The 57,671-nt window shown below is 39.1% G+C and carries 57 protein-coding genes, 1 tRNA gene, 1 CRISPR repeat array and 1 riboswitch (1 of these 60 running past the window's edge); of the genes, 17 read left to right on the top strand and 41 right to left on the bottom strand.

The features are described from left to right. The 17 genes from BKG94_RS07365 to BKG94_RS07285 form a co-directional block, all read right to left on the bottom strand. On the bottom strand, positions 1–286 hold the 5' portion of the coding sequence (locus BKG94_RS07365) for an ash family protein (protein ID WP_077435740.1). It extends 233 nt beyond the left edge of the window; 286 of the gene's 519 nt are visible here — the first part of the coding sequence; it begins with the start codon at positions 284–286; its stop codon lies off the left edge, out of view. A gap of 169 nt (positions 287–455) precedes the next feature. Next, positions 456–1,196 (bottom strand): antA/AntB antirepressor family protein, encoded by a 741-nt coding sequence (locus BKG94_RS07360; RefSeq protein WP_077435738.1) that lies wholly within the window; start codon positions 1,194–1,196, stop codon positions 456–458. 7 nt (positions 1,197–1,203) lie between these two features. Then, a complete protein-coding gene (locus BKG94_RS07355; protein ID WP_077435736.1) occupies positions 1,204–1,419 on the bottom strand; it encodes a helix-turn-helix transcriptional regulator in 216 nt (71 codons plus the stop codon). 154 nt (positions 1,420–1,573) lie between these two features. Beyond that, the gene (locus BKG94_RS07350; RefSeq protein ID WP_077435734.1) at positions 1,574–2,422 is read right to left on the bottom strand and encodes a hypothetical protein; all 849 of its coding nucleotides are present in this window, start codon (positions 2,420–2,422) and stop codon (positions 1,574–1,576) included. 93 nt (positions 2,423–2,515) lie between these two features. Beyond that, the gene (locus tag BKG94_RS07345; RefSeq protein WP_077435732.1) at positions 2,516–2,899 is read right to left on the bottom strand and encodes a hypothetical protein; all 384 of its coding nucleotides are present in this window, start codon (positions 2,897–2,899) and stop codon (positions 2,516–2,518) included. Between the two features lie 321 nt (positions 2,900–3,220). Then, positions 3,221–3,691, bottom strand: a complete 471-nt coding sequence (locus BKG94_RS07340) for an HK97-gp10 family putative phage morphogenesis protein (protein WP_077435730.1) — start codon at positions 3,689–3,691, stop codon at positions 3,221–3,223. Between the two features lie 72 nt (positions 3,692–3,763). Beyond that, the gene (locus BKG94_RS07335) at positions 3,764–5,431 is read right to left on the bottom strand and encodes a terminase large subunit (RefSeq protein WP_077435728.1); all 1,668 of its coding nucleotides are present in this window, start codon (positions 5,429–5,431) and stop codon (positions 3,764–3,766) included. A 7-nt stretch (positions 5,432–5,438) separates the two neighbouring features. Continuing rightward, entirely contained in the window at positions 5,439–5,813 is a 375-nt protein-coding gene (locus BKG94_RS07330) for a phage terminase small subunit P27 family (RefSeq protein WP_077435726.1), read from the bottom strand. Between the two features lie 267 nt (positions 5,814–6,080). Continuing rightward, positions 6,081–6,443, bottom strand: a complete 363-nt coding sequence (locus BKG94_RS07325; protein ID WP_077435724.1) for an HNH endonuclease signature motif containing protein — start codon at positions 6,441–6,443, stop codon at positions 6,081–6,083. A gap of 9 nt (positions 6,444–6,452) precedes the next feature. Then, entirely contained in the window at positions 6,453–6,767 is a 315-nt protein-coding gene (locus tag BKG94_RS07320; protein ID WP_077435722.1) for a head-tail connector protein, read from the bottom strand. After that, positions 6,754–7,110 carry a phage head closure protein gene (locus tag BKG94_RS07315; protein ID WP_077435720.1) on the bottom strand — a complete coding sequence of 119 codons (357 nt, stop codon included), beginning with the start codon at positions 7,108–7,110 and terminating at the stop codon, positions 6,754–6,756. Before BKG94_RS07315 ends, BKG94_RS07320 begins: the two co-directional genes overlap by 14 nt. Next, positions 7,094–8,332 carry a phage portal protein gene (locus tag BKG94_RS07310; protein ID WP_077435718.1) on the bottom strand — a complete coding sequence of 413 codons (1,239 nt, stop codon included), beginning with the start codon at positions 8,330–8,332 and terminating at the stop codon, positions 7,094–7,096. The genes BKG94_RS07315 and BKG94_RS07310 overlap by 17 nt, the downstream gene beginning before the upstream one ends. Further along, positions 8,332–8,901 carry an HK97 family phage prohead protease gene (locus tag BKG94_RS07305; RefSeq protein WP_077435716.1) on the bottom strand — a complete coding sequence of 190 codons (570 nt, stop codon included), beginning with the start codon at positions 8,899–8,901 and terminating at the stop codon, positions 8,332–8,334. Before BKG94_RS07305 ends, BKG94_RS07310 begins: the two co-directional genes overlap by 1 nt. 44 nt (positions 8,902–8,945) lie before the next feature. Next, positions 8,946–10,136 (bottom strand): phage major capsid protein, encoded by a 1,191-nt coding sequence (locus BKG94_RS07300; protein WP_077435714.1) that lies wholly within the window; start codon positions 10,134–10,136, stop codon positions 8,946–8,948. A gap of 13 nt (positions 10,137–10,149) precedes the next feature. Then, on the bottom strand, positions 10,150–10,548 hold the full coding sequence (gene gpU, locus BKG94_RS07295; protein WP_077435712.1) for a phage tail terminator protein: 399 nt from the start codon (positions 10,546–10,548) through the stop codon (positions 10,150–10,152). Positions 10,549–11,185: 637 nt separating this feature from the next. Continuing rightward, positions 11,186–11,497, bottom strand: coding sequence for a hypothetical protein (locus tag BKG94_RS07290; protein WP_208604263.1), 312 nt, complete (start codon positions 11,495–11,497; stop codon positions 11,186–11,188). Further along, positions 11,490–11,687, bottom strand: a complete 198-nt coding sequence (locus tag BKG94_RS07285; protein WP_077435710.1) for a hypothetical protein — start codon at positions 11,685–11,687, stop codon at positions 11,490–11,492. The genes BKG94_RS07290 and BKG94_RS07285 overlap by 8 nt, the downstream gene beginning before the upstream one ends. 500 nt (positions 11,688–12,187) lie before the next feature. On the opposite strand from BKG94_RS07285, the gene BKG94_RS07280 reads away from it, so the two are divergent. Genes BKG94_RS07280 through BKG94_RS07265 form a run of 4 tightly spaced genes read left to right on the top strand, consistent with a single transcriptional unit; the run spans position 12,188 to position 15,120 of the window. Next, positions 12,188–12,847, top strand: coding sequence for an amino acid ABC transporter permease (locus BKG94_RS07280; RefSeq protein WP_077435708.1), 660 nt, complete (start codon positions 12,188–12,190; stop codon positions 12,845–12,847). Next, positions 12,837–13,505 carry an amino acid ABC transporter permease gene (locus tag BKG94_RS07275; protein ID WP_077435706.1) on the top strand — a complete coding sequence of 223 codons (669 nt, stop codon included), beginning with the start codon at positions 12,837–12,839 and terminating at the stop codon, positions 13,503–13,505. Before BKG94_RS07280 ends, BKG94_RS07275 begins: the two co-directional genes overlap by 11 nt. A 9-nt stretch (positions 13,506–13,514) precedes the next feature. Next, positions 13,515–14,279: an amino acid ABC transporter ATP-binding protein gene (locus BKG94_RS07270; protein ID WP_077435704.1), complete on the top strand. Its 765-nt coding sequence runs from the start codon at positions 13,515–13,517 to the stop codon at positions 14,277–14,279. Continuing rightward, positions 14,263–15,120, top strand: a complete 858-nt coding sequence (locus tag BKG94_RS07265; RefSeq protein WP_077435702.1) for a cysteine ABC transporter substrate-binding protein — start codon at positions 14,263–14,265, stop codon at positions 15,118–15,120. Before BKG94_RS07270 ends, BKG94_RS07265 begins: the two co-directional genes overlap by 17 nt. A 133-nt stretch (positions 15,121–15,253) precedes the next feature. Here BKG94_RS07265 and BKG94_RS07260 read toward each other — a convergent pair whose 3' ends face one another. Together BKG94_RS07260 and uvrB are read right to left on the bottom strand one after the other, a co-directional pair. After that, positions 15,254–15,763: a hypothetical protein gene (locus tag BKG94_RS07260; RefSeq protein WP_077435700.1), complete on the bottom strand. Its 510-nt coding sequence runs from the start codon at positions 15,761–15,763 to the stop codon at positions 15,254–15,256. A gap of 591 nt (positions 15,764–16,354) precedes the next feature. After that, a complete protein-coding gene (gene uvrB, locus BKG94_RS07250; RefSeq protein WP_077435696.1) occupies positions 16,355–18,391 on the bottom strand; it encodes an excinuclease ABC subunit UvrB in 2,037 nt (678 codons plus the stop codon). A gap of 398 nt (positions 18,392–18,789) precedes the next feature. Between uvrB and BKG94_RS07245 the strand changes: the two genes are divergently transcribed. Next, a tRNA-Asn gene (locus BKG94_RS07245) sits at positions 18,790–18,865 on the top strand. A 99-nt stretch (positions 18,866–18,964) separates the two neighbouring features. Here the strand turns inward: BKG94_RS07245 and zevB are convergent. Both zevB and zevA read right to left on the bottom strand, forming a co-directional pair. Beyond that, positions 18,965–19,933: a zinc transporter permease subunit ZevB gene (gene zevB, locus BKG94_RS07240; protein WP_077435694.1), complete on the bottom strand. Its 969-nt coding sequence runs from the start codon at positions 19,931–19,933 to the stop codon at positions 18,965–18,967. Positions 19,934–19,936: 3 nt separating this feature from the next. Beyond that, on the bottom strand, positions 19,937–20,557 hold the full coding sequence (zevA, locus tag BKG94_RS07235) for a zinc transporter binding subunit ZevA (RefSeq protein WP_077435692.1): 621 nt from the start codon (positions 20,555–20,557) through the stop codon (positions 19,937–19,939). Positions 20,558–20,897: 340 nt separating this feature from the next. Between zevA and ettA the strand changes: the two genes are divergently transcribed. After that, a complete protein-coding gene (ettA, locus tag BKG94_RS07230; RefSeq protein WP_077435690.1) occupies positions 20,898–22,568 on the top strand; it encodes an energy-dependent translational throttle protein EttA in 1,671 nt (556 codons plus the stop codon). A gap of 59 nt (positions 22,569–22,627) precedes the next feature. After that, positions 22,628–22,969 (top strand): SirB2 family protein, encoded by a 342-nt coding sequence (locus BKG94_RS07225; RefSeq protein ID WP_077435688.1) that lies wholly within the window; start codon positions 22,628–22,630, stop codon positions 22,967–22,969. 48 nt (positions 22,970–23,017) lie between these two features. Here BKG94_RS07225 and yciH read toward each other — a convergent pair whose 3' ends face one another. From yciH to dsbC, 11 genes are all read right to left on the bottom strand, one after another. Next, a complete protein-coding gene (yciH, locus tag BKG94_RS07220; protein WP_077435686.1) occupies positions 23,018–23,338 on the bottom strand; it encodes a stress response translation initiation inhibitor YciH in 321 nt (106 codons plus the stop codon). A gap of 6 nt (positions 23,339–23,344) precedes the next feature. Next, positions 23,345–24,040, bottom strand: coding sequence for an orotidine-5'-phosphate decarboxylase (gene pyrF / locus BKG94_RS07215; protein WP_077435684.1), 696 nt, complete (start codon positions 24,038–24,040; stop codon positions 23,345–23,347). A gap of 11 nt (positions 24,041–24,051) precedes the next feature. Beyond that, on the bottom strand, positions 24,052–25,242 hold the full coding sequence (gene lapB / locus BKG94_RS07210; protein ID WP_077435682.1) for a lipopolysaccharide assembly protein LapB: 1,191 nt from the start codon (positions 25,240–25,242) through the stop codon (positions 24,052–24,054). Beyond that, positions 25,242–25,541, bottom strand: a complete 300-nt coding sequence (locus BKG94_RS07205; RefSeq protein WP_077435680.1) for a LapA family protein — start codon at positions 25,539–25,541, stop codon at positions 25,242–25,244. The genes lapB and BKG94_RS07205 overlap by 1 nt, the downstream gene beginning before the upstream one ends. 86 nt (positions 25,542–25,627) lie before the next feature. Beyond that, positions 25,628–25,912: an integration host factor subunit beta gene (locus BKG94_RS07200; protein ID WP_077435922.1), complete on the bottom strand. Its 285-nt coding sequence runs from the start codon at positions 25,910–25,912 to the stop codon at positions 25,628–25,630. A gap of 139 nt (positions 25,913–26,051) precedes the next feature. After that, a complete protein-coding gene (rpsA, locus tag BKG94_RS07195; protein WP_077435678.1) occupies positions 26,052–27,701 on the bottom strand; it encodes a 30S ribosomal protein S1 in 1,650 nt (549 codons plus the stop codon). 95 nt (positions 27,702–27,796) lie between these two features. Next, positions 27,797–28,468: a (d)CMP kinase gene (cmk, locus tag BKG94_RS07190; RefSeq protein WP_077435676.1), complete on the bottom strand. Its 672-nt coding sequence runs from the start codon at positions 28,466–28,468 to the stop codon at positions 27,797–27,799. 8 nt (positions 28,469–28,476) lie between these two features. Further along, positions 28,477–29,166, bottom strand: coding sequence for a 5'-methylthioadenosine/S-adenosylhomocysteine nucleosidase (gene mtnN, locus BKG94_RS07185; RefSeq protein WP_077435674.1), 690 nt, complete (start codon positions 29,164–29,166; stop codon positions 28,477–28,479). Further along, a complete protein-coding gene (locus BKG94_RS07180; RefSeq protein WP_077435672.1) occupies positions 29,163–29,870 on the bottom strand; it encodes a thiol:disulfide interchange protein DsbA/DsbL in 708 nt (235 codons plus the stop codon). The genes mtnN and BKG94_RS07180 overlap by 4 nt, the downstream gene beginning before the upstream one ends. Next, positions 29,863–31,590 (bottom strand): single-stranded-DNA-specific exonuclease RecJ, encoded by a 1,728-nt coding sequence (gene recJ, locus BKG94_RS07175; protein WP_077435670.1) that lies wholly within the window; start codon positions 31,588–31,590, stop codon positions 29,863–29,865. The genes BKG94_RS07180 and recJ overlap by 8 nt, the downstream gene beginning before the upstream one ends. Before the next feature lie 76 nt (positions 31,591–31,666). Next, positions 31,667–32,353, bottom strand: a complete 687-nt coding sequence (gene dsbC / locus BKG94_RS07170; protein WP_077435668.1) for a bifunctional protein-disulfide isomerase/oxidoreductase DsbC — start codon at positions 32,351–32,353, stop codon at positions 31,667–31,669. 131 nt (positions 32,354–32,484) lie between these two features. Between dsbC and prfB the strand changes: the two genes are divergently transcribed. From prfB to cas6f, 6 genes are all read left to right on the top strand, one after another. Next, positions 32,485–33,583 (top strand): peptide chain release factor 2 gene (prfB, locus tag BKG94_RS07165; protein WP_143538918.1). Its coding sequence is split into 2 segments (ribosomal slippage): positions 32,485–32,559 and positions 32,561–33,583, totalling 1,098 coding nucleotides; the frame shifts between segments, so codons are not numbered across the junction. A gap of 61 nt (positions 33,584–33,644) precedes the next feature. Then, positions 33,645–35,153, top strand: coding sequence for a lysine--tRNA ligase (gene lysS, locus BKG94_RS07160; RefSeq protein WP_077435664.1), 1,509 nt, complete (start codon positions 33,645–33,647; stop codon positions 35,151–35,153). A gap of 174 nt (positions 35,154–35,327) precedes the next feature. Next, positions 35,328–38,115: a CRISPR direct-repeat array (repeat unit 28 nt; unit sequence CTTCACTGCCGAATAGGCAGCTTAGAAA). A 217-nt stretch (positions 38,116–38,332) separates the two neighbouring features. Continuing rightward, on the top strand, positions 38,333–39,676 hold the full coding sequence (gene csy1, locus BKG94_RS07155) for a type I-F CRISPR-associated protein Csy1 (RefSeq protein WP_077435662.1): 1,344 nt from the start codon (positions 38,333–38,335) through the stop codon (positions 39,674–39,676). Between the two features lie 9 nt (positions 39,677–39,685). After that, positions 39,686–40,645 (top strand): type I-F CRISPR-associated protein Csy2, encoded by a 960-nt coding sequence (gene csy2, locus BKG94_RS07150; RefSeq protein WP_077435660.1) that lies wholly within the window; start codon positions 39,686–39,688, stop codon positions 40,643–40,645. Continuing rightward, positions 40,645–41,649, top strand: a complete 1,005-nt coding sequence (gene csy3 / locus BKG94_RS07145) for a type I-F CRISPR-associated protein Csy3 (protein WP_077435658.1) — start codon at positions 40,645–40,647, stop codon at positions 41,647–41,649. The genes csy2 and csy3 overlap by 1 nt, the downstream gene beginning before the upstream one ends. 2 nt (positions 41,650–41,651) lie before the next feature. Further along, positions 41,652–42,215 carry a type I-F CRISPR-associated endoribonuclease Cas6/Csy4 gene (gene cas6f, locus BKG94_RS07140; protein WP_077435656.1) on the top strand — a complete coding sequence of 188 codons (564 nt, stop codon included), beginning with the start codon at positions 41,652–41,654 and terminating at the stop codon, positions 42,213–42,215. Between the two features lie 51 nt (positions 42,216–42,266). On the opposite strand, the gene cas3f is transcribed toward cas6f, so the two are convergent. The 5 genes from cas3f to BKG94_RS07115 form a co-directional block, all read right to left on the bottom strand. Continuing rightward, the gene (gene cas3f / locus BKG94_RS07135) at positions 42,267–45,551 is read right to left on the bottom strand and encodes a type I-F CRISPR-associated helicase Cas3f (protein WP_077435654.1); all 3,285 of its coding nucleotides are present in this window, start codon (positions 45,549–45,551) and stop codon (positions 42,267–42,269) included. Next, positions 45,548–46,513 carry a type I-F CRISPR-associated endonuclease Cas1f gene (gene cas1f, locus BKG94_RS07130; protein ID WP_077435652.1) on the bottom strand — a complete coding sequence of 322 codons (966 nt, stop codon included), beginning with the start codon at positions 46,511–46,513 and terminating at the stop codon, positions 45,548–45,550. The genes cas3f and cas1f overlap by 4 nt, the downstream gene beginning before the upstream one ends. Before the next feature lie 126 nt (positions 46,514–46,639). Then, positions 46,640–47,131 carry an acetolactate synthase small subunit gene (ilvN, locus tag BKG94_RS07125; RefSeq protein ID WP_018356782.1) on the bottom strand — a complete coding sequence of 164 codons (492 nt, stop codon included), beginning with the start codon at positions 47,129–47,131 and terminating at the stop codon, positions 46,640–46,642. Beyond that, a complete protein-coding gene (locus tag BKG94_RS07120; protein ID WP_077435650.1) occupies positions 47,131–48,855 on the bottom strand; it encodes an acetolactate synthase 3 large subunit in 1,725 nt (574 codons plus the stop codon). The genes ilvN and BKG94_RS07120 overlap by 1 nt, the downstream gene beginning before the upstream one ends. 269 nt (positions 48,856–49,124) lie before the next feature. Then, positions 49,125–50,645 (bottom strand): Na+/H+ antiporter NhaC family protein, encoded by a 1,521-nt coding sequence (locus BKG94_RS07115; protein WP_077435648.1) that lies wholly within the window; start codon positions 50,643–50,645, stop codon positions 49,125–49,127. A gap of 58 nt (positions 50,646–50,703) precedes the next feature. Then, a riboswitch (Lysine riboswitch) is annotated at positions 50,704–50,874 on the bottom strand. A 234-nt stretch (positions 50,875–51,108) separates the two neighbouring features. On the opposite strand from BKG94_RS07115, the gene BKG94_RS07110 reads away from it, so the two are divergent. From BKG94_RS07110 to aroA, 3 genes are all read left to right on the top strand, one after another. Beyond that, on the top strand, positions 51,109–51,513 hold the full coding sequence (locus tag BKG94_RS07110; protein ID WP_077435646.1) for an H-NS histone family protein: 405 nt from the start codon (positions 51,109–51,111) through the stop codon (positions 51,511–51,513). A 78-nt stretch (positions 51,514–51,591) separates the two neighbouring features. Further along, positions 51,592–52,428 (top strand): formyltetrahydrofolate deformylase, encoded by an 837-nt coding sequence (purU, locus tag BKG94_RS07105; RefSeq protein WP_077435644.1) that lies wholly within the window; start codon positions 51,592–51,594, stop codon positions 52,426–52,428. Beyond that, positions 52,428–53,726 carry a 3-phosphoshikimate 1-carboxyvinyltransferase gene (aroA, locus tag BKG94_RS07100; protein WP_077435642.1) on the top strand — a complete coding sequence of 433 codons (1,299 nt, stop codon included), beginning with the start codon at positions 52,428–52,430 and terminating at the stop codon, positions 53,724–53,726. Before purU ends, aroA begins: the two co-directional genes overlap by 1 nt. Before the next feature lie 74 nt (positions 53,727–53,800). Here aroA and BKG94_RS07095 read toward each other — a convergent pair whose 3' ends face one another. Genes BKG94_RS07095 through BKG94_RS07085 form a run of 3 tightly spaced genes read right to left on the bottom strand, consistent with a single transcriptional unit; the run spans position 53,801 to position 55,163 of the window. Then, the gene (locus BKG94_RS07095) at positions 53,801–54,265 is read right to left on the bottom strand and encodes an outer membrane lipoprotein (protein ID WP_077435640.1); all 465 of its coding nucleotides are present in this window, start codon (positions 54,263–54,265) and stop codon (positions 53,801–53,803) included. 27 nt (positions 54,266–54,292) lie between these two features. After that, positions 54,293–54,592, bottom strand: coding sequence for a hypothetical protein (locus BKG94_RS07090; RefSeq protein WP_077435638.1), 300 nt, complete (start codon positions 54,590–54,592; stop codon positions 54,293–54,295). Positions 54,593–54,596: 4 nt separating this feature from the next. Beyond that, positions 54,597–55,163 carry a VOC family protein gene (locus BKG94_RS07085; protein ID WP_077435636.1) on the bottom strand — a complete coding sequence of 189 codons (567 nt, stop codon included), beginning with the start codon at positions 55,161–55,163 and terminating at the stop codon, positions 54,597–54,599. Between the two features lie 79 nt (positions 55,164–55,242). On the opposite strand from BKG94_RS07085, the gene argS reads away from it, so the two are divergent. Next, positions 55,243–56,976, top strand: coding sequence for an arginine--tRNA ligase (argS, locus tag BKG94_RS07080; RefSeq protein ID WP_077435634.1), 1,734 nt, complete (start codon positions 55,243–55,245; stop codon positions 56,974–56,976). A 38-nt stretch (positions 56,977–57,014) separates the two neighbouring features. On the opposite strand, the gene BKG94_RS07075 is transcribed toward argS, so the two are convergent. After that, entirely contained in the window at positions 57,015–57,641 is a 627-nt protein-coding gene (locus BKG94_RS07075; RefSeq protein WP_077435632.1) for an MBL fold metallo-hydrolase, read from the bottom strand. Positions 57,642–57,671 lie beyond the last annotated feature (30 nt).

The raw sequence follows: 57,671 nt of genomic DNA, 5'->3' as shown, positions 1-57,671 counted from the left end.
ACGGAAAGTAGCCAACGATTAAACGTTGCCCAATACGCTCTACCATTGAGAGAATAGTAACCAACGCATTTTTGCGTTCGTTATTTTCTTTAGGTGTGCGTATATTACGAACAAAAAAAGCACGGTTTGGCGTGCTGTTCGCCGTGTATAATTCATCAGGTTTCCACGCCTGAACTTTCGATTTTGCGAAAGTGTAAAGACTATAATTAATTTGACCGCACTTTGTAAAGATTTTGCATTGTGAATTATTTTCATATTGTTTATAATTAAGCTGATTTAGGTTCATATTTATTTCCTTTCTATGAATTTGAATCAAAGAACGCTGTGTAATTTGTATCAGGTTCGTAACCACTGTTTTCTGTGGTTCTTCATTGATTGATTGTTCTACCTTCTGAGTGAGTCTTAAGGTAGGGAATTACGCCACTTGGGTGAGCCTTGTGGCGTTTTTCTTTTCTCTATGCTGCCAATTTCTCAAAACGATTGTTTCGCATTGCAATCAGCTTTAATCGGCGAGTTTCAAAGTCGTTTACATCACTATCCAGCAATATCTCATCAGCTCGCTCTAAATATTCCAGCTCGGCAAGTTGCTCGGCGGTTAAATGAGAACGGATTTCACCGGTGATTTGATGAATGTCTTTATACTTATGAACACTCATTCCCAGTACAATGCTTGTCAGCATGTTGGTTTCGTTAGTGAACAAATAACGGGGAACGGGTTTTCCTTGCCGTTTGCGATTGCGGTCAAGTGCGGCGCATAGTGGGCGATAGCCTTTGCCGGTGTTGTCTCTTGTCATTTTCCATTGTGTTAATAATTCGGAATGAATCTGCGGTGCAACAGTCTGCAAAGCCTTTTCGCATTGAATGAAATAACGTCTTGCTAATTTGCCCTGGGCATTGCTTTCCACCATCGCTAACTCTTTCGCCATATCAAGGGAAATTCGGTAATCAATTTTGTTATGGCCGCCTCGTCCTTTTGATTTTTTGCGTGATAAATTTATCAAGCAAAAATCTTCATTTTCGATAAAGTCATATTTCTCTACACGGTTATTAAACCAATGCGTGAACTCTTGTTTACTCTCTAAAAATGCGTGCAAGGTTCTTGCAAAGGTGTATTGCATTACTTCGCCTTTGATACTGATTTCTTGTACCGGCAAAAGTAAATTAATATCTTGGGTAACTTGTTTAATGTTCATCATTCCCTCCTTAAACTCGTGCGGCTTCTTTATCTGCTATCCATTGATCAATCTCAGCTAAATTCCAACGGATATGATTTTGAGAAAGTCTGATAGGTTTTGGAAAGGTTGGATCATCACGCATCAACCCGTATAACTTTGTACGTTTACAGCAAATGCGGGTCATTACATCATTTGTACTGCCCCATATTGGCTTAAAGGTTTCTTTATTTTCGATAGGATTCATTTTGTACTCCCGTAACTTGTTTTTTGATTTTGTTGGGTTTCGTTACGTAACGGGAGGTATTTTTAAGGAAATTTTAAGGATAAAAAATGCCCTGACCTTGTAAAAGTCAGGGCTTTGCTTGCTACGGGTATACCCTATGCTTGCATAAAGTATTTTATATGCCTTGTAACCAGTTATTACGAATAGTTTTTACAGAATATCTCTTATTTTTTTGTGGATCTTTTTGATGGGCTTTTTCCAATTCTTTAAAAATTTTATCTGCAAAAGCAGTTTTACTTATTTTTATCCCTTTTTCTTTTGATTGTTCTAAATATTTTATCCATCTAGAAACAACCATATCTTTAATTTTATGATTTTCTTTGTGCCTTGCTTTAGCCGCTTTTTGAGCGTTCTCTCTTTTAGATTTACTGATTAACTGTTCAATTTCATATTTAGCTTTCATTTGCTCTGAACTTATAAAAGACCAAAATGCCCTGAATAGGTTTTGTTGATCGAATTTATTACCATCACCAAATAAACTATCACCATTTATAAATCTATCTATATATTCAAGAGCCATTACAGCCATTATATGATAATCTTTAATCCCATCTGGTAGTCCGTCATCTCTATATCCTGTCTTTAATAACCATTCTAATAAGTCTTTATCTCCTTCTATATATCTAGTCTCTACATTAAAATCCTGAATAATAAGATCTATGTTAGGTTCATATCTGTCATACCATACTCTATCAAAATATTTATTAAATTCTTCGTAATTCCCATCTTCATCTTCTATATATTCAGTTTCCAATTTTGCTTTTTCTATAGCATTATCTAATTCCTCTTGATAATACATTTCTATAGTTTCATCTATCCAATCTTGAACTATTTTTATTTCTTCTAGCGTCAATTCTTTTAACAAATCATCTATAAGCTGAACTAAATATGTTAACTCATCAATTTTTCTATCATTAAAAAAGAATTTCCTAAGTTCTTTAAAAAAATCTTCTCTATTGCTCATAAACGCCCCTTTCGCATTTGCCCTTATGATAGGAACGCACCAACAAGATAAGGTGTCTTGCTTTCGGGAGCTACCCTAGGTGCGTTGATTTGGTTATTTAATTTTTAAGTTTACGTTAATATCTAAATCTCGGTTTTTGCCTTCCGCATCTGTAAAAGTGGCTTTACCTGTAATAATTCCATTCAAATCAATAGATTCATTTGCTTGTTTTGCTAATCTTGCTTGAATAATAGGACGTTCTACTTCTTGTCTTAGGTTAGCAATATATTCGTTATAACGTTGATCTTCTAAGCTGTAGTTCGGTTGTCGTTCCGTCCATACCACATAGGAAATAATACAAGCTATCAGTACACCAAAACCAATGCCTACATTTACCCAACCTATTTTGTTAAATATCCCAAGAAGAATAACACCACCTAATAGTGCACAAAAAAATAAGAAAACTTGAAAGCTAAATTTGATGAAATCTGCAAACATTTTTTCCTCCTGGTGTGGTGAATTATTGGTTAATTTATAACAACTCACAATATACAATTTATTCTAAATCAATAAGCTACGATAAGCTACGGCTATTTATCAAGATTAGGGACTGTTGTATAATAGCTGTGCTTTCATTATTGGCATATAATTAAAGCGCTCTAATGGCGGTGAGCTTGAAAAAGTAAACCGCCCGATTGAAAACCAAAACATTTGATAACGAATATTGGCAATGAGCCAAGTGCGGTTAGTGGGATCATTTTGGTTATATCATGTTTTCCTTGATGAAAATAAAAGCCCGTAGTGATTACGGGCTTTTGTTCATTTAGGCATTCTTTCTTTGAGTTCTCTTTTAAATGTTTCTTCGGTGATTCTCAATGCTTCGGCTTTACCTGTTTGTGCGCCTTTTTCCATATAATGGCGGCCTTTCATTTTAACCGTGCCATATTCCACCATCCACCAATAGAAAGGATCTCGTCTATCTTTGGTATTTTCACCAACCCTTGCCATTCTCTGACCTTTAGGACGCATTACTCTTATTCTTGTGATCCCGCTTAAACCGTCTTTAGCGACTTTTGTTTTATGGCGAACATTATTTTTTATTGTGCTTTTTTGGCGAAAATCAGTGCTTTTGCTCATCACCGGTACTTTTGGTTTTATTGATTTTTCAAGCGATTTTGCACCGGCATTTAATGCCCTTCTAATTGAGGGCTTTACGGCTTTCTGAGTATCTTTTACATAGCGTTTAATATTTCGTTCAAGCTCTTTTAAACCTTGTATTTTTACTGACATTTTATTTACTCCAATAGTAAAAGAGAGAATAAAGCACGAACGCATAAGCAATCATATTGAGTAACTCTATATTCATAGATCTATCCCGTTAAATTGTTCTAATGCCTGTTTATGCTCTTCTGATAACTCAAAAATCAGATCGCCATATTCAAGTTGATAAGTTCCGAATGACATTAAGAAAGCCACTGCTGGATCGATTTTGTTTGCTGCCTTTTTCTTATTTGGCTTTATGTTGGCGTTGGCATCGGTTTCCATCACTACATTTGATAACGCCCAAGCAAGCACCGGATCGCCGTGGTGTTCTATCACTTGGCGATTAATCAATACTTCCGCACTTTTTGCTACCGGGCTAAAACGTTGATAAGTTTGTGGGAAGGGTTCGACCTCAAGCCCCGCCGCCTGTAATTGTGTTCTAAGGTGTGTGGCGTTCCATACGTCAAAGCCAATCATTTTGATATTGAAGTTTTCCGCATCTTTTAAAATATCATCTCTGATTTTGTCATAGTCGATACAGTCGCCCTCTGTGGCAATAAGCCAGCCACTACGCACCCAATTCCGATACATGGCCCGATTTTTATTTGCCACGTTATTAAGCTGAAATTCGGGAATATAGTGCCGGGTAACTAACCGCACTTTTTTCCCTTGTGGAAAGGTATAGCAAAGGCTTGTTAAATCGTTGGTACTGGATAAATCCAACCCTAAATAACAATCCTGATGTAGTAAATCGCTTTCGGTGTAATCTCTTGCACATTGCGCCCAGTTTCCCTCACCTAGCCACGGTGTTGTTCCCTGACACCATACATTAAAGCGTTTAGTGAGCATTTCTACCCATTCGGAAGGAATCCCACGGGCTTTTTTAATGGTGTTCTCAAAATCAAGGTAAGGAATGGATTTTCCAATATTCGGATTGGCTTTTATCCAGTTTTCCGGCTTGTCGATTTCGTTTTCTTCGTCTAACTCAAAAATCATAATAAACAAGCTGTCGTTCTGTTCGTTTCCCTCAAGAATCTGCGCGCAGTAGTCATAGTGCTGCTTACAGGCGGAAATAACATTACTCCCTGCAGTGGTGATAGCAAAGAGTAAACCTTCGGGCCGTGCGCCTTGTCCTAGTTCCAACGCACTATAAACGCTGTTATCGGGGTGTAGGTGATATTCATCAACAATCGCAAGACTTGGGTTTGTGCCTTCAATAGTGCTTGATTTTGCCGCCAAAGGGCGCATTAAACTGTTTGATTTTGGATTAATGAGTTTGTGCTGCTGGATATTGAGCCGTTTCTTCAACGGGGTAGAAAGTAAGCACATTTGCCGGGCATCATCAAAAACAATGCGGGCTTGATCTCGGCTTACTGCTGCAGTGTAAATATCTTGCTGACCTTTTTCCATAATGAGAAACCAGTTAGCCAACACTGCCGCCACCGTTGATTTTGCATTCTTCCTAGCCACTTGAATATAAGCAGAACGATATTTTCTTAATCCGGTATCTTTCCACTTAAAGCCTAAAAGATTCGCAAAGAGGAACACTTGCCAATCTGAAAGAATAATCGGTTGGCCACGCAAATGCCCTTTTACATGCGGGCATAACTTTGAGAAAGCGAGGAATTTTTCAACCGCACTTTTATCAAAGAAATAATCGGGGTTTGCTAAATCCTCAAAATAACGGGCTACGGCTTGTTTTATCTTTCGGCAAGCCACTATTTCACCTGATTGAACTTTCTTTGCGTAGTCGTGCCAGATTTCCATTTTTCACCTACATTGTGAGGATTTCATCTAATGCGTCTATCGTTTCTGTTTCTACCGGATTTTTGCGGCGGCTGACCGGGTCAAAACCTAACAAGGAAGACATTTTAATCATCACCTTTTCGGCATCGGCTTTCGCTGAAAGTGCCGGATTGCGTGATTGTGTGCCTTGACTGTTTACAATCGAAAAGCCGTTTTTAGCAATATCGGCTACCGCACTGCGGAAAAGGGAATAATTCACACAATAAAGTTCAAGGTGAATTAAATCGGCTTCTTGTATATCGCCACGTTCTAAAAGTTGGTTGATTCGTGCTTTCCATGCGTTCTTAGCCACCGGATCTAAAAAGCTCGGTGGATTGTGTGTGGTTTTCTTTTTTGTTGTCATTCTATTTCCTTTTAACGAATCCATTTTTGGATTGGTTTAACGAGCCCAAATTTGGTCTTGTTGCTTCCTCAAATTTGAGGAGACTGACTTCCTTATTTTCAAAAAAATTGCCGTGCGTAAAAATTGTCTTGGGCGGGCGGTTCTTAGCGGAAGGGCTTTTCTTTCAAAAACTCCCCCCCCACCCGGTCTATCTGATTATTTCTTGAACAAAATTCAAGTTTAAGATTTGTCTATTATTTAATCAGTTATTCGTATGATACGAATTCTTTACTTCTTCGCACCATAACCACGCTTATCTATCACTCTTGTCTTATAGCTGTGGCAATCACGACATAAGGATTGATGGTTACTTGCTACCCAAAACAATGGATCGGCCTGTCCATTCTCTACTGGTTTTATATGGTCAATCACTGTTGCGGGTGTGTAGATTCCTTTCTCTAAGCACATGACACAAAGCGGGTTATGCTTTAAGTATTGTGTGCGGTATTTCGTCCACTTGTGATTGTAACCACGCTGACTTGCCGGCAATCGGTTATCTTGTTTCTTCTGTTGATGTTCATCACATCGTCCGCTTTTCACTCGGTTACGACAACCGGGAAAGGTACAACGCCTTAATGGTTGGTATGGCATAGATTCACCTTAATAAGCGCAAGGTTCTCTATAGACTTCCCATAATGCACTAATCGCCATGGGTGCGGGTGCAAGGTTAGCTGTATCGGTTACCGCTTCACGATTTGCATAAAGATAGGCGATATACATTAAGCAGCCAATCTTAATCGAATCATAGAAAGGAATTGTTTTATCCGTTTCTTCATCGGCAAAGGTTTTCCCGATATGGCGTTGTGCAACTTCAAGTGCTGCCGCTTTATAACTTTCAATCAAGGAATCATCGTAATCGTGATCTACGTTTAAATGCGCCTTGATTTCCTCAAGACTGATTTCAATGTTCGCCATGGGCTTCACCTTCCTTACACATTAATTGCAGCTCTCTGTGCGATTCTTTGCTATCAATTACCGAATAAATATCAAACAGGCGATTACCATATTTAACCCGCATTTTATTGGTTATTCCTTCTTGGTAACGAATGCGAATTCTTATAATGTTTTCACCCATCTGAAACGGGCCGCTAAAATATTCTCGCCCTTGTAATGGTTCAATACTTGCCCGCACTTCTACGACATTCTTCCAAATGGGTGTTGATGCGCCGTAGGTATTGTTCTCTCGTTCCTTTTTGTAGTTACGTTCTTGAATGGTGATCACTTTGTTGTAAATACCGGCTCTAATCATTCTCGCCATCGTTTACTCCTGCTTTCTGATTTCCACCATCACCACGCTTAACTTCTACGGTTTGTTTCCATGCTTGGCTAAATTCATCACCACCAGCATAAGGCGGTAAACCTTCACGGCGGCGCACTTCATTTGGTGACATTACGCCCGCTTTAATGGCTACATCGTAACTCTTGAATCGCTCGCTTTGACTGGTTCGCAAAAGATCGCTTGTATCAAACTCAATCAAATAACGTTTTGAAGAATTGACCGTTAAATCAATCATCAATGCGTCCTTTAATTGCTGTTCAAAATTCGTAAGCCATGGGCGCAAGGTTTGAGATAAAAATGTTCGGCTTGCCTCGCTGAAGTTGGCATAGCTACTATTTGAATAGTCTTGAAGAAAAATCGGGCTGATATTGTAGATTCGGGCAATATCGGAAATCGTAAACGTGCGGCTTTGTAACCATTCCGCATCTTGGTTTGTCATACCGAGTTGTTTATATTCCATTGAGCCTTCAAGAATTGGGGTTTTTCCCGCATTCTTCGCCCCTTTGTAACGTTCAAGGGCTTTTACTGCTTTCTGTGCCTTCGCTTCGTCTAACCACTCGCTTGTCGTGATTAAACCGCTTGCCATTAATCCGTTTTTCATAATGGCTGATCCGTGTTTCTGTTGAGCCAATCCTAAGCCTACTGTTTCACGGCAAATTGTCACCGGCGAACGCCCCATAAATCCATCAAGGGAAGAATGGCGCAAATGCAAGATTTCATCTTGTAGATAGTTTGTTGTCTTACCGTCTAAATCAGTGATTTCATAAATATATGCACCACCGACTTTACGATAAATATTTACCGCACTTGGCGGATAAGGCGTTAGGCTAATCGGCTCACCCTTGCTATTCCACTCAATCACCGCATAGGCATTACCACTTAAAAGGCAGTGGCGCATCATGGTATATTTGAATTGATAAGGGGTTTGGCTGCGATTCGGCATTTCATTTAATAAATAATCTACCGGGTGCTTATAAATTCGTTCTCGGCCATCGTCTTTTAATCGATACAAATAACAAGGCATACTCGCCACCGCTTCGGCGATCACCGTGACCGCATTCATCACTGCGGGTAATGCTTCGGCAGTTTGCGGGCTGACAAATTCCCCCGCACCGGTATTAGATACGCCTAAGTAAGAAAGCAGTTCATCAATAGCAACGGGTGCACTACGTTGTTCTTTTCGTTTGAATGGATTCCACATTATTCACACTCCACCACATCAAGCCATTGTTTAAAAAGTGCAGTCGGTTTTGATTGTGTTTTTGCCTTTGCCTCGTTCATCGAACGTTTCGCAATTTCTACGCTACTTTCAGGATATGCCGGAATGCTTGTTACGGTGATCTCAAAGAGTTCCGCTTTACTTACCGTGCGCTGATAAGGTTCAACATCAAAATCCCATGTTTCTTGCGTTGCTCTAAAGCCAAAAGACATGCCGGAAATATCGCCTCGCTCTACGCTGATTAATAAATCTTTCCCGATTGTGGTTTCAGGCGGTGTCAACTCAAAACGTAAACCAATATTATCTTCTTCAAGTTTTAATGTTCCCGCACTGGTGCGCCCTAATAGTTTTGTGTGATCGTGTTCAAATAACGCTCTCACATCATCACCACCGCTTAAACTCTCTGTAAAAGCATTTGGGCTAAACTGTTCGATAAAATCGCAATATAGGACTTCTGATGGGCTATTCCAGCGAACCACATAACCGACTAATTTCTGATTTTCTTTATCCGTTGAAAGTGTGGCTGAACGGATCTCAAATTCTTTGTTCATATACAACCTATTAAGCAAAAAGGGGCTTTCTCGCCCCTTATGGTTTATGCTGTGGTTTCAATCAATTTGATTGCGTTAGAATCAACCACGCCACCACCTAAATATTTATCAGTGTGGACTTTATAAAATCCCGGTTCGGTTAAATTATCCGGGCGGGTTCTTACGCCTGTTTCATGATCCACAATGAAATAACCGCGTTTAAAGTCACCAAATGCCACCACCGGACTATTAGCCCCACTCGCCGGCATTGTTTCAAGGAAATAAACAGGACGGCCTAAAAGGGTAGAAGGTGCATCAACGGCTAAACCATCACGCCAAATAAAATCCCCGTTTTTGTTTTTGAGTTTCTGCAATGCGGCAGCAATGCTAGAAGACATCACCCAAACGGCGTTTTTACGGTATTTGCTATGAAGGGTATAGAACAAATCAATCAAAGTGTCAGCGGTGATTTTATCTGCGCTAGCCACCTCTAATTTTTGTAATTTACCAAAGGCGCGTACTTTGTCATTTTCGGTTGTGCGCTCATAAGTGAGTAAACCTTTTGATTTTTTAGAACCATCGCCGGAAGTTAAATCTACTTCTTCGGTTTCGGTAAAAGTTTCAGAAATTTCATCAGTCAGCCAACCTAAAACATCAATGCTTGAGAAGTCTAAAATCTCTTGCGTGGTTTTCGGATAAGCATAAATGGAATTTAGTGCAATGGTGACTTCATGAAGTTTCGGCGTGGCTGTGCCGTTACGGGCTACGCCTTCCTCACCATGTTCCACAACAGCACCACCGGCAGAAACTAATTTTTTGTACTCTTTCGCACCGATAGGCAAACGCACTACATTACAAATTTGGCGCATTACGCTGTCATCGGTTAAGCGTTTCATCACTTCTTTGTCTAACTGTGGGATAACGGAATAGCCACCATCTTCCCCGTTGGCGGTGGTGAGGTTACGCAATTCACCCGTTTTAATGTAATGGCGCAATTCGTCATTACTGAATTGTTTTGCGCTGCGTTGCTCTACTGGATTTACATTGCCGGCAAGGTTACGTTCTTCATCAGCTACCGCTTCATAACGGGCGATTTCATCAGTTAATTGATTAATTTCACCTTTTACCGCTTCAAAGTTTGCGGTTTCCGCTTCATTTAAAGAACGATTTTCTTTTTCTGCTTTTTCAAGCATTGCTCGCATTTCTGCGGCTTTAGCTGCCTTTTGTTGGCGTAATTCTAAAAGTTTTTTAAACATAATTTTCTAATCCTTAATCATCATAAGAGACGGCAAATTGAACCGTTGCACTAATCCAGCTTGCTTGCTCTTCGTCATAGTCATAACGGTAACCTTTTAAAGAAATATCATTTAAAAAGTTAAATTCACCATTACGGATAGCAAGGCGGATTGATTCGGCAATATCATCTAATTCACCTTCCCCGCTATTCGGTTTGAGGTAAATAGCAATATTCAAGAGTGCATCAAATTCCCCATCACACATTGATACTTCTTGCGCACCAATATCTTCTAAGTAAATAGATAATGCCGGGCATTGTTCCGCCGCATTTAATGCGACCAATCGACCGTTAAAGAAACGGCTGATTTTATTTTTCAACAAGGGAGTTAAAACACTGATAATTTCAGTTCTAATCTGATCGTGAATAATCATAATTTTTCCTTTTGGATAGCCTTAATTAAGACGGCTTATAAAAAGCCCATAGGACAATATAAACACCTGAAAACTAAAGTAAATAGCTTAAATTTCAATAGATTAGCTACGAAAAGATACGATAAGTAAGAAAATTTTGATTGATTGTTTTTTAATCAAAAAAAATAAAAAGAAAAGGATTTTTATAAATTCTTGGAAATTTATATTAGTGAATAGAAGTGAATACCTAGTGAATACTTAAAAGAAAGGTATTCACTAATATAAGTATATAATAAATAAAGGAATTTTTCTTAAAAATAGTTAAAAGTGAATAGGTGAATACCTTTTATAAAAAATAAACTATTAAAGAAACTGTGATAGAATAACCAAAGTTATCAAAATGCACTGTGAACTGAATTTATAGTAACAAGTTTAGTAACAAGATTTTTTTAATTAATTTTTATTCTTTTAATTTCAAAGAATTACATATTAATTCGAGTCCAGCTAGTGCACCATATACCCCTTTCATAGCCCTGCGGAACTTAACGCGGGGCTTTGTTTTATCCAGTGTATTCACGGCTTTCAATTCTGCAAAATCAACCGCACTTTTGACCATCGTTTTTTACTGCGCTATATATTCCCCTCGATTATTTTAAGGCTATCTTTTGGAATTTCCATCACTTAACTTTGCAGATAAATCTTCTTTCATCGAGACATCCGCCAGTATTTTCCCCTCTTTTCTAAAATAAAAATCAACTTTTGATGATTGTTCAGCTTGTTCAAGAAGATCATGCACGATCCTTAAGGCGTCCCTAATTACTTTTTCACTACTAAAAAAACCTCCTAATTCGTCATTACTTACGCCATCGTTTTGAATAAGTGTCAAAATGGCTTTAGCTTTTCGAATTGCGGTATGAACTTTGCCTGTATTTGTCATTGATAAAGCGCAATGGGTTGGGATTTTATGCATAAACCACCTCCGTACGGTTAGAAATAGAGGTAATAGAGTGATATTTTGAATTGACTTGCCCGATTGGGATGAGTTGATAATTCCGTGCCAGTGTATCCTGCACTTGAGTGACATTATCCGTTTCAATATGTAAATGTCTATAAGGTTCGCCGGAATTTTGGAGTGAAATGCCACAGAATCGATAGATCATCGCTACTAGCTCCAAAGTTAGATTATTGAAGACCCCGCTAAAGCTTCTAGGCTTTATGCGGTAACGTGTAACGGGCTAAAAAACTTACAAACTTTAGAACACGACAAAAAGAGAGATTTTTCTCAAGTACACTCTATACCACTGAGGAAGTTTAACCAGCGTAATTTTACGTTCGTTATGTTCTAGGTATGCATATACTAGGAACAGAAAAATATGATTCTTAGATGATTATACCCGTGCTCGCCAAAGTCTTGTATGTTGAGTTTTCAAGCTCGGAAATCGTTTTTGCGACTGTGGAAAATAATGCCAAAATTAACCACACTTTGTAAAGGGGGATTATGACAATTTTCTTACTTTACCTAATTTGAGGTAAATAACAACTCAGTATCAAGCGTTCATTTATTCCATATCATTATAATTAATTCATTTCGATTCTTTCCCGATGAGAAAATTCTTTTCTATTATATGGCAACGAAAACGATTACGTGAAGAAAGAAGAAATGAATTGGGATTATATTATCAGCGTATTACCGCGTTTTGTTGATGCAACATTGATGACGCTTGCCCTCTCCTTTTGGGGAATCTTATTCTCGTTTATTATTGGTACGATTTGCGCCGTCATCAATACTTATCAGGTGAAGTCATTGAATTGGTTAGTAAAAAGTTATATTGAGCTTTCACGCAATACGCCATTATTAATCCAAGTTTTTTTCCTTTATTTCGGGCTTTCAAAAGTCGGCATCAAATTAGACGGTTTTACATGTGGCGTAATCGGCTTAGCTTTTTTGGGCGGAAGCTATATGGCAGAAGCAATTCGTGGCGGCTTAGAAGCGGTGTCCAAAGGGCAAATTGAATCCGCTCTCAGCATTGGTTTAACGCCACTTCAAGCCTTTCGTTACGTGATTTTTCCACAAGCATTGGCAATTTCCATACCGGCGATTGGGGCGAACTGTCTGTTTTTAATGAAAGAAACCTCTGTTATTAGCGCCGTTGCGGTGGCAGAACTCATGTTTATGGCAAAAGAAATTATCGGAATGGATTATAAAACCAACGAAGCCTTATTTTTATTAGTCGTGTTTTATTTAGTCATTTTGCTACCTATTTCAATTTTTATTCGCTATGTAGAACAGCGCACACGGAGAGCAAAATATGGGGTTTGAATTATTATTCCAAGGCAATAATCTCACCAGACTGCTAAGCGGTCTCTGGGTAACGGCTGAAATTGCCTTCGTTTCCGTCTTTTTTGCCTGTCTTTTTGGGGTCATTTTAGGCGTGGTAATGACAAGCAAAAATACTGTAATTAAAGGGATTTGCCAGGTTTATTTAGAATTTGTCCGCATCATCCCTTTGCTCGTTATCCTGTTTATCACTTATTTTGGCTTGGCAAAATGGTTTGGCATACATTTAGACGCCATCACTGTCTGCATTTGGGTGTTTATTTTTTGGGGCACCGCAGAGATGGGCGATCTCGTACGTGGCGCATTAACTTCTATCGAAAAACATCAGGTTGAATCCGCTTACGCTTTAGGTTTAACGCCTTTTCAAACCTTTATTTATATTTTGCTACCGCAAAGTTTAAAACGTGTTACCCCAAGTGCTATTAATCTTTTCACTCGTATGGTGAAAACCAGCTCCCTTGCGATGTTAATCGGTGTAATAGAAGTGATTAAAGTCGGTCAGCAAATTATTGAACATTCACTTTTTAGCAGTCAATCGGCGGCACTTTGGATCTATGGGGTCATTTTATTGCTCTATTTTATGATTTGTTATCCGCTCTCATTATTTTCCCGTTATTTAGAAACCCGTTGGGAAAGCTAAGGAATACCTATGGCATTATTAGAAATAAAAAATCTTGTTAAAAACTATGGTGAGGTTGAAGCATTAAAAGGCATTAATCTCTCCATAGAAAAAGGCGAAGTGGTGGTGATTTTAGGCCCGTCCGGTTGTGGAAAAAGCACATTACTCCGCACATTAAACGGCTTAGAGCCCATAAAGAGCGGTCAATTATTACTCCAAAATGCCGGTGAGCTGGGTAAAGACATCAGTTGGGTCAATGCACGTCAACGAATCGGCATGGTATTTCAAAGCTATGAATTATTTGCCCATCTATCGGTGATAGACAATATTTTACTCGGACCTTTAAAGGTTCAAAAACGTGATCGAGCAGAAGCCGAGAAACAAGCAGACGAATTATTAAAACGAGTGGGATTATTTGATCGGAAAAACGCCTACCCTCGTGAACTTTCCGGCGGACAAAAACAGCGGATCGCCATTGTGCGCGCACTTTGTATGAATCCTGAGATTATGTTGTTTGACGAAGTCACTGCTGCGCTTGATCCCGAAATGGTACGCGAGGTACTGGATGTCATTTTAGGGCTTGCCAAAGAAGGCATGACGATGTTGATCGTGACCCACGAAATGGGCTTCGCCCGCCAAGTGGCAAATCGCATTGTTTTTATGGATAAAGGGCAAATTATCGAACAAGCCAAACCGGAAGATTTTTTCACCCATCCCACCACGGATCGGGCGAAAACATTTTTAAATATCTTAAACTATGAACCGAGAGGAACAAACTATGAAGAAAACATTTAAAAATTTAACCGCACTTTTTGCCACTGCAACTCTTGCCTTAGGGCTTACCGCTTGCGGTGACAATACGCCAAGCAAAGAGATTTCACAAACAGCCTCAACCATTGAGCAGTTGAAACAAGCCGGAAAAATCCGAATTGGCGTATTCAGCGACAAACCGCCTTTCGGCTATGTTGATGCCCAAGGCAAAAGTCAAGGTTTCGATGTGGAAATCGGCAAAGCCATCACCAAAGATCTCTTAGGTGATGAAAATAAAGCGGAATTTGTATTGGTGGATGCCGCCAATCGCGCGGAATATTTACTTTCCAAAAAAGTGGATATTATCCTCGCCAATTTCACCGTCACCACAGCGCGAAAAGAGGTCGTGGATTTTGCCAATCCTTATATGAAAGTGGCGCTTGGCGTGGTTTCAAAAAATGGTGAAGTGATTACAGATCTTGAGCAATTAAAAGACAAAACACTTATCGTTGATAAAGGCACCACAGCGGATATTTTCTTCACCAAGAATTATCCGAATATCAAATTATTGAAATTTGAACAAAACACGGAAACCTTTGAAGCACTACGAGACGGTAGAGGAGATGCCCTATCCAATGACAACACCTTCTTATTCGCTTGGGTAAAACAAAATCCGGGCTATACCGTGGGAGTGAAAAGCTTCGGTGATCAAGATGTGATTGCGCCAGCCGTTCGTAAAGATGCACCGGATTTATTAAATTGGCTCAACGCTGAAATTGAAAAACTTTCAAAAGAAGGGGTTCTCAAACAAGCCTACCAAAAAACCTTACTGCCGGTTTATGGTGATAGCGTAACTGAAAGTGATATTTTGGTGGAGTATAAATAGTGTCAAAATATTGAATAAGTTTTTTAGTGCAGTGCTACTCTCTAAGTGAGAGAGATTTTATTAAACTAAACCTCTAGGAAAAAACCTAGAGGTTTTCTGTTAATATAAAACCCAACTCTTATCGGCTTTAATCTTACTCTTCAAGTTGAGATTTCATTTTTTCAAATTCTTTAGCTGCCCCTAGCACATAGATGATCCCTATACTTATCTCACTATCAATAAGTTTCTTATTCTGCTGAGCCTCGCTAAATAAGACATAATCAAATATGATACCATCTTCCGTTACACTAACTCTTGGAAAAGCACCTGTTCTAGCTAACCAATTATTTAGTTTATCTAATGATATTTTTTTTGAAGTAGTGGACATAGAGCTAAATTGTACTGGTAGATTAGAAATATTCTCAACACCAACAATAATCCCATCAATTATACCAACCACCATATCCATTTCATCCACAGTTTTTATTTCTTCAGCCCCCATTTTTTCTAATATACGAGTAATCTTAGCATAGGAAGTTTTTTTATTTTTTACAGTAGAAGAAATTGTTTGATTATCTTGAGCGACAACCTGTGATGAAATGATCCCCCCCATTGTTAAGGACAACACGGTGGCATATATGCCGGCTTTTAAACGTTTATTCATAAATCCCACCTCCATTTGAGTCTCTTGTTGGCGTTGTCGAGAGCTGATCTCTTTGTTGAGCATCTAAGTCTGTTGAATAACTCATTTTATCTATCGGATTGGATAGGTCATATTGATATTTATTGCCGAAGCTATCTTGATATAGTTTCTGACCATTGATGAAAATAGGGGTTAACACTTTTATTCTCCCGTTATTATTTTTTAATCAAGGATATTGCTTTATATGCAATATAAAGCACGAGCATTGTACAATGCTGCTGAAATCAATATCTTATAAAAATAAATGGGGAAAGATAGGGAATAAAAATTAGTGAATATTAATACTTAAATAGAGAAAGAGAAATGTTAATAAGTGAAAAATAAAAAATGAAAGTGCGGTCAAAAATCACTGAGATTTTCGGTATTATGCAGCAGTTGCACAATGTTGCTTTTTTGTTATCTTGTAGGGACACACTGCGTGTGTCCGAATTTTAACCTATTGAAATAATTGATTTTTATAACGGACACACGCAGTGTGTCCCTACGTTCTGTTAAAATTTCTATTTTTGTGCATTTGCTACATAATATCGGAGATTTTAACCGCACTTTTCCCTACTCTCCCATCACAAATTGTTCCCGTAGTTGGTGGAGTTGATCCCGAATAGCAGCGGCTTTTTCAAATTCCAGATCTTGAGCAAATTTGTACATTTGTTGTTCCAATTTTTTGACTTGTTGCTGGTATTCTTTGGCATTTTTCGGGGCATTATAAAGTGCGGTCGGTTCTGCCACAGTTTTGCTTCGTGATTTACCTTTCCCTTTACTTGTGACACCCTGACCGATATCCAACAATTCGCCCACTTTTTTGTTCAATGCTTGCGGAACAATGCCTTTTTCTTCATTGTATTTCATTTGTTTTTCACGGCGGCGGTTGGTTTCCGTGATGGCTTTTTCCATAGATTTGGTGATGCTGTCGGCGTATAAAATCGCTTTTCCTTTCAAATTACGAGCGGCTCGTCCAATGGTTTGAATCAGCGAACGTTCGGAACGCAAGAAACCCTCTTTATCCGCATCTAAAATTGCCACAAGAGAAACTTCGGGAATATCCAGCCCTTCACGCAATAAGTTGATGCCAACCAACACATCAAATTCACCCAAGCGTAAATCTCGGATGATTTCTACCCGTTCAACGGTATCGATATCCGAATGGAGATAACGCACCCGAATGCCGTGTTCGTCCAGATAATCCGTGAGATCTTCCGCCATTTTTTTAGTGAGGGTCGTCACTAAAACACGCTCATTTCTGTCCGCTCTTTGGCGTGCTTCGGAAAGTAAATCATCCACTTGAATGGCAACAGGGCGGATTTCAATTTCCGGATCAAGCAATCCTGTCGGACGCACCACTTGATCGATAATTTCATCACCGGATTTTTCTAATTCATAGGGCCCCGGTGTGGCGGACACATAAATGGTTTGCGGTGCAAGGCGTTCAAATTCTTCAAAGCGTAACGGGCGATTATCTAAAGCAGAAGGCAAGCGGAAACCGTACGCCACCAAGGTTTCTTTACGAGAACGGTCACCACGATACATTCCCCCGATTTGCGGAACCGTCACATGGGACTCATCAATAATCAAAATGGCATCAGAGGGCATATAGTCAAACAATGTCGGTGGCGGCTCCCCCTCATTTCGACCGGAAAGATAGCGTGAGTAATTTTCGATGCCCGAGCAATAACCCAGTTCATTCATCATTTCAATGTCGAATAGGGTACGTTGGCTGATGCGTTGTTCTTCCAATAATTTATTTTCTTTGATGAAATATTCACGGCGTTGCACCAGCTCCCCTTTGATTTTTTCAATGGCATCTAAAATACGTTCCCGTGGTGTCACATAGTGAGTTTTCGGATAGACCGTGTAACGAGGTACGGTGCCCAAATGATGCCCCGTGAGGGGATCAAATAAACTCAGGCGTTCAATTTCATCATCAAATAATTCAATACGGATCGCAATGTCATCAGATTCCGCAGGGAAAATATCAATAATTTCTCCCCGTACACAGAATGTTCCCCGTTGGAAAGCCTGGTCGTTGCGGGTGTATTGCAATTCAGCCAATTTCGCCAAAATTTGGCGTTGATCGATAATCGCCCCTTGTTGCAGATGCAACATCATTTTCAAATAGCTATCGGGATCGCCCAAACCGTAAATAGCAGAAACCGAAGCCACCACAATCGTATCACGGCGTTCCAAAAAGGATTTGGTGGCAGAAAGCCGCATTTGTTCAATTTGATCGTTAATGGAAGCATCTTTTTCAATAAAAGTATCGCTACTTGGCACATAGGCTTCGGGTTGATAATAATCATAGTAAGAAACGAAATATTCCACCGCATTTTCAGGGAAAAAAGCCTTCATTTCGGCATAAAGTTGGGCAGCAAGGGTTTTATTTGGTGCAAGCAACATGGCCGGGCGATTCAATTTTGCAATCACATTGGCGATGGTAAAAGTTTTACCCGACCCCGTTACCCCCAGAAGGGTTTGATGAGCTAGTCCGTCTTCTAAATTTTCGGCAAGTTTTTCAATCGCTTGAGGCTGATCGCCGGAAGGGTTGAAATCGGAATGAAGAATAAAAGGTTTACTGTTAATTTTTTCTGCCATAAAAGTGCGGTTAAAATTGAATGAGTTTTTATTGGCGCTATTCTAGCATATTCCTTACTCCAAATAGAGTGAAAAAGGTAAGTTTTACACAGTGTTAGAGATGTCAAGAGAAAAACCTCACAAAATTAGGAACTTTTTTTAGATTTTTTACTGGACTTTACTTAACTAATTGATAAATAAAGAAATGTTATTTTACAGCCAATTTTTACTTCACCTTGTACAATCCCAGTATTTATCAGCATTAGAGGATCTTATTTTATTTTAATCCACAAAGTTATCCACAGTCTTTGTGGATAGAAAAATACGGCAAAATTTTTTTGAATTTTTTTATTTTACCCGTTGACAAGTGATTTCCTGATCATTAAAATGCGCGCCGATTCGTTGTGATACAGAATTATTCCTCCTTAGTTCAGTCGGTAGAACGGTGGACTGTTAATCCATATGTCGCTGGTTCAAGTCCAGCAGGAGGAGCCAATTTCTCTTTTGGTTTAGAATTTGTTTGTCTCCTTTTACGAATTCTAAATTAGCAACCAAAAGATTTTAAACCCATCGGTTTTGATGGGTTTCATTTTTTTATCTTCCAAACAGCACTGCACCGCCACTTACTTCAAGAGTCGTCCCATAAAGTAAAGTCAATGCAAAGAAAATCATAATGCAACCCGCAACAATTTTTACTATTTTTCCACTATATTGATTTAATGTTTTCGCGCCATACCACCGTCCCAACTGTATTGCCATACGCTTAGCGTAACGCACTAACACAGCAAAAAGAGAGAGCATAAGCCCTGTGCCGATTGACATTGCCAATGTGGCAAAAATGCCCCAGATGAAAAGATCCATCATATAAGCAAGGAAAAGCACAAAAATTGCGCCCGTACAAGGACGTAAACCAATACTCATAATCACCAGAAATTGACTTTTCCAAGTATTGGAGCGCTTTAATTGGGCGACATTTGGCAAATGTTGATGCCCACAAGGGCAATCCATTTTAAAAGTGCGGTTGATTTTGACCGCACTTTGTAACGGCAAATGATTCGGCTGAATAGATTTAATACGAAAAACCGCCGGCTTTCGCATTCCTTGATAAATCCAATAACAGCCTAATCCTATTAATAAAATCAATGCACTTCGTTCTAACCATAATTGGCTTAATTTGAAATAGCGAGAAGAAAGATTCAAAATCACGACAACAATAGAGGTTGCCGTAATTGCCACAATCCCCTGCATGAGCGAGGAAAGTAAGCTTAATTTCACACTTTGTTTCAGTTCGCTTTCGTGTGTGGATAAATAGCTTGCAATAATAAACTTGCCGTGTCCCGGCCCGACTGCGTGCAAGACTCCATATAGAAAACTCACCATAATTAATAGCATACCTGATGAAACAGAATGTTGCTGAATAGCATGAAGGTTTTCAGAAATCAGTTGGTTAAATGCCTGTTGCCAGGTAACCGTTTTTACAAAAAGCCAAGGAAAAAACCAAAAAATACCAAGTAGTGCTACAAGGAAGGCGATGAGCCATTTGAATGGAAAAATAGCTTTCATTATCTACTCGCATTGAATTTTGACTTTTTGGGCAAACATTACACCTAAAGAATCATCTTCATCTTTTTGTGTTTTATCTAAAGAAGCGGCGTAAGATCGTATTTTTTCATCTATATTAGGGGCCTCAATATGTCCCTTACAATTTGTCGGAAGTCCGGAAAAATCGACCGCACTTTTTTCTTCAGGATAATACATTGAAACATAGTAAGTGCGATCATAGGTCATTAGTGTAAATTCATTATTTTCTAATTGCTTAGGCTGCGCTAACAAAAAATCAAAATAATACTGAACTTTTGCGCCTTCTTTGCTTACGCCATAATTTTTCACCTGTTTTTTATATTTGATTTTATTGTTATTTCTATCGAAGAAATAACTGAAATAATGCTCATTCACTACATTATTCATCACTTCATCTACCAATTTTTGCTGCTCGGCTTCTCCCCTAGCCTGTCTCATATCGTACAATACCGCTGAAGAACTCGCTTCATCCAGCGTCCATTTCATGGAAAACCCAACCAATTGGTTTTGTTCAACCAATGGTTTAGTTTGCATTTCAATAAATGCATGAGGATGAGCGAATAGCGTCCCGGTGTAGAATAAAGAAAGGAGTAATAATTTTTTCATGTTTAGCCCTCAACGACAAAGACCGTTCATTCTAGCATAGACAAAAAAATTCTAAAAAACGTTTGTTTTATAAACAAAAACAAAGAATTCATCGAAATTTATTGACCTATATCAATAAACAATAAGATTGGATTTTATTTTTGAAGAGGTTTTATGTACTATTCACTCCGTCAAGTGATTGCTTGATATTCATAAAGTTCCTAAATAAAATAATCATAAATATAGCTAAACTACTTTCCTACCACCCTATCCGGGTGGTTTTTTTTGCCTTCTCATTAGCTTATTTGCTCAACATCAAGTAAAATGACCGCACTTTTTTAACTCGTTAGAAAGGACGATTATGTCATCACAATTTGTCTATACCATGCACCGTGTCGGGAAAGTTGTTCCCCCGAAACGGCATATTTTGAAAGATATTTCCCTGAGCTTTTTCCCAGGGGCGAAAATTGGGGTTCTCGGTTTAAACGGAGCGGGGAAATCTACCCTACTTCGCATTATGGCGGGGATTGATAAAGAAATTGAAGGGGAAGCCCGTCCACAGCCGGGAATTAAAATCGGCTATCTGCCACAAGAACCGAAACTTGAGCCACAACAAACCGTGCGTGAAGCGGTGGAAGAAGCGGTATCCGAAGTAAAAAATGCTTTGACCCGTCTTGATGAAGTTTATGCACTTTATGCCGATCCTGATGCGGATTTTGATAAACTTGCGGCAGAGCAAGCGGAATTAGAAGCCATTATTCAGGCACAGGACGGACATAATTTAGACAATCAACTTGAGCGAGCAGCCGATGCCTTACGTTTACCGGATTGGGATGCAAAAATTGAACATTTGTCTGGTGGTGAACGTCGTCGTGTAGCACTTTGCCGTTTATTGTTAGAAAAGCCCGATATGCTACTTTTAGACGAACCAACCAACCACTTAGATGCAGAATCCGTGGCGTGGTTAGAGCGTTTCCTCCATGATTACGAAGGCACCGTGGTGGCGATTACCCACGACCGTTACTTCTTGGATAATGTTGCCGGTTGGATTTTAGAGCTTGACCGTGGTGAAGGAATTCCTTGGGAAGGTAACTATTCTTCTTGGTTAGAACAAAAAGAAAAACGCCTTGCTCAAGAACAAGCAGCAGAATCTGCCCGTCAAAAATCCATTGAGAAAGAGTTGGAATGGGTTCGCCAAAATCCGAAAGGTCGCCAAGCGAAAAGCAAGGCCCGTATGGCTCGTTTTGAAGAACTCAATTCCGGCGAATATCAAAAACGCAATGAAACCAACGAACTCTTTATTCCACCTGGTCCACGCTTAGGTGATAAAGTGATCGAGGTGCAAAACCTGACCAAATCCTATGGTGATCGCACGTTAATTGATAACCTGTCTTTCTCTATTCCGAAAGGGGCGATTGTGGGGATTATCGGGGCAAACGGTGCGGGTAAATCCACCCTATTCCGTATGCTCTCAGGGCAGGAGCAACCTGATAGCGGCTCAATCACAATGGGGGAAACCGTTGTACTCGCCTCCGTAGATCAATTCCGTGATGCGATGGATGATAAAAAAACCGTGTGGGAAGAAGTGTCAAACGGGCAAGATATTCTCACGATTGGTAACTTTGAAATTCCAAGCCGTGCCTATGTGGGACGCTTCAATTTCAAAGGTGTAGATCAACAAAAACGGGTGGGCGAACTCTCCGGCGGTGAACGTGGGCGTTTACATTTAGCGAAATTACTACAAGCAGGCGGTAATGTACTCTTACTGGACGAACCGACCAATGACCTTGACGTTGAAACTTTGCGTGCTTTAGAAAATGCCATCTTGGAATTTCCGGGCTGTGCGATGGTGATCTCCCATGACCGTTGGTTCTTAGACCGTATCGCCACCCATATTTTAGATTACGGTGATGAAGGTAAAGTGACCTTCTACGAAGGCAACTTCTCCGACTACGAAGAGTGGAAAAAGAAAACCTTTGGTGCAGAAGCATTGCAGCCACATCGTATGAAATATAAACGTATTGCGAAGTAAAATGAAAAAGTGCGGTTAATTTTGACCGCACTTTTCCGCAATAAACATTTGGAGTGATTATGTTAATTTCTTTGCACGTTTTTTGTGCGTTTTTAAGTTTAGGGCTTTTGCTTATTCGTGGAATAATGCAATTAGGTGGGAAAGATTGGCGAGCCATAAAATTGTTAAAAATTTTACCGCACTTAGCGGATACACTTTTAATTGTCAGCGGTCTGACCCTATTTTTCTTATTGCCTTTTGAATTAGAAGCTTGGCTTATTGCTAAATTCTGTCTGCTCATTTTGTATGTTATCTTTTCAGCAAAATTCTTTGGCAGAAAAGTGGTGAAAGCAAATCCAATATTTCTCCTGCTTGCTCTAGTAAGCTTTATTGGTGCAATGATCGTCGCTTACATTCACTAAAATCAGATATAAAAAATCCATCTTTAATAAAGATGGATTTTTACTTTTCTAGCCGCCTACCAGTTTAACGGTAAAACCTTTTTCTTCCAGTAATCCTTTGAGCAAATCTCGTTTTTCACCTTGAATCTCAATATTACCATCTTTTACTGAGCCACCTGTACCGCAACGTTTTTTGAGAGCCGTAGCAAGTTTTTTCAATTCCTCATCCGGTAAATCCAATCCGGTAATAACAGAAACCGCAGCCCCCTTTCGGCCACTGGTTTGCCTCTGAATACGCACTATACCATCACCTTTAGGTCTTAATGGCTGTGCCTTTTCCTCTTTAATTCGCCCACTTTCCGTGGAATAAACTAAAACTGAGTCAGACATAGCTAGCTACTGTGCAATAGAAGCATTAATAGAGCGAAGGACTTCTGCCGGATTCTCTGCTTGTGTTATTGGACGTCCAATAACCAGATAATCCGAGCCGGATTTAATCGCAGCAGCCGGTGTCATCACACGGCGTTGATCACCAAAATCAGCACCAATTGGACGGATCCCAGGGGTAATTAATTTGAAATCAGCCCCACAGCTATTACGCAAAATTTCCACTTCTTGTGGTGAACAAACCACACCGTCTAATCCTGCACGCTGCGTTAAATGTGCAAGGCGTAATACTTGTTCCATCGGGGAAGCATTGATACCGATTTGAAGTAAATCTAAATCTTCCATGCTGGTTAAAACAGTCACAGCAATTAACAGTGGCGCATCTTTACCATAAGGCTCAAGAATTTTTTTCGCATCCTCCATCATTTTCAAACCGCCACTGGCGTGAACATCCACCATCCATACGCCTAAATCTGCGGCAGAACGAACTGCTCTTGCCACGGTATTTGGAATATCATGGAATTTTAGATCAAGGAAAACGTCAAAATCACGTTGATGTAACTGTTTTACAAAATTCGTTCCCAAAGTGGTAAACATTTCTTTCCCTACTTTTAAACGACATAGACTCGGATCAATTTGATCAACTAACGCAAGCGCTTCTGCTTCCGTCTCATAATCAAGTGCAACAATAACTTTGTTAGTCATAATTTTCCTCTTTAATGATGTTCTTGTGCGGATAATGGTTTGATTGTTTCCCAATGACGGCAGGACGGACAATTCCAAAGTAGTTTATGAAGTTGATAACCACAATTTGAGCAACGATAAACAGCACTCTGTCTAATACGCTCTCCTACCATTTTATGGAGTAAAATAAGGCTTTCTTTTCCTCGACCTTCTTCTGCGTCATCAATTTGATATTGGATAAAGCGATGGAAAATAAGTGTACTTGGATTTTTCGTTAATCGTTGATAAAGATTCGCTTGTGCGGCAGATTTTCCATCTTTTTCTTCAATTAATTTTGCAAGTGCCAAATCAACGCCATCATTCTTCGCGACTTGCCCTGCACGGATTAAAAATAATTCAAAATTATCAAGCTGATTTAATTCTGTATAGCAATATTTTAAAGTGGGGAGGACTTCTCCAATATAATCGGGATTTTGATAAAGCACATTTTCTAATACTTTAATTGCTTGTTGATAAGATTTTTCTGCAATATCTAAATCGGCTAATAACATTGAAGCTCTAACGCATGTTGAAGAAACTTGCAGTGCCTTTTGTAAAATATGACGTTTTTCAACCGCACTTTCAGTATTCGTACTTTGAATATATTCACAATAACATTGAGCCAGTTCAATATTATTATCTTTAGGATGAATTTTTGCTAATTTTTCAGCAATATTTACTGCTTTTTTCCACTCTTTTGTCTTTTGATAAATTAACAAAAGCTGTTGTAGTGCATTTTCAGCAAACTCTGGTTCATCTACTAATAAAATATAAAGATTTTCTGCGCGATCAAAAAAACCTATGGTCATAAAATCACGTGCAAGCTGCTGTTTAGCAAGAAGTTTTTGTTCAAAAGAATAATCCGGACTACGATCAAGCGCTTGATGAATACGTAATGCTCGATCAACTTCGCCGCGAGAACGGAATAAATTACCCAAGGTTAATTCCGCTTCAAATTGTGAACGGCTTTCTATCTCATTTTTAGCTTCTTGTTTTTGTAACATATCCAAAAACAAATCAACGGCTTTATCTGTTTGATTAGAAAGCAAAAAATTCACTCCAGTAACATAATCACGGGAGAGTTTATTGCTAATACCTTCCTGATCTTTTTTAGCACTACGCTGCCCCATATACCAACCATAAGCAGCAGCAATGGGTAAAAGCAGAAAGAGCAACTCAAGCATTATTCTGCCTTAGCCTTATCACGAGTAGTTGTTAATTCGTTAATTTGTAAAGTTTGACGTTTAATTTGACGGCTAAGAGACATGTTTTTTAGTTTCAATTTTAGGTAGAAGAAACCGGTAATAAACCAACCCAAAATTAATCCTAAACCAAATAAAATAGCGACAAGGGTTGAAAGCTGGAATTGGCTTTCGGCAAAAATATAATTGAACGTAATGACTTGATCATTATTTGCACCAATTGTAACTGCGACAAGCACAATGGCTAAAGCAATTATAAATCCTAGAATATATTTAATCATAGCAAGATCCTTTAAAAAATGTCCTCTTTATTATGCCAAAGTTTCCAATGAAAAACGACACCTAAGTGTCGCTATTTCATTTATTTCTAAGAGAATATATCTACCCGTTCTCTCAGCTCTTTACCGGCCTTAAAATGAGGTACACATTTAGCATCTAATTTTACAGAGTCCCCTGTTTTAGGGTTTCTACCCAGACGGGGTTGGCGATAATGAAGAGAAAAGCTGCCAAACCCTCGAACTTCGATACGGTTCGCCTCTTCCAAGGATTGTGCAATGAGTTCTAAAATATCTTTCACAACACCTTCAATTTCTTTTATAGATAAAGAAGGATGTTTAGCAGATAAATTCTCAATAAGTTCTGACTTAGTCATCATATTTCTCCTTTATTTCTATTATTAATATGTTTATGACAATAAGTTTTATTGATAATTCATTATGATAAATAAATTATCAATAAAACTTGAAGAAAAAGAAGGCTGGGACAACCCCAGCCTGACAGAATAAAATTAATTATTCACCTTTAGCTGCTTTGAAAGCTTCAGCCATTGCATTTGGAATAGCAACTTCTTCTTGTTTGTTATTCACATTTGCAACTGCCGCAGCTTCTTCAGCTTGAGCTTTTGCTTTTACGGATAAGTGAACAATACGGGCTTTACGATCTACACCAGTGTATTTCGCCTCAACAACATCTCCCGCAGCAACTTCATCAGTAAGATCAGCTGCACGGATATAACCTTCTGCTCCGCCTACTAATTCTACTTTAGCGCCTTTTGCATCAGCTTCAACCACAGTTGCAGAAACTACTGCACCTTTTTTGTTGATTGCAATGAAGTTATTGAATGGATCTTCTTCAAGTTGTTTGATACCTAAAGAAATACGCTCTTTAACTGCATCTACCGCTAATACTACTGCAGAAACTTCGTCACCTTTTTTGTAGTTACGAACAGCTTCTTCACCTGATACGTTCCAAGAAATATCAGATAAATGAACTAAGCCATCAATTCCGCCTTCAAGACCGATAAAGATACCGAAATCAGTGATAGATTTAATTTTACCGGTTACTTTGTCGCCTTTGTTGTGAGTTTCAGCAAATTGAGTCCATGGGTTAGGTTTGCATTGTTTTAAACCTAAAGAAATACGACGACGTTCTTCATCAATTTCCAATACCATTACCTCAACAACATCGCCTAGGCTAACTACTTTAGACGGATGAATATTTTTGTTCGTCCAATCCATTTCAGAAACGTGAACTAAACCTTCAACACCATCTAAGATCTCAACAAAGCAACCATAATCGGTTAAGTTAGTCACTTTACCAGTTAATTTGCTGTTCACCGGATGATTTTCAGCGATAGCCACCCAAGGATCTTGACCTAATTGTTTTAAGCCTAAAGATACACGGGTACGATCTTTATCAAATTTCAATACTTTAACAGTAACTTCATCACCAACATTCACGATTTCGCTTGGGTGTTTAACACGTTTCCAAGCCATATCGGTAATGTGTAGTAAACCATCAACACCGCCTAAATCAACGAATGCACCATAGTCAGTTAAATTCTTAACAATACCTTTAACTTCTGAACCTTCAACAAGGTTTTCCAACACTTGTTCACGCTCTTGGCTGTTTTCAGATTCAATGACCGCACGACGTGAAACCACGACGTTGTTACGTTTTTGATCTAATTTAATAACTTTGAATTCTAATTCTTTACCTAATAAGTGATCCGCATCACGTGCCGGACGAGTATCAACTAAAGAACCCGGTAAGAATGCACGAACACCGTTTAGCTCAACTGTGAAACCGCCTTTTACTTTACCGTTGATTAAACCGATAACAGTCGCTTTTTCTTCGTAAGCTTTTTCTAATTCAATCCAAGATTCATGACGAACCGCTTTCTCGCGAGAAAGTTTAGTTTCACCGAAACCATCTTCAACTGCATCTAATGCAACATTTACAGTATCACCAACTTGAATTTCAAGCTCGCCTTGTGCATTTAGGAACTCAGCAACCGGAATTGCAGATTCGGATTTTAAACCGGCATCAACAAGGACGAAACCTTTTTGAATAGCTACTACAGTACCGCTAACGATTGAACCTTGACGGGTTTCAAGGCCTTTTAATGATTCTTCAAAGAGTTGAGCAAAAGATTCTGACATATAAATAATCTTCTTTAAAAGTTAATAACATCCACATTTCATCCATAAGATGTGGGGTTGAGAATAAACGTCTATTCATCCTTGAATAAACAAAGTTAAGCATTTTTGCGTTGTTGAATATAGGCCATCGCCTGAGTAATGACTTCATCAATGGTCAATGTTGTGCTATCAAGCAACAACGCATCTTTAGCCGGTTTAAGGGGGGCGACCTCACGATTTCGATCGCGAAAATCCCGCTCCTTTATCTCGGCTAAAATCTGTGCAAAGTTACCACTAATTCCCTTGCTTTGCAACTGTTTATAGCGTCTTTTTGCACGTTCTTCGGCACTCGCGTCTAAAAAGAGTTTAACCTGTGCCTCAGGAAATACGACTGTTCCCATATCGCGTCCATCCGCAATGAGGTTATTATTTTTCGCAAAATCTCGCTGAAGTTGCAATAATGCGGCTCTAACTTGTGGAAAAATTGCAATCTTTGATGCGGCATCGGCGGTCTCTTGGGTGCGAATCAGATGACTCACATTTTCGCCGTTTAATAAAATATTTACTTCCCCACCTTGTGGAATAAATTGAATATCCAAATTGCGTGCCAGTTCTGCCAAAGCAAATTCATCTGATAAATCAACCGCACTTTTTATTGCCGCCAGCGCCGTGACGCGATAAATCGCCCCACTATCTAATAACGCATAACCTAATTTTTCCGCTAAAGCGTAGCACAATGTACCCTTTCCCGCCCCACTTGGCCCATCAACGGTAATAATGATTCCCATAAAAAATCCTATAACTTATCTAACATACCTAAAACTAATGCTGAAGATTGCTTCGCAGCAAGGGGTAAAAACTCCTCAAAAGACATACTTGCTTCTCCATCACCACTATCAGAAATTGCACGCACGACAACAAAAGGCACATTAAAGGCATGACACACTTGTGCTATTGCCGTTGCTTCCATTTCGACAGCTGTCACATTTGGGAAATCAGCTTTGATTTCAGCAATTTTCTCTGCACTGTTAATAAAGCTGTCACCGGAACAAATTAATCCACGTTTTACCGATTGTCCCTGCGCCTCAGCAATTTTTTGGGCAAGTTCTGCCAACTTGGCATCAGATAAAAAAGCAGCGGGATTCGATGGAAGTTGACCTTTTTCATAACCGAACGCTGTCACATCCGCATCGTGATAACGGGTTTCATCAGAAATCACAATCTCACCTACTTTTAATCCCTTTGCGACTCCACCGGCAGATCCCGTATTGATCACAATATCCGGTTTTGTTAATTGGAGTAAAACAGTCGTTCCTATTGCGGCGGCGACTTTGCCAATCCCCGACTGCAACAACGCAACGGATTTTCCATTAATTTTTCCCTCAAAAATAACCGCACTTGCGACTTTTTTTTCAATTTTATCCGTCATTAATCCCTTCAAAATTTCGACTTCTTGTGCCATTGCTCCAACAACACCGATCTTCATTTTTCTCTCTCCTTTTCCAATTTATTCACTAAATAATCTAATACTGCCACACTGTAATCATCGTTATAAAGCGTACTCGCCGTCAGCACATATTTTCCGCCAATCACCACATAGGGATAAGTAAAAACACCGTATTCTTCTGTTAATTCAATAGAATCTTTTATCTTTTCCTTTATGTCCAAAGAATTCTCAATTTTCACAAAAGCTTGTTTATCAACGCCCTGTTGCTCAAGCCATTTTAGCATTTTTGCCGAAGAGGCCAGTTCGACATAACGTGATTTTTCTGCGGTTTCAAACAATAACACATCAGATAGCTCCCCCGCTTTTAATGCTTTTAATGTGTAGAATATCTTCGCACTAAATTGATTTTCTGTAGTTGCCACCGGATATTGTTCCAAAACAATTTTATCGGGCCGCATTTGACCATAAAATTCCAAAATATCTTGTGCAGATGAGCACACCCGACAATCATAATCAAAAAAGAATTGAATACGGATTTTCTTATCTGCACGCAAAGGATGGGTTACCGGTTCTTTATAGGAAAAATAATCACGCCCATCTTCAAATCTTAATGTATTTGCAGAAGGCAAGTGCGGTTGATTTTGTATAGAGAAATCTTTCGGGTTCGTTTCTGCGAAAGCAAATTGTGTTGCAATAGCAAATAACGCAAGACTCCCCCATCGCCACTTTATTATTTTACTCATCTATTGGTTCAATATGATCTACTAATAACTGGATATTACGATTACCACGAAACTCATTTATGTCCAATTTATAGGCCAGACGAGCCTGTTTAATGGATAAATCAGGATATAATCGGGTATCAATATTAAAAGCAACGGCATCCAAAAGCGGACCGCCCAACTTCGGTTCAACTAACATTTTTAAATGATTTTGCCCCTGCCCAATTGCCCGTTGATCCAAAATTTTAAATTCACCGTCAAAGCAAGGTTCTGGGAATGCCTGCCCCCAAGGCCCCGCATTTTTTAACAATTCAGCCGTTTCAAGCGTGAATTCATGCGAGCCTAATTCACCATCTGTCCAAATAATGCCTTGTAAATGCGCGTCATCCAACCATTCGAATACCGTTTGATTAAAAATTTGTTGAAATTGCGTCAAACATTCTTCACGAATGCTTAACCCTGCTGCCATCGCATGTCCGCCAAATTTTAAGATCATATCGGGATATTGAGAATGAATTCGTTCTAACAGATCCCGAATATGCACTCCCTCAATAGAGCGGGCTGAACCTTTCAATACGCCTTTTTCATCTTGTGCAAAAGCAATAACCGGACGATGGTACTGATCTTTAATACGGGACGAAATAATCCCTAGCACACCTTGGTGCCAATCCGCTTGATAAAGCACAATACCGCTTGGTAATTCGTTGAAAAGTGCGGTGAGATTTCGGCAAATTTCCAATGCTTCAAATTTCATTCCCGCTTCAATTTCTTTGCGCGTTTGATTCAGCTGATCCAGTTCTAAGGCGAGTTCACGCGCAGGTTGCATTTCTTCCGCAAGCAACAATTCCACACCAAGAGACATATTATCCAATCGTCCTGCCGCATTTAAACGTGGTCCAATGGAAAAACCAAGATCACTTGCCGAAAACTGCTCAATATTACGATTTGCCACTTCCGCTAAAGCAATAATGCCCGGTCGGCAATGTTTAGCACGAATTCGCATTAACCCCTGATAAGCCAAAATACGATTATTCTGATCAAGCGGCACGACATCAGCAATAGTACCAAGTGCTACAAGATCAAGTAATTCCGTAAAGTTAGGTTGATTTTCCGCAGTAAAAATCCCTAGATCACGAAATCTAGCCCGTACCGCCAGCATTAAATAAAATGCGACCCCCACGCCGGCCAAGGATTTTGAAGGAAAACCGCATTGATTTAAGTTCGGGTTCACAATGGCATCTGCCGGTGGCAAAGTATCTGAAGGTAAATGGTGATCCGTCACCAATACACGGATACCTTTTTCCTTTAAAAAAGCAATTCCTTCAAAAGAAGATACACCGTTATCCACCGTCATTAGCAATTGAACACCTTTTTCAATCGCCATTTCCGCCACGGGAATACTCAAACCATAACCTTGTTCAAAGCGATTCGGCACTAAATAATCGATATTTGTAAAACCAAGCTGACGAAGAGCCAATACCGCTAATGCCGTACTGGTTGCACCGTCTGCATCAAAATCACCTACAATGACAATTTTTTGTTGCGTTTGGTAAGCCGATACCAACAGTGATACCGCTTGAGTAATACCGTGAAGTTGATTCGGATTCAGCATAGATTTTAAAGTGCGGTCCAATTCTTTCGTATTTTTAATATGGCGGGCACGATAGAGACGATCCAGTAAGGGGTGTTCGGTAACAGAACCTCCAACCGGAATTTCACGGCGTTTAATGAGTTTATTCATAATTCATAAGTAAAGAGCTGTTAAACCAACAGCTCTTTTATAAAACATAATATCGTTTTTGTTTATCGCTAAATGATTATTCGCTTTCTTTCAAGGCAGCCAATAGATCCGCCGGTTTTAAATATCCACCGATGATCTCTCCACTTGATGTGATAACACTCGGAGTTCCGGTTACGCCAAATTGAATACCTAACTCGTAGTGTTTTTTCACAATATTAGGCGTTTTAACTTCTTTTGGCGGTCTGCCATTTTCAGCTTCATTTAAAGCAAAAACAGGATCTTTGGCTGTCCAAATAGCTTCCATTTGTTTTGCCGTTTCACTTCTCATTCCGTTACGAGGGAAAGCTAAATAACGCACGGTAATACCAAGATCATTATATTCTTTTAATTGTTGATGTAATAAATGACAGTAGTGGCAAGTAATGTCCATAAATACCGTGACGACATACTTTTCATTTTTTGCCGGATAAACAATCATTTCATTTTTGTAGGAATTAAGTTTATCCATCAATAATTTACCTACCACATCAACAGGACCTTTATTGGTTAATTCATAAAGTTTTCCCTGAAAGGCATATTTGCCGTCTTCCGTGACATAAATAATCCCCTCATCAGTTACAGCTGTTTTAATACCACTGATAGGAGAATTTTTAATATCCACATTTTTCGCACCAAGTGCTTGTAATTTACTTTTGATAGCTGAATCATCTGCCATTGCATTTGCTGCCATTGCGCATAAAAGTGCGGTTAAAAATTTTTTCATTTTTCATTCCTAAATTTGCTAAATAAGCGGATTTGGAATTATAGATAAATTACCAATTTCTGCAACCCTAGCTACCCAAAAATAAGAAAATAGCATATAATTCGGTAGTTTATAGTTAAAGCAAATTGATTATGTTTGAAATAAACCCTGTGAAAAATAAAATCGCTGATCTTTCCGACCGCACTTCTGTGCTTCGGGGGTATCTTTGACTTCGACACTAAAGTCGAACGTTTAGAAGAAGTCAATGCGGAATTAGAACAGCCCGAAGTATGGAATGATCCGGATAAAGCACAATCCTTAGGAAAAGAGCGAGTTTCCCTTGAACAAGTGGTCAATACCATCAAAAATCTGGAGCAAGGCTTGGAAGATGTGGACGGCTTACTTGAACTTGCGGTAGAAGCTGAAGATGAAGACACCTTTAACGAAGCCGTCGCAGAATTAGAAACACTCGAAACACAACTGGCACAATTGGAATTTCGTCGTATGTTCAGTGGCGAACACGATGCATCCGATTGTTATGTGGATTTACAAGCCGGTTCCGGTGGCACGGAGGCACAGGATTGGACTGAAATGTTATTGCGTATGTATTTACGTTGGGCGGAAAGCAAAGGCTTTAAAACGGAATTAATGGAAGTTTCCGATGGCGATGTCGCCGGTTTAAAATCTGCAACCATTAAAATTAGCGGTGAATATGCCTTCGGTTGGTTACGTACAGAAACCGGTATTCACCGTTTGGTACGAAAAAGCCCGTTTGATTCCAATAACCGCCGCCATACCTCTTTCAGTGCCGTATTCGTTTATCCTGAAGTTGATGATAATATCGATATAGAAATCAACCCTGCAGATCTACGTATTGACGTTTATCGTGCTTCCGGTGCGGGTGGTCAGCACGTTAATAAAACCGAAAGTGCGGTGCGAATTACTCATATGCCAAGCGGTATTGTGGTGCAATGTCAAAATGATCGTTCTCAACACAAAAATAAAGATCAGGCAATGAAGCAATTAAAAGCGAAATTGTATGAACTAGAGCTGCAAAAGAAAAATGCCGATAAACAAGCCATGGAAGACAATAAATCCGACATCGGCTGGGGCAGCCAAATTCGTTCTTATGTGCTGGACGATTCACGCATCAAAGATTTGCGTACCGGTATTGAAAATCGCAACACTCAAGCCGTACTTGACGGCGATTTGGATCGTTTTATTGAAGCCAGTTTGAAAGCCGGACTATAAAGTGCGGTCATTTTCCACTAAGTTTTACAACCCAATTCTCACTATCAAAAGGTAAAGAAAAATGTCAGAACAAGAAATAAAAGAACTCGATCTCAATGGAGAAATGCTCGTTCGCCGTGAAAAATTAGCCGCCTTACGCGCTAAAGGTAATGCTTTTCCGAACCAATTCCGCCGCGATTCTCTTGCACAAGATTTACATAATCAATACCAACAAGAAGAAAGCGAAACATTAAAAGAAAAAAATGTTGTAACTGCGGTAGCCGGTCGTATTATGACCCGCCGTGCAATGGGTAAAGCAACCTTTATCACATTACAGGACATGAGCGGTAAAATTCAGCTTTATATAGCTCGTGATAATCTGTCGGAAGGCGTATATAAAGACGAAGTTAGCCAATGGGATTTAGGCGATATTGTCGGTGTTAAAGGAACATTATTTAAAACCAAAACCGGAGAACTTACCGTTAAAGCAACCGAAGTTCAACTATTAACCAAAGCACTTCGCCCCTTGCCGGATAAATTCCACGGCTTAACCGACCAAGAAATGCGTTATCGTCAACGTTATTTGGATTTAATTTCTAATGAAGAATCCCGCCGTACTTTTATCATTAGATCAAAAGTCGTTGCAGGAATTCGTGAATATTTCATTTCAAAAGGATTTATGGAAGTCGAAACCCCAATGCTACAAGCCATCCCGGGTGGTGCGTCTGCACGTCCTTTCGTTACCCATCATAATGCCCTTGATGTGGATATGTATCTGCGTATTGCACCGGAACTTTACTTAAAACGTTTAGTTGTAGGTGGTTTTGAACGCGTATTTGAATTAAACCGTAACTTCCGCAATGAAGGGGTTTCCGTTCGTCATAACCCTGAGTTTACGATGTTGGAATACTATCAAGCCTATGCGGACTATCACGATTTAATGGATAATACTGAAGAACTATTACGCAAACTAGCCATTGATATTCTTGGTACGACCATTGTGAAATACGGTGAATACGAATTTGATTTTGGTAAACCATTCGAACGCATTACCCTGCATGACGCAACTATCAAATACGGCGCAAATAAAGGCATTGTTAAAGAAGACTTATACGATTTCGATCGTGCCAAAGCTACCGCCGAACGGTTAGGCATTGAAGTGCAAAAATCTTGGGGATTAGGTAGCATTGTAAACGCTATTTTTGAAGAAGTAGCAGAACACCATTTAATTCAACCGACATTCTTAATGGCTCATCCGGCAGAAATTTCACCGCTTGCCCGTCGCAACGATGAAAACCCGGAGGTTACTGACCGTTTTGAACTATTCATCGGTGGACGTGAAATCGGTAATGGTTTTTCAGAATTAAACGATGCGGAAGACCAAAATGAACGCTTTGACGCACAAGTTGCGGCAAAAGAAGCCGGAGATGATGAAGCGATGTTTAAAGATGAAGACTTTGTAGTTGCACTTGAACACGGATTACCACCAACTGCCGGTGAAGGCCTAGGAATTGATCGCCTTGCAATGCTTTATGCAAATGCACCGTCTATCCGTGATGTAATTCTCTTTCCCGCCATGCGACAAAGATAAACCAATTAATCTAAATAAAGGAAGCCACTTGGCTTCCTTTTCCCCCCTTTATTTTTCCCTTACAAAATAAACAAATAAAAACAATAAGTTATATATAGCCTCAAAATTTTCCTTTTACTACTAAATTTTTTAGAGAATCCTTTATTTGTCTGCATTTTTCATCTAAAATCTCTACTTCACTGCCGAATAGGCAGCTTAGAAATTGATAAGGGATACCTAACAATAAACGCATTACTTCACTGCCGAATAGGCAGCTTAGAAATTGATTCACAGGGCAAGATGTTACCTATGATTCTTCACTGCCGAATAGGCAGCTTAGAAAATCACTGACTTTTTCAATACAAATTGGATATACTTCACTGCCGAATAGGCAGCTTAGAAATTACTTGAAAAACTCACTGGCAATCTTAAAGACTTCACTGCCGAATAGGCAGCTTAGAAAAACGAAAACCCGGCAAGCCCTGCGCCGAAAATCTTCACTGCCGAATAGGCAGCTTAGAAAAGACTTCTCAAGTAAAATGACTTTTTCAGCAACTTCACTGCCGAATAGGCAGCTTAGAAAACATTAAAGGCTAAAGACACCATGGCATCATACTTCACTGCCGAATAGGCAGCTTAGAAAACGCATAATCGGTAAGCTAAGAGTGATGATTTCTTCACTGCCGAATAGGCAGCTTAGAAATATCTTAGCTTGAAAAAATTGTTTTACCACATCTTCACTGCCGAATAGGCAGCTTAGAAACAGTTAAACGGCAAAGGGTCGAATAACTAAAACTTCACTGCCGAATAGGCAGCTTAGAAAAAAACGGTTCTCACATAGTGGGGATTTCTTATCTTCACTGCCGAATAGGCAGCTTAGAAATATGATAATATGCGTTAAGATAGTACAAATAACTTCACTGCCGAATAGGCAGCTTAGAAATTGCGATGTTGGAATTAATGGCGGAAAGCGGTCTTCACTGCCGAATAGGCAGCTTAGAAAATAGGCATAAGCCCTTGAACAAAGTTATTGATCTTCACTGCCGAATAGGCAGCTTAGAAAATAACGCTAATCCACTTATTCAATCTGTTAAACTTCACTGCCGAATAGGCAGCTTAGAAATCGATGAAACACGTATGCTGAAATACGTAGATCTTCACTGCCGAATAGGCAGCTTAGAAATCAAGCATCGGGAGGGCTACATAAACATCCGGCTTCACTGCCGAATAGGCAGCTTAGAAATAATCAAGAACAATTAGGAAAAAAAGAAGTTACTTCACTGCCGAATAGGCAGCTTAGAAATAGCAATAACCTCCCTCACTTACCAATTGAAACTTCACTGCCGAATAGGCAGCTTAGAAATCGATAATCAGGGTTTACCTCTTCGCCTGATTCTTCACTGCCGAATAGGCAGCTTAGAAAAACCGTACAACTGGCAACCACTTTGTCTGAAACTTCACTGCCGAATAGGCAGCTTAGAAAGTAAACCCCTTGCAAACGAGATTTCACATTAGCTTCACTGCCGAATAGGCAGCTTAGAAAAACTCACACAAACACTGAAAGGCGCAATCTATCTTCACTGCCGAATAGGCAGCTTAGAAAATTTACCCACTTTGTCACAGCCTGTTGACTTGCTTCACTGCCGAATAGGCAGCTTAGAAAAACCACCAAATTCGGGAATATACAATAGAGATCTTCACTGCCGAATAGGCAGCTTAGAAAACAATCAATCCCACAACCACATCAATCATTCGCTTCACTGCCGAATAGGCAGCTTAGAAATTATTGCATCGCCGTATTGGCTAAATATTCACCTTCACTGCCGAATAGGCAGCTTAGAAAAACAGAATTGCGACCGGATGTGGATTGGGCAACTTCACTGCCGAATAGGCAGCTTAGAAAGTTTTAACGAGATGATGAACCGCTTGCGTGGCCTTCACTGCCGAATAGGCAGCTTAGAAAATTTTTTCTAAGATAAAAGTCTTTAATTTACTCTTCACTGCCGAATAGACAGCTTAGAAAACATTCGCAAGGTTCGCCTTTCAATTCTACTTCTTCACTGCCGAATAGGCAGCTTAGAAATTTTATTACGCTCCGTGCCGGCACAACAAAAACTTCACTGCCGAATAGGCAGCTTAGAAAATTTCGAGTTCCGCCACACGGTCGTGCAAAGACTTCACTGCCGAATAGGCAGCTTAGAAACCAAAGGTAAACACATTCCGCAGTTGCCATTTCTTCACTGCCGAATAGGCAGCTTAGAAAGATATTAATCGTAATCCTTATGTTCGCAAGCTCTTCACTGCCGAATAGGCAGCTTAGAAATTATTTGAACGGTGATGAAGCGGAATGTGCTGCTTCACTGCCGAATAGGCAGCTTAGAAAGCTTTTTATCTGCGATAGGTAGCTCGCCTGCCTTCACTGCCGAATAGGCAGCTTAGAAAATTTACCCACAAGGATAATTATGGCTTCACAACTTCACTGCCGAATAGGCAGCTTAGAAATTGTGCGGCATTAATTGTAATTTGAACATTCACTTCACTGCCGAATAGGCAGCTTAGAAATCCTGATTGTTCATCGGTGTAACTAAATGACACTTCACTGCCGAATAGGCAGCTTAGAAACTACCCGCCCCTCAAGTTGAACATTACTAAAATCTTCCCTGCCGAATAGGCAGCTTAGAAAAGCACCTTGGCAACATCGCGTGCTTGGCTTGGCTTCACTGCCGAATAGGCAGCTTAGAAATTGACAAAAACCGCTACAACCGTTTCATTTAACTTCACTGCCGAATAGGCAGCTTAGAAATCTACTCTCTCCCCGGCTGCCTGATTCAAGGCCTTCACTGCCGAATAGGCAGCTTAGAAAATTTGCCGGCGTTCTTTGGCTCGAACGGTGTTCTTCACTGCCGAATAGGCAGCTTAGAAAATAAGTTTTGCCTGAACCGCTCGGACCTGTTACTTCACTGCCGAATAGGCAGCTTAGAAAATCAAATTATTTTTTCATTATTTAAGAGGGTATTTCACCGCTGAGTTAGCAGTTAGCTGTCTATCCAAATAGACATGTTTTCATTATCAAATGGGCTGATTTTCTATAAAATCTAAATAATTTTGTGATAAGTATCACAATTCTAAAACTTTTCAATTGACTATTTTCAAACCTAAAATAAAATTTTATTAAATAAAAAAAACATTGGACAAAAACCATGATAAACAAAACATCAATAATAAAAGCAATTAAGCAATTTCTTGTTGAGCAAAATTTAAAAAAATCAGGAAATGATAGGAAAAAATTAGAAAATACCAATATTTCAACAACTGAGAAAGAAGAGCTATTGAGAAAAATTGCCGAATATGATGAGAAATATCATTTTAATATTTGGGTTCCAAATGCCGCTCTTGTTTTAGCAAAACAGCTTTATTTTGGCACTCATATTTCTCGTGGAATTCACTCATCTTCAAAAGGGGATAATGTTAATTTTCAACCTGATTCAGCACTCCCTTCAAAATTTGTCGGTTCACAATCCATATCTAAGTTAGAACTTGATGCAAACGGTAATGCTGCGGCCCTCCCTTTAGCCAGTTTCTTCAATATTATCATTGATGAGGAAAAAGGCACGTCACTTAAAGCACTGTTACTTGCTGATGATCCTTGCCTTGAAGGCTGTTTTGCCGATACTCCGGAGTTATCAGAACAGTATAAAATGAATTTTCAAAAAGCATTAAAAGGCGATTTAACCAAACCGAGTACCGATGAGCGTAATAAACAACTTTTATGGCCGAATAATCCCATTCCTCAAGAGGATGATTATACGTGCTTAATTCCATTACACCCATCATCATTAACCCATAACTTCTATTATAAAATCAATCAATTACGCTATTCTGACAGTAACAAACAGGCATTATCTAACCGTAAAAAAGATGTAGCTCAGTTTTCTTATACATCGCTACAAAATATCGGAGTAACCGTATTGGGAGGAACAAAGCCCCAAAATGTTAGCCAACTTACGAGTATCCAGGGCGGGCGAAATTACCTACTTTCTTCACTTCCTCCCATCTTTAAATCACAAGAAAAAATACGTTTAACAAAAAAACAAACCACAATTTTTAATCATAGTTTGGCTTATGCCTGTCGAGAAGGGTTAAACATGTTATATGAAGTCATTGAGGCAGAAAAAAATATCTATCCGGAGAGAGATAAACGTAAGTCTGCTTTGGAGTTGATCACCCACACCGTTTTAATGCAAGCAAGGCTTATTCAACATAGCTATCCTAGTGGCTGGAGTAAAAATTATCAGCTTAATGAATACCAAAAATATTGGCTTGATCCATACCGTGCAAAACTTGATGACGAAGATTATTTTAGACATAACCTGGAACAAAATCATTGGGCTGCTGAAATTATCCGTCAATTTTCCCTGTGGATTAATGCTTGCCTAAAACGACGTTTTAAATCAATTCAACAGGATTTTGCAATGCCAGAATATAACCAATGGTTCAGAGACATGGAAAAAGCGATAGCCACACAAGCCCAGTTAAATAAATAAGGATTCAATATGAATACTGAGTTATACCTACTTTTCAAACATATTAAGATTCAATCAGCCAATGCAATTTCAGGGCCTTTAAGTTATGGTTTTCCAGCGGTCAACGGTTTTGTCGGTGCTATGCATGCATTGAGCCGTAAACTGTGTGAAAAAGCCGTATTAGGAGGTGTGATCATTACGTGCCATAACTATGGCTTACAAAGTTATCAATCATCTGCATTTTCTGACCGCACTTTTATTCAAACTCGTAATCCATTAAAAAAAGATGGTAAAACGGCACCAATCATTGAAGAAGGGAAAATACATTTAGAAGTATCTCTTGTTGTTGAATTGCAGTTTTCCGACAGAATACTCTCTCGTCAAATTAAGAACAACCTGGATGGTGATAAAGCCCAAGCTTTTCTATCCGAATGTAAAAATCAGCTTTTACAACAACGGATTGCTGGTGGTTCTGTATTAGATATTGAAGATGTTCAATTACACTATCTTGAAGATGAATGGAAGATCAAGAACCAACTTCTTCCCGGATTTGTTTTAATGAATGCACAAAACGAACTAATGGAAATCACAAAAGAGTTGCAACAAGGTATTAAACAAGGTGATTTTGTCGTATTGGAGGCAAACCCTGATGCTACCTCATTAGATGCCTTAATCGAAACATCAATGTTGCACCATATTCCGAATCCCCCTCGAGCTAAAGAGAGTGAATGGCAAACTTATAGTGTTAAACAAGGAAGAGGCTGGCTTGTGCCGATTCCGGTAGGCTATCAAGCCATTTCCCCTATGTTTGCAGCCGGTCAGTTGCAACATTGTCGTACGCAAGAATATCCCAGCCAATATGTAGAAACTTTATATAGCTTGGGTAAATGGGTCTTGCCTCTTAACTTACCTGAAGATTTATCCCACTGTTTTTGGCGTTATACCGAACCTAAAAACGGTTTATACCTCATTTCACAAGGAGAACAATAATGAGCAAATTAACAACCCCGACCGTACTAGCCTTTGAACGTAATTTGGATATTTCCGATGCGGTTTTTACACAGTGTAACAGTCAAGATCAAAATGCTGTTGAAGAAGCAATTAACGTTCGTGAAAAATCTGTTCGAGGAACAATTTCCAACCGACTTAAAAATGCGATTACAAACGATCCTGCAAAATTAGACGCAGAAACACAAAAAGCAAACTTACAACGTGTTGATGTTGCCACTCTAAATGATAAAAGCGACACTTTGATTGCCCATTTTACTTGTAAAGTTTTACCCTTTGGCGGCAAACCCTGTGTATGTAATGATCAAAATTATCAAGATAAAATTATTAAAACGGTAGAAAGCTATATCAAAGAGCAAGGTTTTTCTGAATTAGCCAAACGTTATGCCACAAATATTGCGAACGCCCGTTGGTTATGGCGCAATCGAATGAATGCTGAAACCATCAAAATTGAAGTTAAATTTAATGATAAAACGCTAACATTTAATAATGCGAAAGCATTTTCGCTAAATCACTTTGATGAGACGTCTGAAGATCTCCAAACACTTGCCAATTTTATTGAATCGGGATTGAGCGGTAAAGAATTTATCATCCTGAATGTAACAGCTTACGCCAAAATGGGATATGGGCAAGAAGTATATCCTTCGCAAGAATTAGTATTAGATGCGGGCTCTAATAATCGCAAAAGTAAAATTCTTTATGAAATTAATAATAAAGCAGCAATGCACTCACAAAAAGTTAGCAATGCTATTCGTACGATTGATACATGGTATAAAGCAAATGCTGAATTCCCTATTGCTATTGAACCTTATGGTGCGGTAACAACACTCGGTATAGCATTCCGTCAACCAAAAGAAAAATTGGATTTCTATACATTATTTGATAATTGGATCTTAAAGGACATAGCTCCTGAGATTGAACAGCAACATTATGTCATAAGCGTATTAATCCGCGGCGGTGTATTCGGTGCAAGCGGTAAGGAATAACTATGATAGGACAAACCCACTACATTGAAATTAGGGCGATTCCTCAAGTGGATATGCTACAAAGCGAAGTCATCAGTTTCTGTTTGCAAAAACTCCATCAGATCCTACCGCACTTTGAAGGTAGAATCGGGCTTGCCTTTCCCGCTTACGGCAACGATAAAACTCTAGGAGGCATTATTCGCTTATTCGGTTCGGAAAATGATTGCGGATTTATTCATCTCAAACTGCGATTACTGCAAGATTACGCACTTATCAGCGACATTATGCCGACGCCGGAAAAAATCAGAAGTTACCGGGTTTATCAACGTATTCAATCGAAAGGGCAAAGTGCCATTCGACGTGCGGAAAAACGACTGAAAGCAAAAGGGAAATGGAATGAAGAAGTCTTACAAAATATGTTGCAAAAACAAGCGGAACAACGGTTCTATCCACATGTTCATTTAAAAAGTAGCAGCACAAAACAGCAATTTATTTTAGCAATAAAATCCGTTCGTCAAACAAAGCCCATTGAAGGTGTCTTTAGTGCCTACGGATTAAGCCAAACGGCGACCGTTCCACATTTCTAGCCATAGTCAATAGCCTGTTTAAATCTTATTTAAACAGGCTATAAACATAGTTTAATCCTCTTGCCAGAATCCTAATGTCTCATTAAAACACCATGATGTAATATCTTCGTTTATCGTAGCAGTTGAATACTTTAATGCGACAGAATGATCTAAAGATTCGCTTAAATCAGCTAAAGCTAATTGTAACGAGATACTCAACCAGTTTTTTACAAAACCATTTTTAACCTCTAAAGGCTGATAGCGGAATTCTGGTAATGCAGCTTGAGGATTATCCGGTGTTTCCCATGCACTTTCTAAATCTCTAAAGTATGGTTTACCGTCTTCATCAAGCAAACAGACAATATTACGCTGATTGCGTGAAGCTCTAAAACGGCTCATCAAGGGTAAATTAGCTGTAAATCGGTTACTCAATCGCTTATCCCAATAAGCATTCACACAATTTACTTTTGAATTATTCAATAAATCCGCCATCACTTGATGCTCTAAATCTGCCAAGTAAAAGTGCGGTTGAAAATCAGCACGTTTTATAATACGGGGAATAGAATCAATGCAAGTCAGCTGCTCTGCCGCTATCAACTCTTCCGTTTGATGAGTTTCTAAAAGATGATTTTTATCTTCAAACCCCGGTTTATTAAAAATAGCCCCCTTTTCTCCCGCTAAACCACGCCAGTTAGTCGGCAACAAAGCTATATTCGGTTGTGTTGCAACTTTATCCGGTCGATGTCGCCAAACACGACCAGCAAGCTGAATAATCGAACGCATTGAAGAGGGATCAACAATTGCCCAATCATAGTCATGATCCCGCCCAACTTCAGTAACAGGGCTACCTAAAACAATAAATAGCTGATGCTTGGCTTTTGAATTTCTCGTTGCGCCCATCACCTCAGCATGAGCAAAGGCGGCTTTACTGTCCGAACGATTTAAAATTCGATCGAGTTTTTCTTCTAGACGTGAGCGCAAAACTAATAATTGCCTGGAATGATAACAACATAAATGAATTCGATAATCTTGCCACTCCGGTTTCATTTCCATTTGAAAAAGTTGTTTCGCCAAGGGAATCATAGGTCTGATATTAGCAAAACGAATTAAGCCAAAGCTGATTTGTTTTTGTGTTACCGCATCATATTCACTATGTATATTATGTAAATTAATAGCCTGCTGTACTAAATGTTCGGCAAGCGTGGCAGTATCAAACAGCTGATTCTCAATTTTCTTCAGTGGAGGAAGAGACATAATCTGCGCTTTTCGGCGCACTGTCGCTTTATGTAATCTTTCTGCACGTTGTTCTACAAATTTCTGATGTGCAATTTCAAAAGAATTAAGATCTGCACAATTTACTGATTGTTGTTTAAATTCATCAAACCATGCACAACAAATATTGGCGTGGTTCATTCCTTGTTGGCGGTGATAAATTTCTCGACCCGCTTGATACGCACGGAATAGTCCACTAATAAAATCCGGTGTCAACGTTGCTGATGAAAGCAATACACGTGATCCCAATAAACCGGCAAGATGTACCAAGCGAGATAACGCAGGTAGATCTTCTTGATTGAAATCATCCGGCTCATCTAAAATTAAATCTGATGTCAATAAACGCAACATTGGCACAATATACTTGCCACCTCGTGCCGTTTCCGAAGCCGGAATTAAATGATCGACCGTACAGCTCACAATCGGCGCATAAAATAACTTTCGAGCTTTTTCATCCCGTAGAATAGCGGCAAATTTTTCATCCTCTATGGCAGTTTCAATAGAATCTGCCCCATCAACGTCATTCTCTTCAAACCATTTCTGAGCTGATTCGCTGCCGTGATTTTCCTTTGACTGCTGTAATTCATATAATTTTTTGACCGCACTTCCGCCCACTAAAACCGCTAATAAATCATCGGTTAAACTGAGTTTTTCCCTGAGAGCTTTGCCTGTTTGTAAAGTCAGTACCCTTAATCCTAATGCAATAGTAAATCGTGCGCCTTTTTGCGGATCCGCTAACCCATATATAATTCGTGCATTGCCCAAGGTCTTTCCACAACCCGTACTGGCTAAATTTACCGAAAACAGACCGCACTTTTCCGTCTCCGTTCTTATGGATTTTGCCAAATCAAAAGCCGCATTTTGCCATTGGAAACGAGGAATTGAAGTTCGCTTGGTAAAAGATTTATGCTTAACGGCAGGCATTTCAGACTTCAATTTTGGTAGTAAACGAGAAAAATAGACTGCGGTTTTACAAACTCCAAGTAAATGCTCATCTAAAGCTTGTTTCGCCTGATGATTTTGATCCGTATTAGCAATAAGTTTATGACGAAAATCTTTATCACCTAACGAGTTATCCGTAGGCAACGATGAGTAATGATGATCGCCAACCATTAAACATAGACGACTAACCAATAAGAAAAACGGATCAGAAAAATCTATTGTCAATAACATTGGGTGATTCAAGGCTTTCTTTGCCCAACGATTCATTGCTTTTTGCCAAGATAAGCTATCTGTTGCCAAATGTTCAAATTGCCAAAATTGTTTTTTATTAGGATGAGTGCTTTGAGCATTTTTTACCCATTTTTCTGTCGGATACAATTGAAATTGATAAAACTCCTCCCATTTAGCGTCATCTAAATAAATATTTCTTTTTGTCTCCTCTTTTAGTTCTTTACTAATATTTACAAGCTGGGAAAATGGCAAACGATGATGGGAAGTAATCAACCAAATCAATGTCTTTGCTAAAGGAGGAAGATAACCAAAATCTGCCTCATTTACTATTTTAGGCTCATCAATATTGAGAGATCTTAACCAGTTTTCTTTATATTCAGACCAATTTGCCAAGCGTTCCAACCATTCTTGATCCGTTTTACAACCGGCGATCATTGCTTCAAATAATCGTGCGGAAATCCATTCGTGACGAAAATAATCTGAGTGAAAAGGTGCATTAGCTTTTAGTTTTAGTTGGAAAGCTTTATTTGCTTTACCTAGGTCGTGTAACAATGCGGCAAGTGCAACAACAATTTGAATTGAATAAGCTTGCAACCAGCCATCTTCATCTTTTATTCGTAAAATATTGCGCTTAGTTCGATTCGTCGGTACACGCCCCTGATCATTAAACTGCGATTTATCCCCTACAATCCAAAGTAATTCCGTTAAATTTTTACCGTGAGTCCAATAACACGCAACTGCTGTATTTTTTCGTGCTGTTTGTCGTAGCATTTTATGTAAGGTGTCTAAACCGGCCTTTGTGATAGGCGTTTGCCATACACGATCACCACAACGCTCGGCAAATTGATCTAAAATTCGGCGAGTGTTTGTTAATGCATTTTTCCGACATTGGCTAACAAGTAGAATATTCATAGTTCTGCTCCTTGAATAGCCAATTGTTTTAAGCCATCAATAATTAAATCTAATGCACCAAAACGGATAAAATTTTCAATGATAGTCTGGCGGAATTCTTTTTCCGTATCTCCATTTTGGGAAGAAATAAACGCTTGCGGTAAAATTATCGCATCTTTAATCATATCTGCTGCGTCAAACACCAACCCTCCACGCCGAGTCTTTCCATGTAATACCGCTAACCCATGCGGTAAACCCAGTACCCAGCAAGCTGTTGCACCTAATCCATAAGCCAAATAATTACCGTGATCCAATAATTGATTGGTTAAATCAATGCTATTGCCTCGCTCACTACGCACGAAATTCGGATCACAAATCGTAAAATAATTGGCTAATTTGTAAACTTCTTTGGTAAAACGGCCTTCTGCAGCTAATAATGCCTGACTATTTTGTGCATTCAGAAATTCCCTATGAAATTTCTGAATCACAGAATCAAGTACATTTGGTTCAAAATTCCAATCTAGTTTTTCCCAACTTTTTCTTAATGTTTGTAATCTAATATGCTGTAATGACTTTGCAACAGCTAATCGTTTCGTATCATCAAACCAAAAAGAACACCACTGTTGCAAATATTCCACCGGACGGTATTCACTTTGTGGGCTGAAAAAATCGCAACCGATTTCGGCTTCCGTTCCATTAAACAATGGCGTACCTCCACCACTACAAAATCCAACCATCACGCCCGCTTTTGCTAATTCACGCATAGCCGCTTGCGTAATGGATGTCCCACTACCTAGCAATAAACATGTGGTATTAGCGATAGGAATATTCCAATACAATGATTCATTACCCCGATCAGTAACATACTCCACTCTACCGCCATTTAATAAAACCCGACAGTGCTCTAAATAATATAAATTAGCCCGTTTGGAATGGAGAATCGTCTTTAGCTCAGAAGAAGGAATGTAAGGGGATTTAGCCATGATTTGTCCTTATTAGGTAATAATCTGCCTTTATCCTACCCTCAATAAAATAACCACTCAATACAGAAAATATAAAAAAATCTGCACCACCATAAGTACAGATTTTTCATTAATAAAAGGGATAAATTAAAGAATGTTTTTCTCACCACGAGAAAGACTGATTAATCCTGAACGAACAATTTCAAGTAATGTCGTTTCTTCCTTCACAGCCGCAACAAAAGCGTCTAACTTATCTTTTGTACCGGTTAATTGAACCGTGTAGGATTTAGGCGTAACATCCACGATTTGACCACGGAAAATATCGGTGAGACGTTTAATTTCATCACGTGATGCTCCCGTTGCACGGATTTTTACCAGTAAAACTTCACGCTCAACGTGTTCATGATTACTTAAATTAATCACTTTAAACACATCAACGAGCTTATGTAGTTGCTTTTCAATTTGCTCAAGCACTTGTTCATCACCTACAGCTTCAATCGTCATTCTTGATAATGTGGGATCATCCGTTGGTGCCACGGTAAGACTTTCAATATTAAATGCACGTTGAGAGAATAAACCCACCACACGTGATAGTGCACCGGATTCGTTTTCTAATAGAACAGACAAAACTCTACGCATTACTCATTCTCCCCTTTTACTTTACCTAAAATCATTTCATTCATAGCGCCACCACGCACTTGCATTGGATAAACGTGTTCACTTTCATCAACATTGATATCGACAAAAACAAGTTTGTTTTTAAGTTTAAAGGCTTCTTCCAACTTGCTTTCTAATTCATCCGGTGTAGCAATTTTAATGCCGACATGCCCATAAGATTCTGCCAATTTCACAAAATCCGGTAAGGAATTCATATAGGTTTGTGAATGTCGCCCTGAATAAATCAAATCCTGCCACTGTTTCACCATACCTAAGAAATGGTTATTCAAACAAATAATGACAATAGGAATGCCGTATTGGGTTGCAGTGGATAATTCCTGAATATTCATTTGAATACTGCCGTCTCCGGTCACACATACCACCGTGGCGTTTGGTTGGGCAAGTTTGACACCTAATGCGGCAGGCAACCCAAAGCCCATCGTCCCTAGTCCACCGGAATTAATCCAACGACGGGGGTTATCAAAAGGATAATGCAATGCGGCAAACATTTGATGTTGTCCCACATCTGAAGCCACATAAGCCTCACCATTAGTAATACGGTAAACCGCTTCCATCACTTGTTGCGGTTTAATCACACCTGAAGTGCGGTCGAAATCCAAGCAGTTTTTGGCTTTCCATTGATTAATTTGTTTCCACCAATCTTCAAGATGATTTTGTGGGTGATTCCCCCCTTCTTCACCTAATAAACTTAAAAATTCATCTAAAATATTTTTTGCATTGCCGACAATGGGGATCGCCACTTGGACATTTTTAGAAATGGATGTCGGGTCAATATCGATCTGAATCACTTTGGCATGTGGACAGTATTTTTCAAGATTATTTGTTGTACGATCATCAAAACGCACGCCAATACCAAGAATTAAATCACTTTCGTGCATAGCATTGTTAGCTTCATAAGTGCCGTGCATACCAAGCATGCCTAAGAATTGTTTATCCGTACTCGGATAGACACCTAATCCCATCAACGATGCCGTCACCGGTAAATTCAAACGTTGAGCAAATTGGGTTAATGCTTCACTACATTCTGCGGCAACCGCCCCACCACCCACGAATAACACCGGTTTTTTAGCCACTAATAAGGCTTTTAGCGCTTTTTTAATCTGTCCTTTATGTCCGTTCACTGTGGGATTATAAGAACGCATTTCAACAGATTTTGGATATTCATAAGGGAATTTATGGGTTGGGTTGACCGTGTCTTTTGGAATATCTACCACAACAGGACCCGGACGACCTGTTGATGCAATGTAAAAGGCTTTTTTGATTGTTTCCGGAATATCTTCTGCTTTTTTGACAATAAAACTGTGTTTTACCACAGGACGTGAAATTCCCACCATATCGCATTCTTGGAATGCATCACTACCAATGAGATGGCTCATCACTTGCCCTGAAATCACCACCATTGGCACAGAATCTGCATAAGCAGTGGCAATACCGGTGATAGCATTGGTCGCACCGGGGCCTGAAGTCACTAATACACAGCCCACTTTGCCTGTTGCTCGGGCATAACCGTCCGCCATATGGACAGCGGCTTGTTCATGACGCACAAGAATATGTTCAATGCCCCCAAGGGTATGAATGGCATCATAAATATCAAGCACAGCCCCCCCAGGATAACCAAACAAATACTCGACACCTTCGTCACGTAGTGATTGCACTACCATTTCCGCACCGGATAATTTCTTCATAATTCACTCCTAAATTGACCGCACTTTAATTGATGATTAAGTGATACTTTCTGAATGGGTTTCATCATACTGACAAAAAAATCTTTGTCTAGATACATTCGGAGTGTAAAAACCCAGAGCAAACAAAATAAAAAACCAACAAATAACAAAAACAAAGAATAAAATAAATAAAATTAAATTAAAAAATAAAAAAATGCGACTTTATGTCGCATTTTATAAAAATAGAAAAATTTTATTTTTTATTTATTTTTTTGAAGTAAATCACATTTTTAGCGTTTTTTCACAATAAACACGAGTATAACTAAGGACACCGCTGTTGCAATAAAGCCTGCCACACCGGATTCTGTAAAACCAACTGTGATATAACCAACACAACTTGATGCAGCAACCGTTAAAGCATAAGGTAGTTGGGTTGTAACATGATCCATATGGTTACATTTTGCCCCGGTAGAAGAAAGAATCGTGGTATCCGAAACCGGTGAACAGTGATCTCCGCATACGGCACCAGCCATTACTGCAGAAAGACAGGCCAGCATTAACTCCGGTGCCGCATTCGCTGCCATCGCAGCGGCAATTGGCAGCATAATACCGAAAGTTCCCCAGCTTGTCCCTGTTGAAAACGCCATCGCCGTACCAAGAACAAATAAAATCACCGGTAAAAATTGAACGGGAATATTGCCGGAAACCAAGGTGGAGAGATATTTACCCGTTTGCATATCACCGACGATTTTATTGATTGTCCAAGCAAAGAATAAAATTGCAATTGCCCCTGACATCGATTTAATACCGAGTATCCATGCGCGAGCATACTCTTTAACACTTACCTGACCATCTAAGATAATTAAAACTGTCGATATAACGACCGCACTTACTCCCCCAACAACAAGAGAGACACCCACATTTGTATTTTCAAAAGCGCCTAATATGGAAAATGGCACACCTGATTCGGCAAGCGCACCCGCACCGCTATGGATCATCATTGAAACTGTCGTTACGATCAAAATCACTATTGGTAGGATCAAATTACGCACATGGCCTTTTGCCCCTAAATCTTCTTCCAAATCATGATTTTCACGTTCCATTGCGGCTTTTTCATGACGAGCCATGGAAGCAATATCAAATGAGAAATAGGCAACAAAAAAGACCATAAGTAATGCAAAGATTGCATAGTAATTCATTGCGCTCATTGCGACAAATGCCCCAATCGGTGTGTATTCAGTAATGGAATAGGTCGTTAATAAACCTGCCACTAAGGTTATGATATAAGCCCCCCAGCTTGACACCGGCATCATCACACACATTGGCGCAGCGGTAGAATCAAGAATATAAGCTAATTTTGCACGTGATACCTTGAAACGATCGGTTACAGGACGAGCAATCGCCCCCACAGCAAGACTATGGAAGTAATCATCAATAAACGTAACAAAAACCAAAGATGCAGCTAATAATTTTGCACCACGACGATCCTTAATCCGCTTTTGAGCCCATTCCACAAAAGCATGGTTACTACCGGACACTGTTAAAAGTGCGGTCAAAATACCAAGCAGAATTAAGAAAAGAACGATATTCATATTTGAATTAATCGCACCATCACTGTACACCAAGGAAATAATATTATCTTTCAAATAGATAAGAGTAGGTAAAATTGAAGCATTATTGAGCATTAACGCACCAACTAAAATCCCCGTGCTCAGAGAAACTAATACTCGACGTGTTGCAATCGCCAACACAATGGCTAGCAACGCAGGAGAAATAGACCAGATTGAAGAAGAATAATCGATAAGTTCCATTAAGTTACACCTAAAAATTAATGGAGACAACGGCAGAAAATAGGGTAATAATAACCCTCCTAACCGTAGCGCTCCATAGTTATTCACTATGACAGTAACGTTCCTTTCAGATACGCCACCAACCAGCTAAAACGACTTTTAACTGATTTCGGCGACTACTCCTTTCCTTTTCCGTCATCGTTATCCACTCAGAAAAAATACTTATAGTAATCGCACCTCTACTTTATAAGGAACTGGAAGATTACAGGAAAACTGAAAAAAAATCTAATAAATTCTGTAAATTACTTCAACTTCGCCAAAAACCATAATGAGATAGTATCTATAATAAATATTAAAAATAGGGTATTCATAATTTCATTTTACTTAATTTTATTTAAATTTAAGATTTACCTTATGAATTAATTTCGTTATTATGATCCAACTGACGTTTATATTTTTACACATCATAAAATAGAGGTTTATTATGGCTGATTTAACTAAAATATTTACTAACCGTCACAGTATTCGTGCCGCAATACGTGATTTAACATTAGAGCAAGCTGAGAGTGCATTAAAGAAATTTGAGGAAGCACTTGCTGAAAAACGTGTACAAATGGCAGAAATCCAACAAGCTGAAATTGAGCGTAAAGCACGTATTGCAAAATATAAAGAATTAATTAAACAGGAAGGAATTACCGCTGAAGAATTACAAGCCATTATTGGTACTTTCTCCTCAGGTTCCCGTAAAAAACGTAAGCCTCTTCCTGCAAAATATAAATATACCACTGAAAGTGGAGAACAAAAAACCTGGACGGGTCAAGGGCGTACTCCGAGCGTCATTCAAAAAGCTTTAGATGCCGGTAAGTCTTTGTCTGACTTTGAAATTTAATTATCCCTTCTCTCTAAGAAGAACCCATATATTTTTATGGGTTCTCTTTTATTTATAATAAAATGCTGTACTAATACTATGATCGAAAAAAAAATACTTCTCACAGATTGCCCCGATGATAAAGGCTTGATCGCTAAAATTACAAATATTTGTTATAAACACCAATTAAATATTTTACACAATAATGAATTTGTTGATTTTGAAACAAAACATTTCTTTATGCGTACAGAGCTTGAAGGAATTTTTAATGAAACAACTTTACTTGAAGATCTCAAATATAGTTTACCGAAGGGGACAAATTGTCGATTAATTAGCTCAAAACGTAAACGTATTGTCATTTTAGTGACTAAAGAAGCACATTGTCTTGGCGATATTTTAATGAAAAATTATTATGGTGCACTGGATGTAGAAATTGTCGCCGTTATTGGTAACCATGATAACTTACGTGAACTGGTGGAACGTTTTAATATTCCATTTCATTACATTAGTCATGAAGGTTTAACTCGAGTTGAACATGATAAGTTACTTGCAGCAAAAATTGACGAATACACTCCAGACTATATTGTATTAGCCAAATACATGCGTGTGCTCAATCCTGAGTTCGTAGAGCGCTATCCAAACCGAGTCATTAATATTCACCACTCTTTCTTGCCGGCATTTATTGGCGCAAAACCCTACCATCAAGCCTATGAGAGAGGTGTAAAAATTATCGGTGCGACTGCACATTTTATTAATAATGAATTGGATCAAGGCCCAATCATTATGCAGAATGTGATAAATGTAGATCATACTTATAGTGCAGATGCAATGATGCATGCCGGCAGAGATGTAGAAAAAACGGTACTCAGCCGCGCACTTGATCTTGCGCTTCATGATAGAATCTTTGTTTATAAAAATAAAACAGTGGTGCTGTAATGGAATCTATTACTCTCATGCCAATTAAGATGGTTGAAGGTACAATTAACCTTCCTGGCTCAAAAAGTTTATCTAATCGGGCACTGCTTCTTGCCGCACTGGCTAAGGGGACAACAAAAGTCACTAACTTGCTCGATAGTGATGATATTCGCCATATGCTGAACGCTCTCAAAGCACTCGGGGTAAATTACCAACTTTCTGAGGATAAAACCGTCTGCGAAATTGAAGGCTTAGGTGGTGCATTTAATGTTCAAGGAGGGCTTTCTCTTTTTCTTGGTAATGCCGGTACAGCAATGCGCCCGTTAAGCGCTGCACTTTGTTTAAAAGGTGAAAGCGAGGGTGAAGTGATCCTCACCGGTGAACCTCGCATGAAAGAGCGCCCTATTCAACATTTAGTCGATGCGCTCCATCAAGCGGGTGCCGATATACGTTATTTGGAAAACGAGGGTTACCCTCCCCTTGCTATTCGAAACCGTGGCATAAAAGGTGGGAAAATTAAAATCGATGGTTCAATTTCATCACAATTTTTGACCGCACTTTTAATGACATCTCCCCTTTCTGAAAACGATGTAGAAATAGAAGTTATTGGAGAGTTAGTTTCTAAACCTTATATTGATATCACATTGGCAATGATGAAAGATTTTGGCATTAATGTAGAAAATCACGAATACAAAACTTTCCATATTAAAGGTAACCAATCCTATCTTTCACCCGGTACATATCTCGTAGAAGGTGACGCCTCCTCTGCGTCTTACTTTTTAGCGGCTGCTGCTGTCAAAGGCAAAGTAAAAATCACGGGTATCGGAAAAAATTCTATACAAGGTGATCGTTTATTTGCCGAAGTACTAGAAAAAATGGGGGCAAAAGTGACTTGGGGAGATGATTTTATCCAAGTAGAAAAGTCCACACTTCATGGCATTGATATGGATATGAATCATATTCCGGATGCAGCAATGACTATTGCTACAACCGCACTTTTTGCAGAAGGTGAAACCACTATTCGCAATATTTACAACTGGCGGGTAAAAGAGACGGATCGCCTCACCGCAATGGCGACTGAATTAAGAAAAATCGGCGCAGAAGTTGAGGAGGGAGAAGATTTTATTCGTATTACCCCGCTTCCATTAAATAAATTTCAGCATGCAAGCATTGCTACCTACAATGATCATCGTATGGCAATGTGTTTTTCACTGATTGCACTTTCAGATACTCCTGTAACAATTCTTGATCCTCAATGCACAGCAAAAACCTTTCCGACATTCTTTGAAGAATTTGAAAAGATTTGTGTTAGAAATTAAATAACTACGGAGAACTTTATAGCGTATTAAAAAAGCGAACATAATGTTCGCTTTTTTCTTAGAATATGAGTCCGTTAGTTAATTACAGAAACATTGAGTGATGAACCACCTACAATTTGTACTCTTTTACCGGCAACAAATTTAGGATCTGCCTTTTGTACTACAACAATGCTTTTTCCATCATCTTTTTTAATGACAAGTTCTGCACCATTAACTTGACTCGCTTTTTCTTCAATTTTGCTACCTGCTATAGCGCCGGCAATCGCACCAACCGCTGTTGCGATTGCTTGACCACGACCGCCTCCGATTGCATTACCCGCAACACCACCAAGTACACCACCACCAACAGTTCCGATTACACCCTGATTATCAGCTTGAATTTTTACCGGGCGGACAGAAACTAACGTACCGTAACTAATTGAACGCGCTTCCTTTGCCTGATCGGCAGAGTAAACATCACCACTAAAAATATCAGTATTCGCACAACCTGTGACACCAAATGTAACAGCAAGTACTAATGCTACTGCCATTTTTTTCATAATTAACCAACCTTATAATTTATTAAATTAAATTGGATTTCTTGGAGACCAAGTAGAAATATTTTTTAAGCCGTTACCGTTATCAGATACTTTTACACAAGCACCAACAACTAAAGTTGAATCATACGCGTGAGTAACTGTTTCTGTTTCACCTTCAACTTTATAAGAACAATTATTTTTGCGAATAGTTAATTGAAGGTTTTCACCTTGCATTTCACTAAAAATTACTTGACCTTTATATGCACTTTCATCTTTTTGGTTATTTGATGAACAGGCGGCTAAACCTAAGCTTAATAAAACTGTCAACGCTAAAGTCACTTTTTTCATTGTGCTAAACCTCGAGTATTTTTTTAATTGGATAAGGGTGAACTTTAATACAAGCATAATTTTCGCTTTTATCAACGAAACCAACTGCAATAGAAGGATTTGGTAAGCGCTCTCCTTCCGCTTTAGGTTCACTCACTTTTGTTGTTAATTTAGGTAATCGTTGCCATAAAAATTGTTTATTGACTCGCTCTACCCACGCCTCTGTTGATTCATCTGCGAGGAAAGGAACAACAATCTCAATATGCTCCCAAGTTTCTTGAGGATATTGTTTATTTTTAGGAAACGGTAATTCAATAACATCAACAAATTGCCCGGCAAAGGCAAGCGGCTTTTCTAATTGAATTAAATAGATAGGTCGCCCATTAATGACATTATCGGACAAAATTCTACCGCACTTTAATAAATGTGTCAGCCAATTTTTTGCTTTTTGTTCACTATTTGCTCGCAAAGCAAGATGATCGATTTCATAATCTGATAAACTAATAGCCATTACATTCGCAAGCGCTTGAATTTTTCTCTCAAAATCTTCTAATTCCTCCTCAAGTACGAGCAGATTTTCGTTTAATTTCATATTCTCCCTTTGAGAAATCAATAAAGAACGCTATCATAATCCATTATTTTTAATATTCAATTTAAACACAGGAAAAACCGTGAATATTCAATCTATTTTATCTGATAAAATTAAACAAGCGATGATAGCAGCCGGTGCTGATAAATCTTGTGATGCTCTCGTGCGCCAATCAGGAAAGCCTCAATTTGGTGACTACCAGGCAAACGGCATTATGGCGGCAGCAAAAAAAATGAATTTACCCCCACGTGAATTTGCACAAAATGTTTTAGCAAATGCTCATCTTTCAGATATTGCAGAAAAATTAGAAATCGCCGGTCCCGGTTTTATTAATATTTTCTTAAATCCAGACTGGATTGCAAAACAGATTTCTCACACTCTTAGCCAACCTAATTTAGGTGTTCAAACTGCGGATACACAAACCGTTGTGATTGATTACTCTTCACCTAACGTTGCTAAAGAAATGCATGTTGGTCATTTACGCTCAACAATTATTGGCGATGCCGTGGCTCGTACGCTTGAATTTTTAGGACATAAAGTTATTCGAGCCAACCATGTAGGGGACTGGGGAACCCAATTCGGGATGTTAATTGCTTATCTGGAAAAAATGCAAAACGAACATGCGAGTGAAATGGAATTACAGGATTTGGAAGCATTCTACCGAGAAGCCAAAAAACACTATGATGAAGATGAAAAATTTGCGGAAAAAGCCCGTAATTATGTAGTGAAATTGCAAAGCGGAGACGAATACTGTCGCTCTATGTGGAAACGCTTAGTGGATATCACAATGCAACAGAATCAGCATAATTATGATCGCCTAAATGTTACCTTAACGGAAAAAGATGTGATGGGCGAAAGTCTTTACAATCCAATGTTACCCAGCATCGTCGAGGATTTAAAAAAACAAGGATTGGCAGTAGAAGACGATGGTGCAATTGTCGTTTATTTAGATGAATTCAAAAATAAAGAAGGTGAGGCAATGGGGGTCATCGTACAGAAAAAAGATGGCGGTTTCCTTTATACGACGACCGATATTGCCGCTGCAAAATATCGTTATGAGACATTGAAAGCCGATCGAGCATTAGTATTTTCTGACACTCGCCAAAGCCAGCATATGCAGCAAGCGTGGCTGATTACCCGTAAAGCAGGCTATGTACCTGACAACTTTTCATTGGAACATAAAAATTTCGGTATGATGTTGGGTAAAGATGGAAAACCATTCAAAACCCGTACCGGTGGAACGGTAAAATTAGCGGATTTATTAGATGAAGCGATTGAACGGGCTACAGTATTAATTAATGAAAAAAGCAATAATTTGTCTGATACCGAAAAAGCGGCGGTCGCTGAAGCGGTAGGAATCGGCTCGGTAAAATATGCGGATCTTTCCAAAAACCGCACCACTGACTATGTTTTTGATTGGGATAATATGCTCAGTTTTGAAGGCAACACTGCACCTTATATGCAATATGCTTACACCCGTATTCGTTCAATCTTCAACAAAACTCAAGTCGATTTGACCGCACTTTATACTGCGCCATTAATGCTGGTTGATGAGAAAGAACGTTTGCTTGCCATTAAACTTTTACAATTCGAAGAGGCCGTACAGACTGTAGGCAGAGAAGGCTCTCCACATATCCTTTGTAGCTATTTATATGAATTAGCCGGTACGTTTTCTTCATTCTACGAGCATTGTCCAATTCTAAATTCGGAAGATGAAACAATCAAATTAAGTCGTTTAAAACTGGCTTTGCTAACAGAAAAAACCTTAAAACAAGGGCTAGACTTACTAGGTATTAAAACTGTTGAAAAAATGTAAGTATTTCAAATAAAGGCACAAAATGTGCCTTTATTTTTTTACTTTAAGAACGGATTAGTGGCTTTTTCTTGTTGGATCGTAGTATAAGGGCCATGGCCGGCAATAATAATCGTATCATCGTGAAGTTTAAATAATTTCTCACGAATAGAAGAAATAAGCTGTTCATAACTCCCTTGAGGAAAATCTGTCCGCCCTACACTCCCTTGAAATAGTACATCGCCTGTAAATGCGACTTTTTTCTCTTGTTCAATGAATCCGATATGTCCAGGAGTATGACCAGGTAAGTGTAAAATATCAAATCGAAAATCCCCGATACGAATCACTTCTCCTTCATTCAGCCAACGATCAGGCAAAAATGGTTTAATATTCGGTAAACCAAAACGTGCAGCCTGCTCAGGCAAACTATCAAATAAAAAGAGATCTTTTTCTTGTGGCCCCCAAATTTCTACATTAAAGTACTGTTTAAGCTGTTCTACCGCCCCAACATGATCGAGATGAGCATGGGTAAGTAAAATTACTTTTAGATTTACGCCAAATTTTTCAATTTGCTGAATTAATTTTTCCGCTTCCCCACCTGGATCAACGATAGCCGCATTTTTTTCATCATCCCAAATTAAACTACAATTTTGTTGAAATGGTGTAACGGGAATAATCTCAATATTCATTTTTTCCTCACAAGTAAAAATCCACCTTCA

Origin of the sequence: Rodentibacter ratti (assembly GCF_002000485.1) — a bacterium.
In the GTDB taxonomy this organism is placed as follows: domain Bacteria; phylum Pseudomonadota; class Gammaproteobacteria; order Enterobacterales; family Pasteurellaceae; genus Rodentibacter; species Rodentibacter ratti.
The sequence above is the reverse complement of the archived record's forward strand: the minus strand, read 5'-3'. Positions and strand labels throughout refer to the sequence as shown.

Excerpts from the sequence above, each read along its gene's own strand:
- rpsA (WP_077435678.1), bottom strand. The coding sequence starts at position 27,701 with ATGTCAGAATCTTTTGCTCAACTCTTTGAAGAATCATTAAAAGGCCTT.
- BKG94_RS07095 (WP_077435640.1), bottom strand. The coding sequence starts at position 54,265 with ATGAAAAAAATGGCAGTAGCATTAGTACTTGCTGTTACATTTGGTGTC.
- BKG94_RS07290 (WP_208604263.1), bottom strand. The coding sequence starts at position 11,497 with ATGCATAAAATCCCAACCCATTGCGCTTTATCAATGACAAATACAGGC.
- BKG94_RS07265 (WP_077435702.1), top strand. The coding sequence starts at position 14,263 with ATGAAGAAAACATTTAAAAATTTAACCGCACTTTTTGCCACTGCAACT.
- lysS (WP_077435664.1), top strand. The coding sequence starts at position 33,645 with ATGTCAGAACAAGAAATAAAAGAACTCGATCTCAATGGAGAAATGCTC.
- BKG94_RS07075 (WP_077435632.1), bottom strand. The coding sequence starts at position 57,641 with ATGAATATTGAGATTATTCCCGTTACACCATTTCAACAAAATTGTAGT.
- BKG94_RS07330 (WP_077435726.1), bottom strand. The coding sequence starts at position 5,813 with ATGACAACAAAAAAGAAAACCACACACAATCCACCGAGCTTTTTAGAT.
- csy3 (WP_077435658.1), top strand. The coding sequence starts at position 40,645 with ATGAGCAAATTAACAACCCCGACCGTACTAGCCTTTGAACGTAATTTG.
- BKG94_RS07305 (WP_077435716.1), bottom strand. The coding sequence starts at position 8,901 with ATGAACAAAGAATTTGAGATCCGTTCAGCCACACTTTCAACGGATAAA.
- BKG94_RS07115 (WP_077435648.1), bottom strand. The coding sequence starts at position 50,645 with ATGGAACTTATCGATTATTCTTCTTCAATCTGGTCTATTTCTCCTGCG.
- aroA (WP_077435642.1), top strand. The coding sequence starts at position 52,428 with ATGGAATCTATTACTCTCATGCCAATTAAGATGGTTGAAGGTACAATT.
- cas1f (WP_077435652.1), bottom strand. The coding sequence starts at position 46,513 with ATGGCTAAATCCCCTTACATTCCTTCTTCTGAGCTAAAGACGATTCTC.
- BKG94_RS07200 (WP_077435922.1), bottom strand. The coding sequence starts at position 25,912 with ATGACTAAGTCAGAACTTATTGAGAATTTATCTGCTAAACATCCTTCT.
- BKG94_RS07180 (WP_077435672.1), bottom strand. The coding sequence starts at position 29,870 with ATGAGTAAAATAATAAAGTGGCGATGGGGGAGTCTTGCGTTATTTGCT.
- BKG94_RS07120 (WP_077435650.1), bottom strand. The coding sequence starts at position 48,855 with ATGAAGAAATTATCCGGTGCGGAAATGGTAGTGCAATCACTACGTGAC.
- ilvN (WP_018356782.1), bottom strand. The coding sequence starts at position 47,131 with ATGCGTAGAGTTTTGTCTGTTCTATTAGAAAACGAATCCGGTGCACTA.
- BKG94_RS07085 (WP_077435636.1), bottom strand. The coding sequence starts at position 55,163 with ATGAAATTAAACGAAAATCTGCTCGTACTTGAGGAGGAATTAGAAGAT.
- purU (WP_077435644.1), top strand. The coding sequence starts at position 51,592 with ATGATCGAAAAAAAAATACTTCTCACAGATTGCCCCGATGATAAAGGC.
- BKG94_RS07225 (WP_077435688.1), top strand. The coding sequence starts at position 22,628 with ATGTTAATTTCTTTGCACGTTTTTTGTGCGTTTTTAAGTTTAGGGCTT.
- gpU (WP_077435712.1), bottom strand. The coding sequence starts at position 10,548 with ATGATTATTCACGATCAGATTAGAACTGAAATTATCAGTGTTTTAACT.
- BKG94_RS07310 (WP_077435718.1), bottom strand. The coding sequence starts at position 8,332 with ATGTGGAATCCATTCAAACGAAAAGAACAACGTAGTGCACCCGTTGCT.
- cas6f (WP_077435656.1), top strand. The coding sequence starts at position 41,652 with ATGATAGGACAAACCCACTACATTGAAATTAGGGCGATTCCTCAAGTG.
- BKG94_RS07270 (WP_077435704.1), top strand. The coding sequence starts at position 13,515 with ATGGCATTATTAGAAATAAAAAATCTTGTTAAAAACTATGGTGAGGTT.
- BKG94_RS07360 (WP_077435738.1), bottom strand. The coding sequence starts at position 1,196 with ATGATGAACATTAAACAAGTTACCCAAGATATTAATTTACTTTTGCCG.
- BKG94_RS07355 (WP_077435736.1), bottom strand. The coding sequence starts at position 1,419 with ATGAATCCTATCGAAAATAAAGAAACCTTTAAGCCAATATGGGGCAGT.
- BKG94_RS07300 (WP_077435714.1), bottom strand. The coding sequence starts at position 10,136 with ATGTTTAAAAAACTTTTAGAATTACGCCAACAAAAGGCAGCTAAAGCC.
- BKG94_RS07110 (WP_077435646.1), top strand. The coding sequence starts at position 51,109 with ATGGCTGATTTAACTAAAATATTTACTAACCGTCACAGTATTCGTGCC.
- zevA (WP_077435692.1), bottom strand. The coding sequence starts at position 20,557 with ATGAAAAAATTATTACTCCTTTCTTTATTCTACACCGGGACGCTATTC.
- BKG94_RS07350 (WP_077435734.1), bottom strand. The coding sequence starts at position 2,422 with ATGAGCAATAGAGAAGATTTTTTTAAAGAACTTAGGAAATTCTTTTTT.
- yciH (WP_077435686.1), bottom strand. The coding sequence starts at position 23,338 with ATGTCTGACTCAGTTTTAGTTTATTCCACGGAAAGTGGGCGAATTAAA.
- csy2 (WP_077435660.1), top strand. The coding sequence starts at position 39,686 with ATGAATACTGAGTTATACCTACTTTTCAAACATATTAAGATTCAATCA.
- BKG94_RS07275 (WP_077435706.1), top strand. The coding sequence starts at position 12,837 with ATGGGGTTTGAATTATTATTCCAAGGCAATAATCTCACCAGACTGCTA.
- recJ (WP_077435670.1), bottom strand. The coding sequence starts at position 31,590 with ATGAATAAACTCATTAAACGCCGTGAAATTCCGGTTGGAGGTTCTGTT.
- BKG94_RS07090 (WP_077435638.1), bottom strand. The coding sequence starts at position 54,592 with ATGAAAAAAGTGACTTTAGCGTTGACAGTTTTATTAAGCTTAGGTTTA.
- lapB (WP_077435682.1), bottom strand. The coding sequence starts at position 25,242 with ATGCTTGAGTTGCTCTTTCTGCTTTTACCCATTGCTGCTGCTTATGGT.
- uvrB (WP_077435696.1), bottom strand. The coding sequence starts at position 18,391 with ATGGCAGAAAAAATTAACAGTAAACCTTTTATTCTTCATTCCGATTTC.
- BKG94_RS07280 (WP_077435708.1), top strand. The coding sequence starts at position 12,188 with ATGAATTGGGATTATATTATCAGCGTATTACCGCGTTTTGTTGATGCA.
- cas3f (WP_077435654.1), bottom strand. The coding sequence starts at position 45,551 with ATGAATATTCTACTTGTTAGCCAATGTCGGAAAAATGCATTAACAAAC.
- BKG94_RS07340 (WP_077435730.1), bottom strand. The coding sequence starts at position 3,691 with ATGTCAGTAAAAATACAAGGTTTAAAAGAGCTTGAACGAAATATTAAA.
- BKG94_RS07315 (WP_077435720.1), bottom strand. The coding sequence starts at position 7,110 with ATGGCGAGAATGATTAGAGCCGGTATTTACAACAAAGTGATCACCATT.
- BKG94_RS07205 (WP_077435680.1), bottom strand. The coding sequence starts at position 25,541 with ATGATTAAATATATTCTAGGATTTATAATTGCTTTAGCCATTGTGCTT.
- BKG94_RS07325 (WP_077435724.1), bottom strand. The coding sequence starts at position 6,443 with ATGCCATACCAACCATTAAGGCGTTGTACCTTTCCCGGTTGTCGTAAC.
- BKG94_RS07345 (WP_077435732.1), bottom strand. The coding sequence starts at position 2,899 with ATGTTTGCAGATTTCATCAAATTTAGCTTTCAAGTTTTCTTATTTTTT.
- cmk (WP_077435676.1), bottom strand. The coding sequence starts at position 28,468 with ATGGGAATCATTATTACCGTTGATGGGCCAAGTGGGGCGGGAAAGGGT.
- BKG94_RS07335 (WP_077435728.1), bottom strand. The coding sequence starts at position 5,431 with ATGGAAATCTGGCACGACTACGCAAAGAAAGTTCAATCAGGTGAAATA.
- BKG94_RS07285 (WP_077435710.1), bottom strand. The coding sequence starts at position 11,687 with ATGATCTATCGATTCTGTGGCATTTCACTCCAAAATTCCGGCGAACCT.
- dsbC (WP_077435668.1), bottom strand. The coding sequence starts at position 32,353 with ATGAAAAAATTTTTAACCGCACTTTTATGCGCAATGGCAGCAAATGCA.
- pyrF (WP_077435684.1), bottom strand. The coding sequence starts at position 24,040 with ATGACTAACAAAGTTATTGTTGCACTTGATTATGAGACGGAAGCAGAA.
- zevB (WP_077435694.1), bottom strand. The coding sequence starts at position 19,933 with ATGAAAGCTATTTTTCCATTCAAATGGCTCATCGCCTTCCTTGTAGCA.
- ettA (WP_077435690.1), top strand. The coding sequence starts at position 20,898 with ATGTCATCACAATTTGTCTATACCATGCACCGTGTCGGGAAAGTTGTT.
- mtnN (WP_077435674.1), bottom strand. The coding sequence starts at position 29,166 with ATGAAGATCGGTGTTGTTGGAGCAATGGCACAAGAAGTCGAAATTTTG.
- csy1 (WP_077435662.1), top strand. The coding sequence starts at position 38,333 with ATGATAAACAAAACATCAATAATAAAAGCAATTAAGCAATTTCTTGTT.
- BKG94_RS07260 (WP_077435700.1), bottom strand. The coding sequence starts at position 15,763 with ATGAATAAACGTTTAAAAGCCGGCATATATGCCACCGTGTTGTCCTTA.
- BKG94_RS07320 (WP_077435722.1), bottom strand. The coding sequence starts at position 6,767 with ATGGCGAACATTGAAATCAGTCTTGAGGAAATCAAGGCGCATTTAAAC.